Here is a 57,671-nt window from a genome sequence, read left to right on the forward strand (position 1 = left end):
CTTCCAAAGCAGCATTTTTAGCTCCGTCTTTATCAAAACCGATAACAGAAAAGCCATGATCAGCCATATTGAGCAACAGGTTCTGGCCCATTACGCCAAGACCGATCATTCCAAAATCGAATAAGTTATTAGACATAAATTATAGCTCTATAATATTAGAAGCTACAATATTAGGATTTTTCGAAAGGAATATACGATTTACAGAAACCTTTTGAAGGAATTTCTGAGGTAAAAGTTTTCAAAAAAATAAAGGAAGCACGAAGTGTAACTTTTTTAATGAAAAATGATGTGCTTTCCCGGCGCAAACGATTTGAGATAGCCTGTTCAATGAAATAGTTCAGTCGATCAATCCGGCTACCCCATCCGAATCCAACAGTCCGTAAACTGCTGAGACATTTACATTATTAATTGCCATGGGCGCAAACATATCCCCCTGTAAACCGAAATATAAGGTAGTGGACGGATAATTAAATATACTTGATGCCAGGCCGGATTTTGAATGTTCCTGAATAAAATCGTTTAAAACAGATTCACTTGGCAGTTTGTAAGTAGTTATTGACAACTGTTCATTGTTAGCAATAACCTCTACTACCTTTAATCCTGGTATTGCAAAGTGGTACAAACAATGCTGAAAACCATTTAGTTTAGGTGATGGCAACGGCACCGAACCAGGAAAATGAGTTTGTATGGCATTAAGAACAGGCTGAATCATATTCACATTTAATTAAAAGAATTATAATTATTAACTATAACCCCCAATATAATGCTACAAGATATATAGATTTTTGTATAACTATATTAAATAGAATGTAAAATATTAAATCAAACTAAATCTATACATAACAATATTTAGTTGGCGACGATATCTTAAATAAGAAACATTTTAATTTTTTTGCCTACATCTGCATTTTAATATAAATTAATAAATATTATATTTAACTATTTAAAGAACATACAAATAATTGTGCATTTATTTATTGTTTTAGCTAGTAGCATAAATATGACTCTTGCTATTACAACTTATTCTATATACTTTTAGGTCGAATTAAAATTCGTACGTAGGGTAGTTATAAGAACTTTGGAATTTCCGAAGTTCTTTTTTTATTTAAAAGTATTAGTTACCTGTTTTGCACTACACCACCAAAGGGTTGCTTTGAGGATTTTCCTTGTGCAGCAGCCCGATTTTCCAAAACTGTTTATTGGCCGGACACTCCTTCAACTATAAACAGGAAGACGGGGCAAAAGAGCCACATATTTCCTGAACCCCAGTGATGGAGGGTAAGGAGTTTTTGTGTCTTATGCATTTATATAAGACTTTTTTCTTCTCTTTACCGGAATCCCAAACCGGGCATAATCAGCATCATTGTATTTTGGTTCGGATTTTGTAAGAAATTGTAATAATAAAATCCACTTTTTACAAAATGGAAGTAGATAACATCGTCATTGGTTCGGGTGCGGGCGGACTTTCAGCAGCAATCTGTCTGGCGCGTGCAGGACAAAAGGTTCTGGTGCTCGAACAGCACGATGTGCCGGGAGGCTGGTGTCATAGTTTTTACCTGAACGGCCAACGTTTTTCCCCGGGCGTACACTACATTGGCCGGTTAGGGAAAGATCAGTCAACCAGTGCTTTATATCAGGGTTTGGGGGTTGCAAATGACCTCGTTTTTTTTTCAATGAATACTGCTGCCTATGAACATTGCTGGATTGGTGAAGAACGTATTGACATCCCTGCCAATTTTGATGAACTGTATAAGGTACTTTCAGAACGCTTTCCTGAAGAAAAAAAGGGTCTTGCTCAATATCTGGCCACAGTCCGTAACGTAAGCACCCAACTGGCACTCATTCCGAAAATGAAAGGGTTTTGGGATAATCTTACCATTCCCTGGCGCACAAGGCACTTGGGCAAGTACGGCTTGTTCAGTTTAAAAAGGGTCATTGACTGGCATATTAAAGATCCTTTGCTTAAAAAAGTACTTAATATCCAATGCGGCGATCATGGGCTGCCTCCCGGCAAGGCAAGTTTTCCTTATCACTGTGCAGTGATGGACCATTATTCCAACGGAGGATTTTATCCAATGGGCGGTGGCGGAGCTATTGTTAAAGCGATGACCAATGTAATAAAAAAACATGGTGGTGAAGTGCGCACACGGCAAAAGGTAAAACGAATTCTACTTGACGGTAATAAAAAGAAGCGGGCAATAGGAATAGAACTTGAAAATGGTGAATGTATCTATGCGAAAAGAATTATCTCCAATACTGATCCCGGCAAAACTTATCTTGATTTGGTAGGAATACCTCACCTTAGTACGAAATTGCTAAGCCAGATTAATAAAACAAAATACTCCTGTACTTCGTTGATGCTCTTTTTAACGGTAGATATGGATGTGCGAAAAGCGGGTCTTGATTCAGGTAATATCTGGCTTGTACCCGATAAAGATCCTGACGAATTATACGAAGAACAATTAAAGGCCGACATTATCTCGGGCGAAGAATTCCCTGGTCTTTTCATTAGCTGCACTACGCTTAAAGATCCCACAAGTTTTGATGGCCGGAATCATACTATCGAAGTCATCACTTTTATTAATCACGAATCTTTCAATCAGTTTAAAAACGAAGGCAACTTTCATTCGCAGGAATATCTGGAATTTAAGGAAAAATTGATGGCGAAAATGATAAGAGGAATGGAAAAAGTACTTCCCGGCGTGAGCAGCAAAATTATACATAAAGAACTCGGCACGCCCCTGACCAACATGTTTTACATTGATTCTACTAACGGCTGCGTTTATGGCACCGAAAAAAGTTTCTGGCAGATAGGGGCTTTTGGATTTCAGACAGAAAGTGAAATCCAAAATTTATATCTCTGCGGAGCAAGCATTCTGGCAAACGGAGTGGCAGGCGCTACCTACTCTGGTGTGCAAACTGCTGCAAAGATCCTCAAATGCAGCCAGGAAGATTTGATAGATATTAAAACATCCGAAAACATGCGTATTTATAATGCTGAAGACGAATCCGGTTATCCGGAATGGATGCAGCAGAAAATAAAAGCACGAAGAACACGTGGAAAATCGCCGATAGAGGGATTATAAATGGAATAATGGTTAAGGTATAATTACCAGAAAACTGTTAGTTTTTCAATCCCTTCAGATATGCCATGGTTTGAGGAACCTGAGTGGAATAACTTGGACTTTCATCTTCAATGTAATAATGCTCAATAGCTGATTTCTTTGCGGCTTTCAGGATGGCAGGTATGTCGAGCTGGCCGGTTCCCAAAGCAACATCATTTGTTACTGGCGTTCCTCCGGATAAGTTTCCTTCCACACCTTTGCGCAGGTCTTTCATGTGCATTAATTTGAAACGGTCAGGATATTTAGTAAGCAGACCTGCGGGATCGCCGCCAGGGAAAAATGCCCAGAGTACATCCAGCTCAAAACTTACATAGGCAGGATCAGTCTTTTGAATAATATAGTCCAGAAGTGTACCATTTTCGTGCTTTTCGAATTCATAGCCGTGGTTATGATAACAGAAGGACAGCCCAAATTCATCTTTCAGCCGTTTGCCAATTGTGTTAAAATCAGCGATCGTTTTATCAGCCATTTCAACTGTAAAAGCGCCTTTGTGAGGAACCCATGCTACACGCACAAACTTAGCGCCTAGGGCTTTAGCATTTTGCCCTACTTCCTGGGTTTTGTTCAGCGCATCATCATAACTTACTCCGAACGACGAACATTTCATGCCACGTTCATCCAATAGTTTTCTGAGCTCTGCTGCCGTTTTCCCAAACAAACTTGAAAATTCCATATCCTTTATACCAAGGCCTTTCAACGTGTCCAATGTTGCAGCTGCATCTTTTGAAAAGCTGGAACGGTATGTGTAGGACACCATTCCGGGCATTTGAGGAAATAGCTGTTTACCTTTTTGAGCAAAAAGTGTGTTACCGCTTATGTACAAAAGGAAGATTGTTAGTATCAGGTTTTTGATTTTCATTTCAGGTTTATTGTTTGACTGATGGTTACGCAGCTTTAATTTTATAGAATTCGTAATGTTATATTTCAAAATTCATATGATCAGGACGAGGTACAATGGACTCTTCCCTTAACGGTTATACAAGTTAAATCCAGAAATAAACAATCCGGAATGAATGGATTGTTTATTTCTGGAAGGACGACAATGTTTGGTTCTACTACTCCTTAATCCGTTTTGCGCTTGCATCAAACATCCCACTCATAATGGATCCTTTTGCGCTATTATCATCAACTTTTGTCAAGTCCAGACTGACATCCGTTCCCTGAGCTGTGAAATAAATGGTAATCTTATTCGGTTCTTCTGTAACGCTCGTGATCGGACGAGCTTCCGGATTTTGGCCAGTTGGGTCTTTCAGTTCACCAGTCAACTTGCCGTCCTTTCTGGTAAGCTCAGTTACCATTTTGGAGTCTCCATTGGGTGTACCAAGAACCAGGACTTCCCATTTTCCAACAAAAAAGTCATTGGTTGCAGCAGGAGCTGTTTGGGAATAGCTTTTGAAGGTAACAGCCAGAAATAAAACGACGATAATAATACTTACTTTTTTCATTGATTTGATTGGTTAAACTATATAATTTGATTTGATTATTATTTGGCCTCCAGCAAACGAACCGGCCCTATTAAACCCGAAGGCAGTAGCGGCGCATCAGCCTTGTAGAAAGGCATGGTTGTGAATGTGATCTTGTTTGTAACTCCCGGCTGCGCATCACCGATCAGGCGATTCACCCATAGGTTTGTCACACTTATTTGCAACACGTTATCTCCGGACTTCAAAGCTTCTGAAATGTCAATACGATATGGCTTTTTCCAGACCGTCCCGACTTTTTTCCCGTTTACCGTAACCTCTGCGATATTTTTTACGTCTCCAAGATCAAGAACATATGAAGTATTTTTCCCAACCGCGGGCAACACAATCTTGTTCTCATAGTTTGCAGTACCTGAAAAGTATTTTATACCGGCGTCCGCATTTTCAGAAAGTGAAGCGAGCGTTTTGAAACTGGCTTGCTGCGGTGCTCCTCTGCCCTCTTGAAAAGTTATTTTCCAATCACCTTTTATCGAAGCAACTTCCGATTCGGTCACTGCTGGTTTTGTATAAGAAGTCTCAGTCGTTTTGCCTTCAAAAACAATAAAATAAGCGCCCCATGAATCAAATTTCAACGGTATGATCGTCCGTCCGTCTTTAATTTGGTATGATACTTTTTCTGTTTTTCCGGTTTCAGTATTCCACAATTGCGGCACTTTACCTGTTACCCGAAAACTAATTTCTGCTTCGTTGGGATTATCACTTCTATTATCCAGCCAATACAGATCCGCATCGGCAGTTTGACGATGGACGTATAGAATTTTAGATTTTGCTCCTGAAATTTCTACATCTTTTTTAACACCAATTTCATTCAGTACAGCATCCACAGACTTCGTAGAAACGTTCGGGTTACTCCATATTTGATTGACCAATGTTGTGAATTCTGCTGCATTGTCGGTCAGGCTTGGGCTGTATTCCGGTTTCGTTCCCGCTACTTTCATTCCTGATTTAACCAACTCTCCCAATTTTTTCAGGACGGGTAAAGTCATACTTTTTGCGGTAGAATCCAGAACGAGAAGGCGATATTGCTGTCCGCTTGTTGCAACAATTTTTCCACCTTCGATTTTTAAAGCTTCCTTCAAAACAGTGGCATTGGCAAAATCATATTCGTAGCCTTGTACAGAAGGTAGCTTTTGTGCAAAAACCTGCGTGATATTATTGTTTTCGCCATAGTAGTAAAGGATATCCACTATAGGTTTCCCTTGTTGCAAAAGGTAGCAACTCCGGCCCAGATAATCCGTCCAGACTTTCGCCTGTTCCGCCCAGGTTTCCTGACGTGTGAAATACTGTCCGAATGGTCCAAGTGAAATACCGGGCTTTTTATCATCCAGCGGCTGATGTACAGAAGTATGCACCACAAAACGGTTCAAACCAGACGCCATTTCCAGATCTGCTGTTCTTTTCAGTTTTTCAGGATGCCAGCTGAATGCGTTACCGATTGACGTCATGGATTCGGCGGCAACAAGGTTTTGGCCGTAAATGTGGGCAACGGATGCCGCCTCCCGGATATCTGCCTCGCTTCGTACCTCTTCGTCCGAGCCACCCGCCAAACTACCTGGTGTCCACATGGCGGACATTGGAATATCTGCCTTTCTTTTCACGTCCATTCCGTCTGCCAAATAAATCCGTCCATTTTCGTGCGATTCCGTATAGCGCTTCATGCCCCGCTTATGCACTGCATCACCGATCACTTCGTAGTGACTTTCAACAATCAATTCACCGATCGTCTTGCGGAAATCCCATAGAAATTTCTCACTGGCTTCGGCACTTTCTATTACACGACCCGTCAACACCGGAATCCATGGCGTGATATCGTAACCGCGGCGCTTTTTAAATTCTTCCGGCATGGTCTTCGTCCAGGTCATGTGCCCGGCTTCATAACTATCTAAAACCATGTGACTTAAACCTTGCGCACCCATTTGTCCACCGGTCGCGTCCTTGTACATATCCAGATACGTTTCAATGTATTTGCTAACCGCAACTTTATCCAGTTTATCCACTTCAAGGCCTGTTGCTTCGGGAGAAGCCGGGTGATTTTGTCTGCCTGTGATCGAATAACCCATCCTTAATACGACCCAGTTTCCCGCAGGTGCTGTCCAGTTGAGTGTGCCATCAGCGCCCATTTTTGACGTCAGATCGATGACGTCCTTCGTAGGAATAGCGTCTGCATCTTTTTTTACCAAAGAATGCGTATTTTCTTTCCATGGGCTAAAACCGGCTTTTTCTTCAAACAAATCAACGCGATCAGTATTGTGAAGAACAATTTCTGCAACCTGTACACCTTCCGGCTTGGGCGTACCCTGACCGCCAGCACCAAACATTTCGGCAAACGGGTTACCCTGTGGTTCCAGCGTTTTGAAGGTGAACCGGAAATATTTTCCTGTAACCGGCAAAATGCTCATCGTATTTTCAGGAACGGTACTACCACGGATCACCACCACATCCCGGAATGTCACGCCATCATCACTCACTTTCAAAGTCCGGTTATCCGGCGCACCTCTGAACTCTGCCAATGCGCCTCCGCTGCTTGCTCCCGCAATGGTAAAGGCTTTGACTGTTTGCGGACTATCAAACTCGTATTGGATCCACATGTCCTGTCCTACTTCCATGGGCGGCAACAGCGCAGATTTGGCAATATCTCCGTCCGTTAATTCGGCGAGACCGAAGGTGCCGCCACTTGAAGTAATTTTTGGATTTAATGCGCTTAACGATTTTTCCGTAGCAGGTAAACGATACGCAATGACCGCCGCATCAGCATAAAAGGTTTTGGTCTCAGCAACCGGCCCACCGAGCATACTCGATCCCATGGGCACATTCTGGAAACTGCCGGTGGTATTTGGCGGTGACGGAAGTTTTCCTGAAAACGCCTGTCCGCCGGTTACTTTGGTTTCCGTCCAGACATACTTCTTCATCGCATCGCTCGGCGGTACCCATGGCCCGCCCGTTACGCTCCATCCGGGAGAAGCAGCGATTGTCATTTCGAGGTTGAGTTTTTTGGCAAGATCGGTCGTGTGCTTGAATGCATCTTTCCATTCCGGAGTCATGAATACAAGCTTCTTAGCCGTCACTTGCGGAGTAAAAAGGCTGGCGTCAAAATTTTGAAAACCGCCAATACCCACACGATCCATCCATTCAAGATCTTTTGTAATCCCTTCCTTGGTAATATTCCCATTCATCCAATGCCACCAAACACGCGGTTTTGCGGCATTAAGCGGGGTTTGAAAGCCTTTTTGTAGTGTCGAGGGCTGGGCAAACGCAATTGCCGGAAGCATCCAGGCCAGAATAATTACTCTTTTCATTTAAGATCGATTTTAGTTTTTCAAACGTTACTGCGAATCAGCAGCCAAAATAAATTCAGTACCCATCACCACCATCAGCGAATGTTCCTCTGCTTTCGGATTGACAAAAACCACGTATATATCATGCAGTTTTCCATCGGTTTTATCAGTCAGCTTCACGGGCACGCTTAGCACTGTGGGTTTGAAATCCATTTTATCTGATGCTTCAAGAAAAGCGGATTCCCCTACCAACTTACCCGTTGGACTATCCATTCGCAATTCGACTTTTCCACCTGCTGCATTGAGCTGTGGTTTTGGCGCAACGGCCTGAATTTGCAGTTCAGAAACGGCATTCAGATCGACCTGTTTAAGAACCATATAAGCGCCTGGTTTAGAAATGATTGCCAGATCCATGCCGCCGTTTGATATCTTCATAATATTCTCGTATTCATCAAAACCATGTACATTCACCTTAGCGTTTCTCAAAGCAAATGATTGTTCGGATCTCAACGCCGGTAATCCTCCTGCACCCGCATCTTCATAAGCAGCACGGACAATAAATACGCCTTTGCCCTTGTCACCGGACGGAATTTTTGCCGTGTAACTTCCCTTCACCGGCAGAGATTTTTCTTTGGGTTTTTCATTGGCAATGTTCAAAATGTACTTCACCATTTCGGAAGCATCAGCCGCCGATAATTGCGGATGTGCTGCCATTGCAGTTTCACCCCAAACACCGGCTCCACCCGAAATTACTTTTTTGGTCAGTTTCTCAACCGCCGAACTCTCCCCTTTGTACTTCGCAGCAACTTCACGATAAGCAGGCCCGATTGATTTTTTGTCGACACTGTGACAAGCTTTGCAATCGCTGGCTTCAATGAGTTTTTTACCCGAAGCATAAAGAGCGCTCGCATCAGCAGAACGGTGTCCTTGCGCAATGGCGATTTTGTCAAATCCTTCGGCCAGGTAATCAATATTGACTGCAACCTGTTCCGGATCAATGCCTTTTCCCAGTGTACCATCTTCTTTATCAGCTACTTTAATATCGTAGTTAAAAGGCTTATTCGCAGCATAAAACGACTTATTACTACCCGGCATTTCCAGACTCAACACCGGCGGTTCGTTTCCAACGGTGATATCCATAGATTGCGAACTAACGCCTCCTTTGCCATCATTCACAGTTAACGTTGCTTTATAAAGTCCGGTTTTCGCCAGTGTTAAATTCGCATCAGAAGTATTTATTACTTTTTGAAAACCACTTTTCGACGAAATTTTCCAGGAATAAGTCAGCGCGTCATCATCTGCATCCTTCTGTACCTTTTGCACTCAGGCTAAGTGCCATCGGAGCAGCACCGCCCATTTTGTTAGCGGTCATTTGCAGCTGCGGTTTGCGGTTACCGCCGTTGTACTCGATCCGAATCAATCGCGCATCATCATTGGCAGAAAACCATCCGGTTCCGTATTCGAGCATATACAGATCGCCATTTTCTGCAAACTCCATATCCATCGGATTCGAAAATTTATAGCTTGGCATGAAACGCTCCATAGAAACATAGTTGCCATCTTTATCCATGGTCACGGCCATAATCCAGCCGCGCATCCATTCGTATTCCAGAAATTTTCCATTGTAATAATTTGGGAAAACACCAGGTGCATTCTTGAATTGATCTGCATAAAAAACGGCGCCTGCCATGGCGTTTCTTCCACCCGATCCAACCAGTGGAAATTCTTTCGACACACCATATGGATACCAGACAAATGCTTTTTGTGCAGGAGGAAGCACTTTCAAACCAGTATTGTTTGGAGACGTATTCGTCGGAGCGTTTTCGTCCCATTTGTCCAACGACTTTTTATTCGCAAAATCGTACTTAAAATAGGCCTTATTATCTCCCACAAAATGCGGCCAGCCGAAGTTACCTGCTTTACGTGCTTGCCCCACTTCATCGTGACCTGCCGGTCCTCTTGTCGAATCGGGTTTAGCTGCATCCGGCCCAACCTCACCCCAATATACGTAGTTTGTTTTTTGGTCAACAGAAATACGGAACGGGTTGCGGTGTCCCATCGTAAAGATTTCGGGGCGAGTCAACGCAGTTCCTTTTGGAAAAAGATTTCCTTCCGGAATCGTATAACTGCCGTCAGCTTGTGGTTTAATCCGGATAATTTTCCCTCGAAGATCATTTGTATTGGCTGATGATTTCTGTGCATCCCAAGCATATCGTCCTTCCTGCTCATCGCTTGGACTATAACCATTGGAACCGTGCGGATTGGTATTATCACCCGTAGACAAATACAGATTACCCGCCTTATCCCATGCAATTGAACCGCCCGTGTGGCAGCACTCTTCGCGTTGGGTTGGAATATCCAAAAGGACCTTTTTTGAATCCATTACCAGTTCGTCACCTTTAAGCTCAAAACGAGCCAGTACATTTTTCGGTTCTTCGGGAACTGAATAATACAGGTAAATCCAATGATTCTGAGCGAAATTCGGATCTTTGTTAAGGCCTAAAAGCCCGTCTTCACCTGTCGATTCTTTGCCTTCTTTGTTCTTGTATTTCGTACTAACCGGGATTTTGGCAATGGTTTTAAGCTCTTTCGTTTTAATATTATAAAGCCGCACTTCTCCTTTGCGTTGAATGAACAAAACCCGCCCATCATTCAATACGCTAAGTTCCATAGGCTCATCCAGTTTTTCTTCCAAAATTACTTTTGAGAAACGGTTTTCTTCGGGTTTGGATTTGGAGAAATCGAGCGGTTTTGGTGTTTCTCCACCCACTGCATATTTTATTCCTGCCAAAAGGTGATTGAGAAAAAGGGGTTCCGAGAATGTTTCGTCCGTATGGCCCATCGCGGTGTAAAAAGAACGGCCACCATCAAATCCCTGATACCAGCTAATTGGATGAAAATCAGGATTTTTACCTCCTATATAACTCTTTTCGTCAATTTTCAATACGACATTTATTTTTGGAGAAATGTCTTTGAAACTATAAAACTCATCTTTGCGCTCGAATTCATCCGGCATTCCTTGTGTTGCCCAGTGATTCTTTTCAGTCACTATAAATTTCCCGTTTTGCACATTGCTTGGTGTGCTCGGATGATCCAAAAAATAAGCTCCTGCGAGCCTGCCGTACCAAGCCCAATCGTATTCCGTATCGGTAGCCGCGTGAATACCTACGTAACCTCCGCCTGCCTGAATATACCTTTCAAATGCAGTTTGCTGTTCGTTGGTAAGAACATCACCTGTCGTATTCAGGAATACAACGGCATTGTACATTTTAAGGTTTTTTTCGCTGAACTGCGTGGCATCTTCCGTGAAGCTCACTCCAAAGTTTTTCTCTTTTGAAAGCTTAGTCAGTGCTGTTTTCCCAGCCGCAATCGACTCATGCCTGAATGCGGCAGTTTTGCTGAAAACCAGAATTTTGATTGGGGGACTTTGGGCAAATGAAAAATGAACGGACAGAAAAAGGCCGAAATACATCAGCCTGATTAGGATCGGTTTTACTTGCATCTTGACAAACATTTTATAATGATGGTGAGACAAAGCTATAATTATTTTATTTATTGTCTTAAAATTAGACAATAAATATTTTTATGTTATAAATTTGTATTGTACAAGTAATCTTCATTTTAACGAAAATTATGTATTAAAAGCAATCAGATTAACTTGTTTCTCTCTGATCGCTTTATGTGCTCAAACCGAGCTGAGTGGGTATATTGCCGGTTTACAGACTGCCTTAGTAACTTTGTCCTGAAATGAAAAACACACAGAATTTAAAAGATATGCCCGAACAAACCTCTATTCATTATCCAAGCAGTAAAAATTATATAGAACAGCTTTCGATTGATTGCGTGATATTTGGATATCATGAGAAACAACTTAAAGTATTGGCCCCAAAGCTAAACTTCAAAGGCGATTTCTGGGCTGTCCCCGGCGGCTTTGTGTATCAGAATGAAGACATTGATATTGCCGCCAACAGGATCCTTCAGGAGCGGACCGGAATCAGCGAAATCTATCTCGATCAATTTTACGTTTTCGGTAAAGCAGGCCGCAACAACATCGAATTCATGGATAAACTGATTGCCCTTAATCCCGAAAGATTAAGCGAAAATGGCCTTTATAAAAAAGAGTACGACTGGTTCACGAGAAGGTTCGTTTCGATTGGATATTATGCGCTGGTGGATATTAATAAAGTAATTCCGCAAAAAACAGAATTGGATGAATCAATTCTCTGGTACAATATCAAAGATCTGCCAGAGATGATCATTGATCACAATGAGATTGTAAATAAGGCACTTGCTGCACTCCGTTTTAATCTTGACGAAAAGCTGATTGCATTTAATCTTCTTCCCGAAACTTTTACGATGAAGGAAGTGCAGGAACTTTACGAAGCTATTTTTGATAAACCATTTGCGCGGAATAATTTCCAGAAGAAAATACTGGACCTGAATGTGCTGGAAAGGTTGGAAAAGAAGTTTACAGGAGCAGCGAATAAGGCTCCGTTTTTGTATCGGATCAGGAAGGAATCGGTTATGTTATAAATGTTCTCATTGCTGAAAAAATCGACTTTTGGCTAGTTATTTCCGAAAGATTTAAAGGTTAAATGTAAGTTCTCCTATTGCTGAAACAAACAACTGAATCATATATTTCCAGGATTAGAAAAATAAAACATATGCTGATTTCATAGCTAAGATTGAGATTACTTTAATAATGAATGTGACAAGATTCGGGATTTGATTTAGATTCAAATCCAACTGCCTAAACCCGCCATTAAGTTAGTCTATCCTATTTGTATTCAAAGTACATAATATGTGATTTTTCATCCAAGTTAACCGTTCAGTAAGTATTAGAAAGGAGATTTTGAGCCCAAATAAATAATTTGCTCTTTTGATTATTACTGTGCAATATTTACGCAAATCAGCATCTCATCTCTTAAATGATATGCTAAATCAATGTGCGTCATGATCAATAAACAATTATTTTTCGCTCCTCATCCCGCACTTTGCCATATTGTGAATAATATCATGATAGGTCATACTGTCACAGATGATTCGCAAATCCACCTTTCCTTTCAGTTCCCACCATTACCGGAGCATTCTATTTTGTTCTATCCACATGATATTCCTATAGTACAAGATGTAATTACAAGTCAAGTTCAAACACTATATGCATGTACCGTGACCGGACCTCAATCAGAGCGAACTGTTCTTGCACTTGGACACAATCACCTGATGATTAAGATTGGGTTTCAGCCAGGAGTTTTATACAGATTACTGGGACAACCTATGCATTTGATGCTTCAGCAGGATTATGACGGTGAAGCTGTATTTGGAAGTGGAGTAAGGCTTACAATAGATGAATTAGCCAATGCCCAAGACTTTATGACGATGAAAAATATAGTTGAAAAATTTATGTTTTTCAATTTGACAAAAATTAAAAAACCTGTTTCCATTGACTATGTTATTCCCGAAATAATTAAACATGGAGGTATGCTGAAGATTGATACGCTCGTAAAGCAGGCAAATATGAGCAATCGTCAATTTGAAAGGGCATTTAAAGACAGGATGGGTGTTTCACCCAAATTTTACAGCAGGCTTGTGCGTTTTGGAAAAGCATGGTTATTGAAGGAAAATAACCCAGGGATTACATGGACGGAAGTAGCGTATGAATGCAATTATTTTGATCAGATGCATTTAATTCGTGATTTTAAAACGTTTACTAATACCAATCCGAAAGACATTTCAAATTCTTTTGAAAGGCAACCCTTTCTTCTTGTAAAAGGTATATTTCATTAACCTACAAACGTCGTATTTGTACTATTTTTAAAATGCTGATCAGAATAGTTTTGTGAAAATCAAAAAATAATTATCATGAAACATCTGCTCTTAATTTATGGTCTTGTTTTACTCCCAATCCCTTTATTTGCACAAGGCCACACCAATGATGAAATGGCGATTAAAAATGTAATTAGGCAACAAGAATCAGCATGGAACAAGCATGATTGGGACGAATTTAGTAATCATTTTACTGATGATGGCACTCTAATCAATTTTATCGGTCAATTTTGGAAGGACCGAAACGACATTACTGCACATTTCAAATTTCTCAGTGATTGCTGTCTGGCCCCTACTACGCTAAAATTCGAATTTGTAAGTGCGCGGTTCCTTACACCAGATGTCGTTATAGTTTATCTGCAAGAGACGCTCATTGCTGATAAGGATTATGAAGTACCTTTTCACAATTACAAAAAAGGGGAAACAGACTACAAAATGGTAACAAACGTTTTTGTCAAAACAAATAATGAATGGAAAATTACCGCAGCACAGCTTACCCTTATCAATCAGATAGTTTCACCTCATAATTCATCTGGTAAACAAAATTAAAGAAGGTATGAAACCTATAAATTTGTGTACTTCGCAATTTTTAACTTTTTATTGTTAATGTAAATTGTTCTGTTAGGTAATCATAATTTTTCTTAAAAATCATCGAAAGGTGATTTTTTGTGTTTACGGGTAAAAATTTAAATAACCAGATAGATCAGCAATAGCTATTCAACTCCAAATTTGTCCGTTTCAGTCATAAACTCCGCACAGAATCGTAACTTCCTGAGCTAAATTCAATTTATGAAATCTACTTTGCCATTTTCAAATCTTCACCGGATAACGCTTTTGATGGCCGTATGGATCAATTTGTTTGTTCTTGTACTCATTTTCAATAACCGGACTGCGGATCCATTCACTATTCAAAAGATTATTAAAAGCTTCATTATCATTTACATTCTGGGGCTTACAAATATCGCGGTTATCTATTTTGTCCAAAAAAAATATGCGCATAAAGTGAAGAAAGCAGACAGGTTAAGGTATTTCTTAAGTACCTGTTTAAGTCTGGCGGTATTTATGCTGTTAAGTTTTGTTCTCGAAAACATTGGCACGGATGGCAACGAACTGGTCGGCCAGGCGCGGGTCAATGCGCTCATTCTCGTTTTTGTTATTTTTCATATCCTGACTGTTGTCCTGCATGATCAGGTGATTTTGCAACATAGCAAAACACAGGCTGATTTGGAAAACATGCAGTTAAAGGCAACCGTCAGCGAAGCTTCAAACCTGCTGCTGCGGCAACAGATACATCCCCATTTCCTTTTTAATTCATTGACTATTTTAAAATCGCTCTACAAAAAAGATCCGGTAAAAGGCGAATTTTATTTAACCCGGCTGGCCAATTTCCTGAGAGCATCTATTTCTGATCACGCGTCCAAAATCACCAGTCTGCAAACAGAATTGCTGATGTGCCTGGATTACATGGAAATGCAGAAAATCAGGTTTGGAAACGCGCTGGAATATCATGTAAATGTTTCTGAGGAAGCCAAAACGAGGTTTGTTCCGTTTTTTTCTATTCAGGTGCTTCTGGAAAATGCCATTAAACATAATGCACTCACGGAAGCCAATCCATTGAAAATAAATGTCTATGATACCGGTGAAAACGTTACCGTGGAAAATAACCTTCAGGTCAAATTAAATAAGGAAATTTCGACTGGTCAAGGGCTTGCAAACCTCGCTGAAAGATACAGCCTGCTGTCGGATGACCGGATATCTATTATACAGGATTCGGAAATTTTTAAAGTAACGATCAAAATGTATGAAAATAGTAATTATTGAAGATGAAAAATGGACAGCGGAAGACCTGGCTGAAACCATCATTCAGGTAGAGCCTGAATCCCAGATAGTTGCCGTACTGCAATCGGTAAAAGAAGCAATTGCATATTTTAAAATTAACATTGCACCTGATGTAATTTTTAGTGATATACAACTTGGAGATGGCCTGAGCTTTGAAATCTTTTCAGGTATAAATATTACAACACCCGTAATTTTCTGTACTGCTTTTGACGAATATGCGCTGAATGCCTTCAAAGCGAACGGTATAGATTATTTATTAAAACCGTTCACCCAGGTTTCGGTACAGTCTGCTCTGAACAAATTTCATAATCTCACCAATTCACAGCCAGTAAAAAATGAAAATTATTTCCAGTCATTTATCCAGGAAATTACCTCTCAGTACCAGCCAAAACATTCTGCGATTCTGGTGTATTACAAAGATGTGATCATGCCCGTTAAAGTAGATGACATCGCTTTATTTTATGTTGAAAATGAAATTACGCATCTTCTTACCTTCGATAATAAAACCTATTATCCAAAAAGCAACCTGGACGAATTGGAAAAAACAGTTGGCAACCTCTTTTTCAGGGCAAACAGACAATGTCTTTTAAACAGGAAAAGCGTAGTGAATGCATCGAGCTACCTTTCCAGAAAATTGTCTGTAGCTGTTTCAGTTCCTTTCAATGATATTATTACGGTCAGCAAAGAAAAGACGCCGCAGTTTCTTGCGTGGTTGTCGGGGAGTTAAATGACGACAGTAAGATTGTTTTATAATTTCTACAGCCGTCCGTAATTCCAGCTCATTCCACCCTGCCAACCTAACCAGGCCTGTGTATTGTGGTTCACTTTGAAGCGAAAAAAACCTTTGTCATCAAAAGACTGATAATCAGATTTGAATTCATTTTGTTTGGAATAGAATAACGAAAATGATGGCCCTCCGTTCAGAGAAAACCGCTTGTTTAACCTAAGATCCAGGCCGGTTTGAAGTCGATAAAGGATAGGACGGATTTTCCAGGCTCCGAGATAAATACTTTGGTGGGTGATTTCGGTATTGAATTTCAGATTCCTGTTCAGGTCAAATTCCCGTCCAAAACCAAAGCCAAACACATAAGCTTTCCGCTCCTTATCCATCGAAGAACCCAGGATGAATATATTATACAATTTGCTGTTTCCTGATTTCCAGGCTACATTCAAGGGTACAAATTCATTGGCATAAACAGAAACAGAGCCATTTCCTTTTTTACAATATTGAGAAATCCAATACTATATCCCGAAGAAGTATCAGCAAGATTGATCATCCCAAACTGGACACCTTTCAGGTTTTTAGCATAGTTAAACAGCACTGCCAGTTGTAAACCTCTCATATTCCTGCCGCCGATATTACCTACGACACCCATTTGTACTCCTTCAACGCTGCCTTTCGTAATGTTTCCAACTCCGGAAATTTGAACTCCACGCATTTGTTTATTTACAAAGCCCCCAAATCCGGACATCTGTACACCATTCAGTGAATCCAGAATCTGGTTATAAATGCCTGATATCTGTAAACCGGTAAAATCGCCAGCAACGGCATTGAACGTAGTCGACATTTGTAAATACCTTGCATCTTTTTTAGAAATGTTAAAAAGGCCACCAATTTCAATTCCGTTTACACCCGCTGTATAACCACCATAAATGTTCAGTGAAAATTTGTTGATGATTTGCGGGCTTAACCTTCCATGTGTACTTAGCCCGGGGGTTAGTGAAGCCTGAAATGGCAGGGCTACAAAAAATTTGCTCAGGTTACGGCTTTGAGCGCGCAGGCGTGAGGAAACAAACAATCTTACCAGCCAGGAATTATTTTTCTCTGAATATTTTATGATCAGCGTATCCAGATCAATCGCTTTTGGATGTATAAAAACTTTTAAGCCGGATTCATTTTCAGTACGGATCACAAGTGAAGTATCAGCGTAACCAATTTTACTTAAAGTCAATGTCAGAGGGAAGCTCCGGTCGCGCAGACGAAGCCTGAAAAAACCAGAGTCATCGGTTAAATCGGATACCAGCTGTTGTCGGGAATAAACGCTCGCATAATCCACCTCCTTACCAGTTTCACTATCAAAAACCTGCCCTGTTATCTGGTAGTATTTCTCTTTCGGTGCTTTCTGGATAATAATATATTTACCTGTTTCTTTATACAAATACTTCCCCGTTAACAGCAAGTCCAAAACCTGCTTCACGGGGTTAGATTTAACAGAAAGTGTAACGAGACTGTCACCAGGGATGATATCACTATTATAGCTGAACGAAAATTCACCCTGGTCTCCAATTAGTTTTAAAACTTCCGAAACAGGTTTATTCCGGACCGAAACTGAAACAGCTTTACTCAGTAATTTTTGTGCATAACTAGCTGGCAACAGAAAAAATAATGCTATCAACGTAATTAGCCAAAATGAAAAACGGCCTGGAATCATATTAAAAGTGGACACATACCCTGAATCCGGTTTCCGTTTAAATAACATTCATATAAGTTAAAGAGGGATTCTCAATATATGATGAGAAATCCCTCTTTTGTGTAAATATAAATGTCAGTTCACAATAAACGAACTTCCTAAATTTCCGAAATAATATCCGGGGCACTTTCCCACTTAATTTCCGGATACCGGTTGTTGTCCAGTTTTTCGTGCCGGACACTGAACATACTGTGCATATACTGACTTTGCTGCCACCTGGGATATAGTTGGTTTTCACCATCCGGATTTGCAGCCCTTTCTTTTTTATTAAAAGCGGAAAGTTCGTCCAAAGCTCCCATTGGAATGATCTTAAATTCTTTTTCTTTAATTTTTTTGCCGAGGTCAAACATATCGTTCGCACTTACCTGAATACTTGCAATGTTCAGTTTGGCAGGAGTTTCATTGTCCAATGCGGCAGCGGCGGTATACTCGGCGGCATTGTCCTTTGTTGTGAAATCAGTTTTCCAATCCGGATCATCACCCCAGTAACCAATTGTTTGGTTTTTTTGGTTGAAAAATGGTGTATTGTAAGCAAGTATATCGGAAAAGGCGCCAATAAAAATAGAAGTTGAGGCTATATCAGCCTTATCCAGCTTTTTATGAAATTCTTTCCGAAGGTCAAAATTTCGATTTTCCCCTTCCGGAAGATTTGTAAAATCGGAGGAATAATCAGAAGGAATAAATCGGGGAACACCTGCTTTTACCGCCGCTTCAAGCAGGATAGATTGGGCGTCAACAATGACGTCTTGTAAACCTGCAAGTGCCGAAACAACACAGGAAACGCCGCTGCAAGCTTTGGCCAGATCATTAACGTCTGCCATATTCACTTCAATAACATTTGCACCCATAGAAATCAATTTCTCAATTTTTTGGGCTTCACTACTTGCACGGACAATCGCGACAACATCCGCACCTTTTGCTATTAAAGCTTTTACTATCCTTTCACCAAGATCACCGGTAGCTCCGGCCACTAAAATTTTTGCTCTCATTTTATATTTTGTTACTGAGTGTACTTAATTATGCTTCTATTTTTCACTATGCGTCCTCTACGCCACCAAAAAAATAGTAAAAGAGTTATTTTGAAATGTCCTTATCAGTGTCCTTAAAAAAAGCTTACCAGACGATAGACATTAATTTTAGTAGCCTAATTTCCAGTCCGAAAAGTTATAGGAAAACTACTGTATCCTACTGAAATATCTTAACAGTTTTAGAACACCAAGCCTAGGTCGTTTATAGAAACCAATTCCATCCATCAAATAGTATTAAACCTAGGGAACGCACAATACCCGTCTGGCTATCACCACTCCGGAAGGTGTTAACCTATTTAAAAGCCTTCAGGTGCGTGTACAGATGTAACTATCAACCGCTGATAATCCGTGGTAAGTAAATTGCCTTGATATCCTTGATTTATTGTGCATTAATAACTCTTAAATTAAGTATATCAAAGTATATTTAAATTTTATAACAAAATAGTTCAACTTTTATTCAATTTGATTAGTATTCCAGAAAAGTTTGTGCCTTTTGACTGGTAGCTGACGTACACTGTCATCTGCTTCTAAACCGGGTTGTACAGTAGCCGTTTATTACCTTTTAAATCCTTGCTGCCATGATCAGACAACTACTCATGCTTGCCGCAGCGATATTGGCAAGCACTCTCATGACCGCCTACGGTCAGCAATTCGAACTCGTTAAGGACATCAAACCCGGCACAATTATTAACGGACCTAGTCTTGAGTACGGTGTAACGTTCAAAGGACTGGTATTTTACAGGGCATACTCCAGACAACTGGCACGCACAGACGGTACGGAAGCAGGTACTTTAACGCTGACCGATCTGGCAGACTATGAGATCAATGAACTGGAGAATTTAGTGGCTGGAAAAAATTATGTGTACTTCCAGGCCATGTACGAGGATTATTACTGGCTATTTCGAAGTGATGGCACCATTGCCGGAACGATACCGCTCCATCCGGTATCATCGCTCTACCGGACCAATTCGATTGACATTAACGGGACGGTGTATTTTTCGGGCTCCACACAACCTGGCAAGCTTGAGCTCTGGAAGACCGATGGTACGGTGGCCGGCACGAGCCTTGTTAAATCTCTGGACAATAATCTAAATGACTACGAAGGCATTACCAGGACAGTAAACTTCAATGGTGTGTTGTATTTTATGGTGGAAAAAGGACTTGGTACCAATACTGTTACCGAATGGTGGAAAAGCGACGGGACTTTGGCCGGCACCACACCTGCACTTTCGTTCAGCCGCACGTTTGAGCCTGTCACCATGGGCAATTTTCTGTACTTTGCGGAAGATGGCGCATTAAAAAGAACAGATGGGACCAATGTAACGACTATCCGCCAGGGATTTACCAGTATCAACGGACTATCTGTACATGGAAGCACACTTTATTTTACTGCCAACGACGGCATTACAGGTGAGGAGCTCTGGAAGTCAGATGGTTCAACTGCCGGAACGACAATATTAAAGGATATCAATCCTGACAATACGATCAGTAACTACTATCTAAGTCTAAGAGCCAGTCTGAATGGGATTCTTTACTTCTGCTCGGTTACACCGGGAAAAGGCGTAGAGGTCTGGAAAACCGATGGTACAACTGCGGGTACGGTCAGGGTAACGGACATTAACGACGATCCGGCCAATTCGGGGCTTTATCAATTACAGGTGGCAGGCAACCAGATTATTTTTATTGTTGACGGGCCAAATATCCGTGGCCTCTGGAAAACCAACGGAACGGCCGCCGGGACTTCGCAGGTAACCACTTTTAGGGTCCGAAATGTCTATCCGGTTGGCAGCCATGTCATCTTCAATGGAGAAACCGCAAGCGGATTGGGTCTGTACAAAAGCGATCTGACAACAGCGGGAACAAATCTGATCACCCGGCCAGCCGGGCTGGCTTCCCGCCCATCGAAGATTACCAATGCCGGCGGGACCGCATTTTTTCTGGCAGATGATGGTGTACATGGAAATGATTTGTGGAAAAGTGACGGGACTGCTTCAGGCACTCAGCTGGTAAAAGAGGTTTTTCCTGGAACATCCTCTGTATCACTGGAATTTGAAGCGACCATTAACAATACCGTCTACTTTGTAACGAACCTGAACGTGCTCTGGCGATCAGACGGAACAGCCGGCGGTACGATCAAACTGAAAGATGTATCTGCCGGATCGTCAGGTACTAGCCGGATATTTGGGGTCACCGCAGTTAACAATATCATTTTCTTCGGTGTTCAGGATGGTGATGAAAATTCCCAGCTCTGGAAAACCGATGGAACCGTCGCAAATACAGTCATGGTGAAATCGCTGGTTGCAACATCCGAATTTGAGCCGGTAACATTCAATGGAAAATTGTATTTCGGAGCTTATAATGGCGTTGACGGCTATCAATTATGGAAAAGCGATGGTACTTCGTCCGGTACAGTACTTATAGGTAATCCTCCATCCAGCTCCGGCTATTACTTTTCCGGGGCTGGGATGATTGTAAACGGCAATTTCCTGTATTACATGGGCGTCGGCCAAAACGGACTCTGCCTCGTGCGGACCGACGGCACTGCTTCGGGCACAACGGAGATAAAAACCTTATCTGGTGATGTTTCCGACTTACACAGCGCCGGCGGGCTGGTTTATTTTACTATTGTTCAGACCGGTTCCGCCGAAAGCCTCTGGAGAAGCGATGGCACCACCGCCGGAACTTTTCATCTGGCTGACTTTGACGTTCACGAAGAAACAGGAGACCCCTTCTTTCGGCACTGGGACGATGCGAACGGAAAGCTGTTTTTCACCCCTTATGATAAAACACAGGGTGACCAGTTGTGGGTAAGTGACGGTACTGTTGCGGGTACGCGCCAGTTGACGCATATCCTCAAAAACCCGAAAAATTTTACCGCCCAGTTTTCTGCCATCGCTGGCAACATTTTCTATGGAACCCAGTATGATCCTGCAAACGGGCTCGAGCTTTGGAGGAGTGATGGCAGCGAGGCGGGAACTTATATCATAAGTGGATACAACAGAGCGCCAGGAGAATTAACTGACTTTACCGGAATGGCCACTGTCAATGGTATCCTCATGATGGGATTTCAGGGGGAGCTTTACCAATACAATCCGGCAGCGATTTCGACACAGGCGGTCAGGATCAACTCAGGTGGCGCGGCATTCAGTGCTTCTGACAATCGTATGTTCACCGCCGATCAGTATTTCAGCGGAACCACGCAGCTTTCCAATGCTGCCAGCGGCGATATCCTGGGGACCACAGACGACCAGCTGTACAAAGAACAACGCTTCGGTGATTCATTCAGTTACGCCCTTCCTGTTAAAAATGGTCAGGTGGAAGTCGTGCTGCATTTTGCAGAGATCTATTGGGGTGTACCTTCCCGAAGCGGCACGAACGGCACAAACCGAAGGAAGTTCAATGTCGATATAGAAAGCAGCCGCAAACTGACTAACTACGATATATTTACGGCAGCGGGCGGGGCTATGCGCGCCAGAACAGAAAGCTTTACGGTGACTGTGACGGATGGAATTTTAAATATAAATTTTCTGTCCGGTGCTGCTGACAAGCCCATTATTGCCGCGATTGAAGTAATACCTGATGGGCAGATTGTTCTTGAACCCGTGGCTGATGCTTACGTACGCAACACACCCAATCAGGAAACCAATTATGGCAAAGAAACTACCCTGGAAGTAAAAGCCGGCAGCCTCCCCAGCTACCAGCGGGAAACCTATCTGCGTTTTACGCTCAACGGCGTCAGCCAGGTCAGCTCGGCCAAACTGCGTATCTACGGCTCCAATGTACAAAGCAACGGGACTGCTTTATCCGTGTTTGGCGTGGACGATGACAACTGGCTGGAAACAGGCATTACCTGGAACAATGCACCCGAAAGTGAAGAAGTGGCAATGAGCAGCGTAACAGTAAGCAACACAAAAAAATATTATGAGCTGGATGTGTCGGCTTATGTCAAATCGCAGCTTTCAGGCAATGGAGCGGTCAGCCTGCTACTGGCCAACCCAGGTCAACAGAATGCACAGATCAGCTTCAACAGCCGGGAAAATGCAGCGAACCGGCCACAGCTGGTCATTCAGACCAGGCCTTCGCCTGATGCAAGAACTGGTTTAGAACAGGAAATAATACTTGCAGGGATCAAACCGGAATCATCAGCCATCTATCCGAACCCGGCAGCAAAACAATTCATAGTGGAGACCTCTAAAAATCATCAGGGAAAAATAAGGATGCAGCTGATCAACCTGTCAGGGAATATTTTTCAGATCCAGCCCCGGCCTGCCAATATACCTGGCAACCGGTATGAGGTAGATGTTTCCACTATGCAAATGCCAGAAGGAATCTATATCCTGAAAATCCAGTCCAAAGCGTTCACAGAAACATTAAAGGTGCTGCTGACTGAAAAGTAAAACTGCCATTAACAATTTAATTCTTTCAAAGGCGATTAATTGAATTAAGGTCTTTAAGTCAAATCGAAGTACCTGAATAATACGTGAGAATCGGATGAACCAGGCTTGTAGAAAAAAAGAAAATCGTATAAGTAGTCATAATAATTTGAGCGCTTGGCGGCATTGATCCGGGCGGGCAATCCGGTGAGCCGGAACTGTTTTCCTTCTAATTTAAACGTGCAATGGAGTTAGACCATATTTTCCTATTTACCCATCAGGCTGAAAAAGCTGCAAACGCATTACAGAAGTATGGACTGAGCGAAGGCACAGCAAATGTCCATGCCGGACAGGGAACCGCCTGCCGGCGCTTCTATTTTCAGAATGCATATCTGGAATTAGCCTGGGTGATTGATGAGGATGAAATCAAAAATCCAGTCATCGAAAGAACCAAACTTTGGGAAAGGTCCCAATACGAGCTCACTAAGTATTGTCCCTTTGGCATTTGTCTAAGAACCAAACAGCAATCAAGTGATTCGGTGGATTTAATTTTTGAGGATGGCTGGCGATACTACTCCATTTATCTACCCGACGGCCAATTTGCTAACATTGCGTCCAATGAGGATTTCACAAACGAACCGATGCTTTTTGAAATGCCTTTTTTTGGCATAGCACCAAAAGATTACCCGGTCGAAAAGCAGCAGCCATTGACGCATACAATGGGCTTTGGAGAAATCACAAAAGTAACCTTAACCCTGCCTGCACCCTCCAAAGGCTTATCATCGGCCATGAAAAAAGTTTGTCAGGATTCTAGTATACATATTTCGTGGGGAGAGCTTTATTCCGTCAATTTAGAATTTGATGATGGCCAGCATGGCCAAATGCACGATTTCACTTCCCTGATCCCATTAATTATTCATTGGTAGAGAAATTATAAGTTCCAAAACCACAAAACCCCGTGGTTGGTATTTACCGGTTAGATTTCCCATTCGAGTTTTTTCTACACAGGACTATTCTACGCGTATAATTGTGGCCTGCCGGGCAATTATGCCCCAGCTGTTATTTTCATATTTCCAAACATTGGTAAATCGCCTGGTCACCAGTTTTCCGGCATTGTCCTGCTGTCCCTGAGGTCTGATTTTCTCCTCTCCCATCACTATCGCCAAATTGTCATTGAAGGTCACTTTTTCAATAGCCCGTTCAAATGATAAATAATTTAATTTGCCCGTGCGCAGGAGCATTTTAGTGCCTTCAACCGTACCTACCCGATTAGCTGGCGCATGGATCACCATGTCCGCCGACCAAAGCTTGTTATATAATGCCGCAGAATCACTATTCAAGACCGCTACCCTTTCTTTATTTTCAAGGTTTCTTATTTCTGCTTCTTGATGCTGTTGGGCAAACGTTAGATGGGCTGTCAACACGAATGAAACCATGACAGCCAAAACAGCCAGGATTTTCTTTTTCATACTAATTTTTACCGTTGAAAAGATTAACAGAAGAAATATAATATTTTATCTGTCAAACATTTAACTATACTATTTGTAACGCAGAAAAACTTATTAACCGGTGAATGTGAACAACATAGGCGGTCAGTGAAATTGTATCTTCCTGGATTGCACGCAGGTTTAAACCAAAATACATTGAATTTACTTCTGTAAATTTTTAGTGCTGTAATGATTATTTTTGCTAAATAGGTCAAAAGAAAAGATATCCCTCACGGACATGTTTATCCTTCATCAATACACACTCTTAATAGTTGCACATGTCAATCTCCCTGATTTCCAGTATCTGTATTTTGATCTTTTCAGCAACATAATCATATTCATTTACATGGCACATAAGACCTGGATTTTTCTATCCTGTGAATTTAATGCAAGCCCCGAACTGCTGAGATTTGTGGCAAAAGTAAAAGCTTCCCTTCTGTGCCCCGGGGAAAGAAACCTATGCAGCTGTTCAATCTGTTAAGAAACAGGTTTCAGTTGAGACTCCTGCAAACTGCTGTATCAGGTTCAAAGGTGGAAGAAAATGTTTCATCCAGGCCACTACCACCTGTAATAAACCTAATGAGGGTTGAGTCCGCAGTTTTGACCGAAACGATCAAAGGATTATTAACTGATTAGTTAAAGGTTTAGAAAGCACCCTGCTTTGGACAGAAAACCTGACCTAACCAAGGTGTTTTATTGACATTATTTGTTTCTAAATAATGGAAGATACAGGTCAGATTATTTTAAACAGGTAAGATGGGTTCGATAAATATTTGAATATCTCACAGAATCAGCGCCACCATCTGAAACGCAGTTCCTTTAAGCACTAATTAATACCTCATGTATTTTTCCATTCATCTTTTACAAATTTGAAACCAATCAAGGCCTGTTAGCTGTCAAACCATTTTTTAAATGCAGGTGCTTTTTCTCTGCTGATGTCCAGTTCTATTTTTAAAGGGCTTCTGAGTGCTACGGTCAGTTTTTGATTTTCATGCAGCCGAATCCCATGAACCGCTTCAATATTGATGATAAACTGGCGGTTGGCCCTGAAAAACTTTTTGGGATCGAGCAGTTCTTCGATCTCCTCCATCGTCGTAAAGTCAATTACGTGACGGTCACCTTTCGAAGTGTACAGATAATGGATGGTATCTTTGGTAAAGCACGCAATATCATCCGTACTGACCGGGATCCATTGGTTTCGCAGGCAAATAAGGAATTTTTTCTTGTATTCTGTTTTGGCAGGATGCGTGATAGTATACAGCATCTGGTGCAGGTTGGCCTGCATGGAATAGTTGTTACCCAGCAGCGCACGGCACTTATCCGTTGCTTTCTTTAGCTCTGTTTCATCCACCGGTTTCAGCAGATAATCAACTCCGTTGACCTTAAAAGCGCGGATCGCGTATTCGTCATATGCGGTTGTGAAAATAATCGGACAATTAATCTTTACATGGTCCATCAGCTCAAAACTAACCCCGTCACCAAGCTGGATATCCATAAACATCAGATCAGGCTGTGGATTGTGGCTGAACCACGCAATCGCATCTTCAAGGCTGTAAAGCAGGCTTATAACCTCTATATCACTGGCAACGCTGGCGATTTTGCTCTGCAATTCACTGGCTACCAGGATTTCATCTTCAATGATTACCGCTTTCATCAGATTAAAGGAATTTTTACAATAAAGAATTTTTCATTTTCGATGATCTCGATCGTCTGATCGGTCAGGTAATGGTAAAGCGAGCTTAAATTGGTCAGTCCCTTGCCGTTGCTGGTTTCTACAAAGTTTTTACGCTGGAGCTTACTGCGTACTACAAGTTTGTCATTTTCTGTGAATATATGGATCACCAGCGGGCTGGCAATTGAAATCTTGTTGTGCTTGATCGCATTTTCAATCAGGTTTTGTAAAGTTACCGGTGCGATCTTCCTGTGCGTATGCTTTTGGTCTACATCGATATTTACTTCCAGGCCATCCTGAAAACGCGTTTTCTGAAGTCTGATGTAGGTCTGTGTAAACTGCATTTCGCTGGCCAGTGACACCAGTTCACTGTCCCGGTTTTTGAGTATGTAACGATAGGTACTGCTCAGACTTTGCAGAAACTCCCCGGCTTTAAGCTGGTCAATCCGGATCAGGCTGCTCAGTGAGGTCAGGGAATTGAATAAGAAATGCGGGTTAAGCTGCTGTTTCAAACTGTCGTACATGATCATCGCCTTTTCTTTTTCAAGCGAATTGGCCCTGCTTTCGAGCGCATAGATTTTTTGTTCCTGCCTGACTCGGTACCTGATAAACAGGTAAATAAGGCAGCCGGCCAATATAATCATGCTAAAACGGAACCACCACTTTTTGTAGAAAACGGTTTCAATATGTAACGGCAGGACCACAGCTGCTTCCTTCCAGTCCTCGTCCACACTACTGGCTTTGATCTTGAAAATATAATCCCCGCCGGGCAGGTTCGTATAGCTCGCATACCTGCGGCTGCCGCAGTTAACCCAGGTTTCGTCCAGTCCTTCCAGCATATAGGCATAATGCTGCTTCTCGGGCTGATCTAGGTCCAGGGCTGCAAATTCGAAGGACAATCTGTTTTCATCCGGCTGAAGGTTTATTGTTCCGTCCCGGCGGAATTGCTTTTCGAAATATTTTTCCTGATCATTGACTTTCAAAGAGGTCAGTAAAACAGGAACAGCCGGCCGTTTGAGTTGCAGGAAGGCAGGATCAAACTCATAATATCCCCTCGCCAGGCTAAACCGCATCGTATGGGTACCGGACCGCATGATCCGCTGCTCGGTGTCCGAGTACCGGATCCCGTCCGATGCCCCGAAACTGGTAATTGTGTGGTTTTCAGGCTTGACAACACAAAGAAACGAACTGGTCACGCACCAGATCTTTCCATAGTCATCGTCACATAAATCGTAGACAATATCTCCTCGAAGACCATGTTCGGCCGTGAGCATGCACGTGCGGACTGCTGCATTATGTTCAATCTCGAAGCTGAGCAAGCCAGCGTTAGTCCCGGCCCAGATCGTTCCATCACGGTCGGCGATCAATGCATGAATGTGATTTCCGGCTGCCTCTCCTAACGTTTTAGCAGAAATCCGTGTGAACTGATGCGTCTTTGCGCTAAAATAGGCCAGGTATCCGTTGATGCCTCCGATCCAGACATTGCCCTTGTGATCCATGGTAATGGCCTTGATATTCGATTCCGGGATATAGTTGCTGCCTTTTTCAAATGTAGCATAATGCCTGTAGTTCCCGGATTTTCTTTCGTAAACAAACACACCGTTGCGCCTGCTTGTGATCCAGATATCCCCCTGCTCGTCTTCACAGATCCTTTGAAAAAAGTTGGAAGTATTTTCGGTAGCTGAAAAACGGGGCGGCTGGACCGGCTTGCGAAGTGCTATCCGGTCCTGGTCGAGCTGGTAAATATAATCGCGGGTCACAATCCAGATCACGCCTTTACAATCCTCGATAATATCGTTGACGATCATCACTTTTTCATCAAGATCAAAATTGAAAACAAGCGTCTTATTTATGCCTTTTTGCTTGTCGTATATATGTATACCGTCAGCGAACATGGTCCCCTTGATCAGGAAACGTTTGTTTTCGAATATCTTGGAGATGATATAAAGCTCCCCGTTATCCGATCTGGTCACAGGGGTTTCAAAAAAAGAAAATTTCTTTTTGTCGATCTGCACTTTGTACAAACCGTTTTCATGGTTAAGCCAGAAATTTCCCGACCTGTCTTTCCAAAGCCCATAACAGCTACCTGGGGGCAATCCGGGAATATTTTTATAAAAATGAAATGTACCTCTGGATTTCAGGAAGTAGCCAAACCCACCCGCGGAGGCGGCCGCGATCCACAGGGTATCCCGGCCCTTGGCTACCATACCGTTGATAATGTTGGTAGTGCCGCTGATAATCCCAGGCTCATGTTTGAAATTCCCCCATTTTCCTGAACGTGGATGGTAAAATGAAATCCCCCCCGACCACGAACCCAGCCAGATCGTGTCCCTGTCATACTGCATAGATGTGAAAAGATCGCTTCTTATAAAGTTCTGGGGCTGAATCGGAAAAGGTATGGGCCTGCAGTTTCGCTGTTTTTTTATCAAAACGGTATAGCCCGTCTGCTGTTGCGATCCAGAACTTTCCTTTTTTTACCTCACTCATACCAGTGGCATAGTCATATAGTCTCCTTCTGCTGTCCAGCGGCGTGCCGGCAGGCAAGAGACTGTACCTGGTGCATTGCCCGCTTTCTTTATCAAGGCGCATAAAACCTTCCCTGTGAATGCTGACCCACACGTCATTTTCCATATCCACATGCAGCATGCGTATCTCGTGCGTTGGAAAACGTTTGTTGTTTTTATCGACCAGCGGATAATTCCTGAAACGCCCTGTCGCCGGATCATAGGAAGTTACGCCGCCCTGCTGGTATCCAATCCATATCAGCCCGTCCGGCCCTTCGGCCAGCGTAGTGACATAGTTGGAAGAAAGAGAATTGGCATCGCCGGATTTCTTACTGAACATTTTGAAGCGGTATCCGTCAAAACTGCTTAACCCTTCAATCGTGCCAAACCAGAGCATACCTTTTTTATCCTGGATCATACACCGGACATACTTGCTGGCCAGTCCTTCGGATTCGTCATAACCTGTAACAGTGAAAGCCATATCCTGAGCCTCCACAAAATATGAGGAAAAGACAAGAAGACATTGAAAAAGCAAGTAAGTAAAATGTTTTCCGGATAATGGCCACATAGAGGTGCAAGGAACACAGGAGATGTTGAGTAATCATTGTTAGCCTAAATTTCGCAAAAATCCGTACCAATTTTCATTTTTTTTTCGTGAGGTGTAGTCAATTGAAAATGAAGCGGGTGTTAAATGAAATGATCCGTCACTATAGTATTTTTCTTAAAAAACCACCCTAGATATACAGTCGTTCGACTGCATACCCTTCCTTTGGATTTCCCTACACTTCAGTCTGAAATGGCTACACCTGACTTCGTTATATCTTAAAACCAACAAGCATCCTGATACATTTGAAGAAAAAAAATGGAACTGTACATCATCGACGACTTTAAGAACTATTTTGAAAGCCTTGCACACACAGACGGGACAAGGATTGAAACATTTTACGCTGAGGATATACAGTTTCAGGATCCCGTCCGCAAGATCAGCGGATTGGAAAATCTGAGGTTATATCACGATCAATTCAGTAAAAACCTGGTTCAGGGCGGATTCAGGTACACCCAGCAAACGCTGCTGCACGACAAGGCCTACTTGTCCTGGAAGCTTGAGCTGGAATACAAAGTGCCCAAAAAGCGGGTGACCGTTTCAGGGATTACTGTTTTGCTGGTATCGGACAAAATTATCTCGCACCGCGATTATTACGATGCAGGGGCACTTTTTTACGAAAACCTGCCGATTGTCGGACCTGTAATCCGGGCGTTGAAAAGGCAGCTGTCAAGGAATTGCTAAAAAAAACAGGTAGTTCAGATAAATAATAATTAGTCAGGAACACAATTTAAATATCCTATCTATTAGTCATGGAAATTACGCTATTGTTGCATTCAAAATTCATTTTAACTCTTTTGGTTCTGTCAGGTACAATCCTCGCGCCGGTTACAGGTTCGGCGCAGTCCTACAACGTGACCGCTAATGAAAAAGGCGGCGTGATCTACAAGGATTTGGTCAGTAATAGGAATACCGTTTGCCGCATTACCTGTGATTGCGCTGGTCTGGCAGAAGGCAATTATTTAATACAACTATACGATAGCAAAGATTCTGAAGCCAAAATATTTATGGCCGGCCAGGATTCCTGGGAAATACCGATTGCCAAAACAGGATGAACTAAAGGCTGAACCGAATTTTGTGACTATTGAATATATCCGGTACAAATTGATTTTACATAACTATAACTATGATCAATGTTTTCAATACCAGCTAATTCGCCAATTTGTGTTCATTGGCTAAAATGGCCCCGATCTACGGTCAACACAAGGAAAAGTCTTCTGCAACGGATGACAACGGCATTCACTCGCAACGCATTATTTTACATCGAAGTTTGGTTTGCCAAAGGGCGTTGGGTACCGAAAACCAACCTTATCCGAAAAAAAGCATTCCAACGAGCCAGAAACCAACAGGCCTTCACCTGTTTCGCACCAGCACCACTAACCTGAGCCACACATGAAAACCTTGCAACACTAACCTGGTTTCATCCGGCTTTTTAAGCGGTTTGTTAAAATTTTGTTCCCTGTTGTGCCAGTCAAAATAGCCGGGATAGCAAGTATTTAATCTTACAAATTCAATAATTATATTCCAAAACAGAGCCTAAAAGTCTCTATAACTCAAACTCAACGTGATGAAAAAAAATTATTTATGGTTCATTGTACTATTCTTATTCTCACATGTGCTCAAAGCGCAGTCTATTGAACTTGTTAAGGATATTAATACAGCAGGCAGCTATCGTGGCCTGCGGACAAGGGAAGCTGCCACAGCCAACGGACTCTATTTCACATTGGCATATGATGAGATCAATAAGCTGGGCCTGTGGAGAAGCGATGGAACAGCCGCCGGAACCTTTTTGCTGTCATCGCTGCCAGATATCACCGATTACCCTGCCCAAAATCTGACTGCTGCCGGAAAATTTGTTTTTTTTGTATCGCTTTACGACGGGCACTACTGGCTCTTCCGCAGTGACGGCACCAAGGCAGGCACCTACCCTCTTCATCCCGTTTACAGCTCGGTATACAACAAGCTCGATATTTTCGAATACAACGGTGCTGTGTATTTTTCGGCTTATGATGGTACAACTGAAAACCTTTGGAAAACCGATGGCACGGTAGCAGGAACAGTGAAGTTGAAAAGTTTCCCCTCGCAGCCTTTCGGTTCAACCGGGCCTTATGACTTTTATCAGTTTAACGGGCTTATGTATTTTCTGGTCCAGACCGGATCTGGCTCGAATGTAACCTACCAGCTCTGGAAAAGTAACGGTACCAGTGCAGGAACTGTGCCTGGCCCGCTATTTTCCAGCAGTTTTAAGCCGGTTGCTGTCAATGGTTACATGTATTTTTCTGATGGAAAAAACTTTAAACGGACCGATGGAAATACTATAACAATCGTTAAAGGGGGCTTTGCCACCATAGGTAACCCGGTTTTGGTTGGCTCAACAATCTATTTTTCAGCTGGTCCACAGTATCCTGATATCGAATTGTGGAAGTCTGACGGTACCAATGTCGGCACTGTCCGTGTAAAGGATATCTATCCGGGTGCAAATCAGGGTTCTGAACCCCAGCTCCTGACCAACATCAACGGCACCCTGTTTTTTACGGCCAGAACCTCTGCCGGCGGGCATGACCTATGGAAAAGCAACGGTACAGACGCCGGAACAGTGCTTATCCGGGATATTGACCCTGCGGGCGAAGTTGAATTTGGGCGTATGTTTGCTGTGGGCACTCAGGCGGTTTTTTTAACAGGCTATGAGTCTGACCAGACACTTTGGAAAAGCAACGGAACCAGTGCAGGCACACAAAAAGTGGTGGACTATCCAGTAAGCAATGCAATTGGTATAGGCAAATCCGTATTTTTTAACGGTGTAAGTAACCTTGGCTCCCAGCTATACAAGTCGGATCTTACCGCCGGGGCACAAAGGATTACCGACCTGTTCCCTCCAGGCTCAAATCCGGACGGATTTACAGATTTTAATGGTACACGTTATATGGCGGCAGACAACGGCATAAACGGGCGCGAACTGTGGAAAACTGATGGAACTACTGCGGGCACAGTCCTGATAAAAGATGTAGCGCCCGGCCTGGCCAGCTCAAACCCTGAACAACTGACAAAGGTCAACGGAAATCTGTTTTTCGTAGCCAATGGTGGAGAAATCTGGAAAACTAATGGGAGCAATTCCGGCACTGTTCTTGTGAAGAGCGTAGTATCGGATGCAAGCGACCACATTGAAGGCCTTATTGATGTAAATGGAACACTATATTTCGGTGTAGTATCATCAGACGGGGCACTCAGGCTCTGGAAAAGTGATGGCACAACTGCGGGCACTATACAGGTAACCAGCTTTTCTTCTACGCCATCCTTCAAGCCGGCAGTGCTCAATGGCCAGCTATTTTTCCCGGCCTGGGACGGAACTGACAGTTACGAACTCTGGAAAACGAACGGGACGGCGGCCGGAACTTCAATCATTAAAAATATAGGCGGTGAGGATGGTGTAAATACACTGATACGCTTTGGTGCAACGGCACTCAACGGCTTTCTTTACTATGCGATCGAAAGTGCGGCCGGTTTGCATCTGGTCAGGACAGACGGAACTACGCCCGGAACGGTTATTGTAAAAACGCTGTACAGTATGTCAGATGCCTATGTGGGTGGTTTCAGAAAAGGCGGAGATTTACTGTATTTCAGTGCCTATGAAATTTATGATTCCCAGGAATATCTGTGGAGGACGGATGGAACGTCTGCCGGAACGGTTAAACTTGCCGCATTCGACAGTAACAACGACTCGGGTGATTATATATCCTTCGGGCCTTATGTGGACGGCTTATTTTATTTTGTGCCTTATGACCATGGAAACGGAGGGCAGCTTTGGGTGAGTAACGGGACTACGGCAGGGACACGACTGGTTAAAGATATCAGTACGCAAGCAGGGAACCAAGGAATCAGAAATCTTACGGCAGCCGGCGATATTGTTTACTTCACCGCCTCAGACCAGGCACATGGCAACGAGCTCTGGCAGACAGACGGTTCGGATGCAGGCACCCGTATAGTCCAGGATTTCAGTTTAAACGGAAGCTCCGTTTTTAACAGTGTAAACAACTATAACGGCACGCTGCTTTTGTCCGCAAATAACGGTTCGGCAGGTACAGAATTATATAAATACCAGGCCTTGCCACCAGCAGCATTGCGGATCAACTCGGCAGGTGCATCCTTTGTTGCATCTTCAAACCGCAGCTTTTCAGCCGACCAGTATTTTAGCGGAACCACGCAAATATCCACTGCGGGCAACGGTGATATTCTGGGTACCAATGATGACCAGCTTTATAAAGAACAGCGGTTTGGATCAGCATTTCAATATAATATTCCATTAGCTAACGGGCAGGTGAGCGTTGTGCTTCATTTTGCTGAACTTTTCTGGGGCGTACCCGGAAAGGGAGGCTCAGCCGGAACCGGCAAACGCAGGTTCCATGTCGATGTAGAAGGCAGCAGAAAACTGACCAATTATGATATTTTCACTACTGCGGGCGGGGCCATGCGTGCCAAAACAGAAACTTTTACAGTGAATGTGACAGATGGCGTGTTAAATATTAACTTTCTGACCGGTGCAGCTGACAAACCTATTATTGCCGCAATTGAAGTTGTGCCTACGCAGGTAATTTTAGGGCCGCTTGCCGATGCCACGGTACGTAATACGCCCAATAATGATACCAACTACGGCACGGCTGCAACCCTGGAAATCAAATCAGGTAGCCTGCCCAGTTATGAGCGGAATATTTATCTGAAATTCTCGCTGGAAGGCATCAGCCAGGTAGGGACAGCCAAACTACGGATGTATGGTTCCAATGTGCAAAGCAGCAGCAATGTCAGTCTGGCCGCTTATGGTGTACCCAGGGATGGATGGGCTGAAACCGATATTAACTGGTCGAATGCTCCGATCGCCCCGGGAGAGCCGCTGGGCTCAGTAAATGTTAACAATTCGGCTAAGTACTACGAAATCGATGTGACAGCTTTTGTAAAATCCCAGCTGGCAGAGGACAAAATAGTCGGTTTATTTATAACCAACCCGGCTAATCAAAACAGCCAGCTGACTTTCAACAGCCGCGAAAATGCAGCTAACCCGCCGCAGCTGATCATTAATGCTGTGTCACCTCCGGCTGCCAGGACAGGAGCAGAAGAAAACCTTGTCGAAATATTACCAAAGAAAGAGACAGAAACCGAATTCGCAGCATCCGCCATTTACCCTAATCCTGCCGGGAAACACTTCACAGTTCATTTGTCGGGCAAACATAAAGGAGAGGTAGATTTGCAGATGATCAACCTGACAGGAAATATTTTCCAGCTACAAACGAAACCTGCCAATACCAATTCGAACGTTGATGTAGATGTCTCCTCCATGCAATTATCAAAAGGAATGTATATCATGAAAGTCCAGTCCAAAACATTTACGGAGACCATTAAAGTGCTGCTGACAGAGTAGTTAAACAGGAATTAAACAGCTTTCCTTTTAAAGTACCTTTATTTTGAAAGGAAAGCTGTTATTTTAATTCATTCATGAAAGGTTCTGTTATGGATAAGCCAATGCTTAAAAATGCATTTGCATTGATCATAACAAACCACTCTATAGCCTTTGACGTTGTAATCCAGTTTTACATCAGGCAGCAAACCAACGCAGCCATTATAGTGGCAGGAGCTATCAGCCATTTTATTATTTACCTCCTTTAACAACTGCTTAGGGCATACAAAAAAATTTTGTGCCCCTTTTCAAGCCTTTTTATTTTTTATACAATTGCTTCGATGGAATCCCCCTGTACAAGCTACTAATTATGCATTGCTTAATTACGCAATATCTGCAATGAGGGGTTGATAACAATCATATCATTTTTTCATTTTACCTATTTCCATGAAAACAAACATAATCAGGTACTGGCAAGCCAGGACCGATAAAGTCCGACATTGCAGTGAAACAGTTTTTCGCCGACCAGGCGTTTATTTCCGCAGATTTTCATTTCCCCTGGTACTTTCTTGCTTTTTTCTGATGATCGTAGTTCATGGTCGCGGTCAGGGAAGTACGGATTCTCCGCCTGTGAGGAATCAATTCACAATTGGGCTGGGAGCCAGCTATATTAAGACGCTTGATCTTCTTTATTCGCCTATAATGTATAAATCGTTAAGAACCGACTTGCATCTGGGCTATTTATCCAAGTCAAAAAACGGAGTTTTCTCTACTGATCTCAATGTTTTTTTAGGGGCGTTAAAACCTAATTCCGGTGGTGCCGTCATCGTATATGCCAGCGAAACAGCAATAGACGGCGTTGAAACTACCGAAGATATGAGACTTGAAATGAGTCAGATAGGTTTCAACCTGCAACTGGGCTATTTACATAAACTGCAGAAATTACAAAGTCCATCCAAAGCATTTTACCTGGGAGCAAGTCTGGAAGAAAGTTTAACCTACACACCGGGATTTGTTAATGTCGGCGTAATCAATTATGGATCAGTAAATGCCAGAGCGAGATTTGAATATTTGCTAAAAAATGGTAAACCGGTCATTTTTGACATAACATTTCCTCTTGTGTCGGTAGTCACCCGGCTTCCCTATAACCAGTCCCCAGGGGAACCGGGCCAGTCGGGCCTGGGAGCATTTTTTACGGGCAACAACCAGGTTGAAACGCTCAATCACTTTCAAAATGCCCGGTTTTCAATCCAATACCCGTTTTTGATAAAAAAGCGCAGCGCTTTCAATATCAGGTATGAAGCCAGTTGGATGCATTACTACAACCCAAGGCACCTGACCCAGGCAGGCAATCAATTATCTCTTGGTTTCACTTTTTAATACAACTCTAATGAAAAAGCACATAATGATACATGCAGCCATTTTAATGGCAGTACTTTTTTCTTTCTCCTGCTGTCAGGAACTGATGGTTGGACCAGATGTCCAAAATTCGAATGAAAGCAATTTCCAGCAAATGTGGGAAAAATTTGACAGCCATTACGGCTTGTTCCTGGTTAAGAACATTGACTGGAACGAGGTGTATGCCAAACACCTACCCATGGCCAAAGCTGCCAGAACCGAGGCGGAATTGTTTGCTATCCTATCCTCTGCCGTGCATACTTTAGATGACAAACATATTAACATTTATACGAACAGTCCGCAGCTGACAGATTACAACAGCGGGGAAAATGGACATATACCAGCGCAGGTAGATTTTGATTTTCAGGCGGTCCGGGAAAACTACCTGACTGAGTACCATCAGCAAACAGAGGATTTCGGTTATGGCATGTTAACGTCAGAGATTGGTTATATATATGCCGGAGCGTTTAAGGACAAGCTTTCTGTTTTTGAAAAAGGTATGGACAATGCCCTCAATGCCTTGTCTTCCACCAAAGGAATCATATTTGATATCAGGGATCATACAGGTGGTTCTGATCAGGTGAGTCAGTACATAGCTGGCAGATTCGCCAGTTCAAAGAAATTGTTTATGACCTCAAAAAAAGAAATGGTCCACGTCACGACCAGTTTGGAGCCGTTTCAAACTGGTATGTAGAGCCTTCTGGCAAGACACAATATACAAAACCGGTAATCCTTCTGACCACATCCACTACGATAAGTGCCGCAGAAACCTTCACATTTGCCATGAGGGAAAATGACAATGTGCTTCACATGGGAACTAAGACCGCAGTCGCATTTTCAGATGTGATCGCCCATCAATTACCTAACGGCTGGATTATTACAGTGGGTGTAGGTGACTACCGCGGCTCAGATGGTAAAAGCTACGAAGGAATTGGGATTACGCCGAAAATTATCATTGCAAACAAAAAGTCAGACGTATTGGCAGGGGTCGATAAGGCACTCGAAATGGCCAGTGAAATGCTCAAATAAAAATTTAGGCGGGGAATATTGAGTCTGAGATTAACTATTTGGCATTACATAACTTTCCTGATAGATATGCTTGTTTGAATTTGTCAAATTTATTACAATTTAAATTATCCCTATTTGTCCGTCAATTCAGTAATTGAGCATTCCAAAAAAATCTTTACTATGAAGCCCGGCATTCTGCGCAGCCTTTCGTTGAAGTAAAATCTGCGGCTGCTGATGATCGGAAAACCGAATAAACCTGCCCGTTCACCTTTTGTGCACCTAAAATTGATCTGGGTAAACCTTTTGTATACTTATTACAATTGCTACCGGTTTTCATCTCCCCTACGTTTGTATCGCCTTCTTCACCATGTTTATTTCATGGAAAGGCTTAAAAAAACTATCCATTTTTTATTATCTTTTTTATCTATTATCATGAGACATCTTTTTTTGATTTGTATTTTCCTTGCCCTGACAAGTATGTTATCTGGTTGTAATGACAAGACGGCACCGCTACCGATTAGTGGCTCACAACAGCTGGCTGCCACACAAAATATAGCCGCCAGAACTAGTACGGCACATCTGACCGGCATTGAAGTCAATGCTCCTTATAAGTGGAAACTGGTTAAAACAGGGACTATAAATAAGGGCCAGAGCCTGGTGCTTCAAAGTCCGTTTCAAATCGGCGATTATGAGGTCAGGCATATGCGCTTCAATTGTTATGGAGCAACGCTTTCCTCGCTGGAACCACTTCAAGGCACCTCCTTTCTCAATTTGGGTGTAGTCAGTAAAAACGGCATTACACTTGAATACCTGAAGAACTATCCTTACATAACCGATAAAATATTTACCTCGCCGAAACCTGATGCTTTTTGGCCATTACATCTCTACAAGAATTCAATAATTGCTTGTAAGTCATTTAATAATGAAAATTTCCTGTTTCATGTAAAAAATATAAGACCCAACTCTAATATAGAATTTGATCTATATCAGGCCGTTAAACTAACCCTTTTAAATTAAACATGCCTCCGGGAGAATTCGCAAGCTACGCAGCCAGATATTGAATGGCCCTTGCCTTTGAATCAGAACCGCAACAGCCCGAATTCTCCAAAATGATAGCTAGTTACCAATAGATCTTTCCCATTGAACAAATAATTTCCTGATAGCTGGATTATATTTTCTCACAAAACCCTTTATTCCAAAAAATGTCCTGTTGTTTTTATTAACCGCATATCAATGGAATTTAGAATAAAAAGTAAAGACTTCCCTAACATAGCTGGCAATGAGTTGAGCATAAAAGTTAAGTTTTAGGCTTACAAGCGCGGTATTCCGGACAATCAAAATTTAAAAATAGGCGTAAAGCTATTTTTAAAGCATACACTTCGCACACATTTAAAAAACCGGGGGATATATCCTGCCGATGGCCGAATAACCATTGCCCAAAAGAATTTCAGGTTTTTTTTCATAGTTGGACATAGATACCTGTGTAGAAAACACCTTTGAAAAGTCAGTTGATTCCGGTTTGATCAGGGATATGATTAAAAAAGGCGGCCAGATTTGATATGAAGTTGGCTCAACCCTACATACTAGAGATTATGCTAGCTGGCTATCTGTGTATTATATCCATGGTCAATTGAATTATAATAAAAACATTCCGGGGCGGACAGGATTTGAAGTATTTCTTGATTTCAATCAATTTTTTTGTGGCATTTCCTGCGTTCCTTTGCAATTAAGCTAATCATTATATATGATTAGAGAATCAGGATGCATATAATGGCATTGATCCATAAGCCCTCCGGCTTACTTCTCATGCAAACATTATTTGAATAATAAATACGTCCTGGAGAAAATGCCAACAGGCACCATTCAGGAATCCAAAACCTTTTAACATGATCATAAAAACAAGCAGGGCCCTGATCCATAAAGTTTGATTTCAAAACTGGCAGAATAGGGCATATAATTAAATATCGTTACCTAAAATTCAATCGAAAATTTGACGCATTAGAAAGAGCCCTCCTTTATCAACCAGTATAAGAATTGTACTCAATGTTAAACCTATATATTAATAGATCACCCTTTTTATGAAAAAAATCTCCTTTCTTATCGTTTTTGGTTTTAGTCTGTTTGTTACAAGTTCCCTTTCTGCACAGCAATTGTTCCTAAAAGCTGGTACACTTACCCAACAAGGCAGTATTTATAAAGGCTTTGAAAATTATGTGCAAATTTCAGGTGTGCAGTATGGCGTGGAAGCCCTGACTTCCTACAAATCAACTGGTGCGGCGGTTGGCAAGGCAAACTTTGGTGAAATTGTCATAACTAAAAACGTTGACATTTTGACAAATGAACTATTAAGAAGTATTTCAAAAGGTACATTGTATGCACTTATGGAAATCGTTTCCACCAAAAATACTGCTGACGGGCAGAAAGTGTCTCACAAAATTGAGCTGAAGAATGTTTATGTGACGAATGTATCAAATTCCGCGGTTGAAGGATGCCCGGACGATTGTGCAGGCCTTGAAGAAAGCGTCAAATTTGTATATAAATCAATAAGAATTACGACTTATTCGACAAACGTGAAGACGGGTGTCCTGACGGCAAACCTAAATCCTTTCGTTTTCGATGTGACGACGATGAGCTCCACGTTTTGATTGGTTTAACCTTTAAACAAATCAAATATGAAACTCGTTTTTTACTCTATAGTTTGTATACTGTTTGTCAACACGCTTAAGGCGCAATCTTTTGTACTCAAGACGAAGACGCAGTTGGCTGCTGAAATTATTGTAGCTAAAACTAAGGCAGACTTTTTCAAGGCACGGTCGTTAAAACTGACCCCACGGAGCATTGAACGTCGTTCATTCTTGCCATGTGCTCAGACTGCATCCCCAGTTAAATCATTAACTTTCTCAGGTGAACGTATAGACGATGCCCATGTGGCGCTTTTCTGGGAAACCAGTCAGCTGGTCAATAACGATTATTTTCAGGTCGAGCGCACACTTAATCTTAATTCGGGATTTGATCCGGTAGCAACAGGAAAACTTTCTGAAAACTTAACATCGACAGGAAAATACGGCCTATCTGACCCAAACCGCAATACAGGTTATACTTATTACCGTTTCAAACAGGTCGATACCGATGGCGGCTTCCGGTACAGCTCTGTCATTGCAATAAAAGGAATATCGGTACCCTTGGGTATAATCCCGTATCCAAATCCCGGTCAGGGCAAAAACATTGCTTTCATTATCAATGGTTTGTTCGCAGCTCAGGCAATTAATATAGCCATTTATGATAATCGCGGTAAAATTGTCTATCAGGATAAAAGTTTTCCGGTCTCGCCAGAGATGCAGAAGATAAAAATAGATCTGCCAAATTTGGCTCTCGGGAAATATAGCATTAAAATCAAATCCGGGGATGATGATGCTTCAAATTCATTTATTATTATCCCATGATGACGCCCCGGAAATATTCATATTGGAAGGTTAATTAATATTCGGTATAGGTAAAAAGGTCTGTTTGATTTAAAATATCATTCAGACCTTTAAATGGTCACCCGGCATTATCTACTTTCCCCAAAGTCGTGTTATAAGGATTTTATTTCTAATATAGATTGTAAAAAGTAATATGTAAAAAGATATTTTGATTCTGTTTTGTAATTTTTGAATCGCTGCATCGGGCATTAACGGAGCATTTTTTTGGCACTGAAATTACCATTACATTTACTAATGGATACTTCACTGCTGATCAGCAAATTTCTCGAAATACAAAATTTTTCTCCACCTGACCTACAAAAACTGATCCCCTATTTTGAAGAAAAAATCGTTAAAAAAAATGAGTTTGTATTTCAGGCAGGAGATGTAGTCCAAAACACTTTCTTCGTTCATAAAGGCATTCTTCGTCAGTATTATGTTACACCCGAAAACAAGGAGCGGACTGTCTACTTCGCCCAGGAAGGGAAGTTTGCCGGAGAAATCATGAGTTTTTTGTATCAAATCCCATCGGAATTTCACTTTCAGGCTCTGGAAGATTCGGTGATACTGTGTTTGAACCGTCAAAAATGGGAAGCTGCCTTTACATCCATTCCTGCACTGGCCTTACATCAATTGAAATTACATGCCCGGTTCATTTACGATTTAAAACAGGAAATATCAAGCACCGGCAAAGAAACGCCAGATGTGAAGTATACAAGGTTGCTACGGGAAAATCCTGCTTTGTTTCAAAGGATCCCGCTCTTTCATATTGCAGCGTATCTGGGAGTAACGCCGGAAACTGTCAGCCGGATCAGAAAAAGAAATATGCATCTTTAAGTATTTATTGATCTGAATCAAGTAATTTCTCAAGCACTGTTGGTTTCTTTACTCCTATAACGTGTATAGTAGTTTTCGCTGGCTTAATGGCAGATTAATATTTTGTTGTTTGACGATGAGTACACCTTTAAGCAAGTTAACTAAGGAGTATAATTAATTATAATAAACCAGTAAAATCCATTAAGGATCCGTCGATTTAAATTACTCTTTTATTGTCTGTTACCAGATATTAATGATTTTACCTAAACCCAAATAACCTGCAATGACCCTGGAAGAAAACAAAAAATTCATGGATGACTTTATCGAGGAAGTAATCAATAAGAAAAATTTAAATGCGGCCAATAATCTTGTATGGGAAGATTTTATTGAACATCTCCCATTTCCCGGACAGGGACCTGGTAGAGAAGGACTGAAATTTGCACTGAATTCAATGTTTACCGGATTTCCTGATATGCATTGGACAGTGAATGAACAAATAGCAGAAGGCGAAAAGGTTGTAACCAGATTTACCTGGACAGGAACGCAAAAAGGTGAATTTATGGGCATACCTCCAACAAACAGGCAAGTTGAAGTCTGGGGCGTAGTCATTGATGTTGTCAGAGGTAAGTTATTTTCCGAAAGCAGGATCATTATGGATACCGTCGGATTATTACAGCAGCTAGGAGTGATGCCCGGACCAAAAGGGGATTAACTGCGAAGGTCTTCAAATATGTGTCGTGGTATTATCTGAAGATAAGCTCTCTGAATTGCATCATCCGGTTCAAGCAACCTATCTTGCTTAAAAAAAGCACTGCACACCTTTCTAGTTGTCAGCCTAAATAATTGTGTATTAGAAATGCATATTTTTAGGTTTCTTCCTGGCCTCTGCCCTGCCGGTATCCATGCAACATAACAAATTGAAAAAGATTATAATCCCGGCTTACGTAGCAAACCAGGATTAACATGCAAACCTGGTACCATACTATTGTCTGAGCAGATGTGTCCAGATTTAAGCAGGTATCTCAACCAGGTAAATTCAGTCATTGTATGAGATTTATTATCCCTTTTATGTTATCTATAGCCGAAACGTTCGTGATGGCTTATGGTTATGAAGATGCAGATGCTGAAAAAACCTGCTTTCCCTCATTCTGAAAACAACTTAAACACGGATCGAATAAAAATTACTGCTGCTCTTCATAAAAGATGGGCTTAAACCCGGTTTGGAGCAAATCTGGTCCTTATTAAAGTCCATGACTCTGCCTTGGACAGGCATCCGGTGAACCCGTTGGACATAGCTGTAAAACAAAAATTCAACTCTAAAAATAAAAATCAAATTTACAATTTACTTATTAGTAACATTTGGATACATAATGTAACTTAGCAAGTAAATTACTCATAACTAAGATCTACAAGTTAACCACTTAACCCAACGTATGAAGACAAATTTATTTTTACTGAGAACAGCCTTTCTGGTTGTTTTTGGCCTCTTTCATGTACCCATCACTTTTGCCCAGGACTGGCAGCAAACTGCTAAGGGTGTTGCCGGTGACAGGCTAAAAGTCACTTCGGGTACAACTGGTAAAATGTTTGGCCGGCATGTTGTCATAGAGGGGAATTATGCCTATGTGGCCTCTTCGGGTAGCAAAGATATCCTGCAGGTTTTTACAAGGAAAGATGGAATTTGGCAGCCTTATTCACAGGTAACCGCTATCGGGGCAGGAGAACCAGGCTCATTAATGGCGGCAGGTGGAGGAGCCGTTATTGTTGCCAATGGTAATACCGTGTGGGCATCCGGTGGGTCAAACCCCATATTTAGGTTTGACCCATCAGTACAAATTACCTCCGTTGCAATCGACAGTACATATGCTGTTATTGGTGTAAAAGATGATAATCTGGATGGATCGGGGCAAAATCCTGTGGCAAATGCCGGAGCTGCTTATCTCTTGCGCCGAAATGCAAGTGGCTGGCTGATACACAAAAAACTGACGGCACCGGTTCGTACAGCTATCAATTTTGGGACTACGGTAGCCATATCGGACTTTCAGTTAATTGTCGGTACCAATGAATCTGCCATGATTTTCAGAAGGGACAGAGGAGGGGCCGGAAATTTTGGGTTTGTACAAAGCCTTCCTGTGGTAAGTTCTGCAGTTGTTAAGGAACACCCGGTAGCCATGTTCGGTGATTATGCGGTGATCGGTGCGCCTTATGATAATCTGGGAGATGTTAACAAGCCCAATGCAGGCTCGGCATCAGTTTATAAAAAGACCCAGGACGGAACGGACAAATGGAATTTTGTTCAGAAAATCCAGCAGCCAAATCCGGTGGCTGGTGCTTTTTTTCGGATCAGCTTACCATGTACGGCGATTTCATTGTTGGTGTTTCGCCTTTTGATGGCAACGATGCCCGGGTTCATATCTTTAAAAAATCAGCACCCGCGGCTGATCAATGGAGTTCAGTTGCCGAGCTGCGTTCCCGGTCTGGAAGTAATAACGGTTTTGCCTCTTCCGTGGATATTACCGGTGATGCGATCATTGTAGGTGCAAAAGATGAGGCTTTTGCTGGTTACGCAGCAGATGGTTCAGGGGCAGCACTCATATATAGAAAAAATTTGGGTGGAACAGATGTATGGGGCAAAGAGCAAACCTTATATTCCATTCAGACAAACATGGACGATGAGTTTGGCAAAGCAGTTGCCATCAGCGGCAACTATGCAATTGTCGGTGCTATAAAAAATGATTATGATGCCAATGGCCAGGATTATGATACAGACGCCGGGGCTGCCTATATTCTTCATAACGACGGAAGCGGCTGGAAGACCATCAAAAAACTGGTAGCATCAGCCAGGGAAAACCGGCAGGCCATTGAAGATAAATTCGGTACTACTGTTGCCATTTTTGATACGCTGGCGGTGGTGGGTGTTCCGTTCGAGGGAAGAACTGTAAATTTTGGCGCAGTATATATTTACTCGAAAAATCAGGGTGGAACTAACAATTGGGGCCTGCTGACCAGACTTGTCCTGCCAGGTGTTTCTGACAATACGAAAGTAGAAGCACAGTTTGGTTACTCGGTATTTATCAACGGCCAGTATCTTGCAATAGGAGCGTTAAGCGATAAAGCTGAAGTAGGGCAGCCGGATCAATATCCCATGTCAGGTTCTGTTTATCTTTATGAAAGGAATACGGCTAACACTGCCAGCTGGAACCTTGTTAAAAAAATTATTCCTCCTACTCCTGCCATCGCTGATCACTTTGGTGCCAGTGTAACCATGAGCGGTGATTACCTGCTGATCGGATCACCGGATGATGATTATGATATTTCGGAGAAAAATTATCTGGCTAACTCAGGCAGTACTTTTTTATACAGTAAAAATACAGGCGGGCTAAATAACTGGGGGAAAATTAAAAAGATCACCAGCGATATCCGGGCTGCCAACGCACGTTTTGGATTGATTGTATCCATGAGCGAGGATTATGCACTTATTACCTCCCTCGAATACAATAATATTACCCGGACAGGAAATGGTTCGGCTACCATCTATAAGAAGGATATAGGCGGAACCGGTAACTGGGGTTTGGTGAAAAAACTCCTTACACCATCATCCAATACGCAGGATTCGTTCGGACTTTCAGGATCTATCAACGGTGACTATGCCGTGGTAGGTACATTGTCTCCTGCTGGAGCCGCCTATGTTTATGGCAAAAATGAAGGTGGTTCTGATATCTGGGGCCAGCAGCAGCTTCTTGCCCCGGCCGTAGCTGGATATGACGAACAGTTCGGATCTGTTGTTGCGATCGATGGCCGCAACATTATTGTTGGCGCCCCGTTTGATGATGAAGATGAAAATGAGGCAAACAGTGTGGTAGACGCTGGTTCAGTATTCATATTTCACAATGACACAGTAGAACCGGCAGCATCTATGCGTATCAATTCCGGTGGAAGTGCTTTTGCTGCTTCCGGTAACCGTCCGTTTAGCGCTGACCAGTATTTCAGCGGCACTTCTAAAATATCTTCTATTACATCAGGCGACATCCTGAACACCACGGATGACGAGCTCTATCGCAACGGCCGTGTCGGTGCTTCTTTTAGTTACGGCATTCCTGTAACAAACGGAACTGTAAGCGTGGTCCTGCATTTTGCTGAGCTTTTCTGGGGTGTACCCGGTAAGGGCGGCTCTACAGGAACCAGCAAACGCCGCTTCAACGTCAATATCGAAGGCAGCAGAAAGCTGACCAACTATGATATTTTTGCAGCAGCGGGCGGTGCCATGCGTGCCACACAGCAGGCATTTACGGTGACGGTAACAGACGGAGTTCTGAACATTGATTTTCTGGCTGGTGCGGCAGACAATCCCCTTATTTCCGCCATTGAGATCTTGCCTGTACAACAGGCAAGATTAAGTCCGGTTGCGGATGCAACTGTCCGTAATATACCTTATAACGCCACCAATTTTGGTTCAACTGCCACGTTGGAAATCAAATCAGGAAGCCTGCCAAGTTATCAGCGCAATGTATATCTTAAATTTCCCCTGGACAATGCAGGTCAGATCAGTTCAGCCAGACTGCGTTTTTATGGTTCAAATTCCCAGGATAATACAAGTATCAATGTATCAGCTTTTGGTATTGCCAATAACAGCTGGACCGAGAGCGGCATTACCTGGGACAATGCTCCGGCTGTTTCCGGCAGTGTATTAGGTTCGGTCCTGGTGGGTAATACTGCACAATATTATGAGATTGATGTAACAACATTTATCAATGCACAGGCCGCTGGGGATAAAACAGCCAGTATTTTCCTGACAAATCCGGCAAACCAGAACACCCAGCTGACTTTCAACGGCAGGGAAAATGCAGCCAGCCAGCCGCAGCTGGTTATTGAATATGGACCGGTTCCTGCACCTGTTTCCAGGATCAGCCAGGAGAATTTGGCAGTAGCAAAAGAAAACATCGTAGTTTCCAAAATCTATCCCAACCCTGCCAGCAAACTGTTTACGGTAGAAGTATCGGATCGTCATTCAGGAAAAGTCAGTCTGCAGTTAACCAGTTTGTCAGGCACGGCATATCCGATCAGACAGCGTGAAGCGCCGGAATTAGGTATGAAAGCGGAGATCGATATTTCTTCCCTGCGTTTGGCCGAAGGGATTTATGTACTAAAAATCCAGTCAGACGTTTTTACAGAAACGGTGAAGCTGCTGGTAACCAGGTAAGCTGCCGAAAAATGAAGATCTGATAAAATGGAGCATACTAAAAGGGTGTCTGCAACGGCACCCTTTTTACATACCCTCACCTTCCTTTCGGTAAGAACAAACATCTTAAAAAAGTAAGTAAAGCTAAACCGGGAACAATCAACAGACCTGTACTACGAAAAAATGTGCAGCAACTGAAAGTAATTTTTTTGTGCTGCAGTGGTATTCCGGTAGATCTGAATCATCTACCAAGCCCAGAATTATTGATTTGATCTCCTAAACAATTCCTATTTCGATATTATCCCTGAAAGTTTTTTGAAACAATTTTACATGTCGTATTTCGGACAACCAATCATAGTTTTTTTACTTGTTGCAAATATCCGCCATTAAAATCCGAGATTTTGTGAGATTTTTTTGATAAGTAATAATAAACGTGAGATACCTGAAGTCTTTTTTGGTATCGACGATATATATTACGAATTAAAAGTCATCTTTACCTTATCAACTGCCTTAGTTTTATTAAATCAGTTATTTATAACCCAATACTCTAACTGACAATGGATAATGGTATGATTTACCTCTTATGACCCTAACAGTATTTATCAAGATAACTGTTACTGTGAATAAAGCAATCAATTGGGGAAGTCCTGCGAAAAACAGGCAGGGAAGTAAAATGGCGAGCATACTTAACTGAAAATTAATAACATCTGCGCCATGGCGCTTAATATCTAAATCATGCTCTTTTTCGAAAAACCAGATAAGAAAAGCCGGCAGAAATAATATTGCGCTTAAATGTAGCCATACTAAAATGGATTTGTTCCTTTTGGGATCTTCCTGCTTATTTTCCGGAAGGTTCAGATCAAACAACTCTGATTCTTCTGTATTCATAGCTTTTGCAATGGTTTTAAGTGTATAACTTCGGGGTATTACTTCACCATTTTCAATTCGTTGAATTGTTCTCAGATCGACCCTTGCTTTCGAAGCTAATTCTTGTTGGGTCATACCAAGGCTGGTTCTGATTTCTTTAATTTTCTGTCCTGTTTGCATAGCTGTTGTTCTTTCCTGCAAGTTAAACCAAATCAAGTTTTTATGGTTTGAACATGATGCGGCATTTATACGGCATTTAGATGACATTGCTACAGAACGCACTGAATAAAGTGCAAAATTAGGTTATTCCATGATTCACAACAATCATACAAAACCCTGATTTATTGATATCGTAACACCGCATAGAAAGTCTCTCACATAAACCACCGTTTAGATTGACGTTTTATGGGACGGCAAAATAGGTGTCATAAGTATATTTCTCCATATGCTTCCTCTAAAACAATACAATCAATGCAATTTGTATGTTGTATTGAAAGTGCGTCAATCGAGAAGTTGATGGCAAGTTTAAAAAGACAGACGCCAAACAGAAAATATGGGAGCTTGGGGAGCAGCAATATCATCTAACGACACTTACGCAGACATTTACGGTGAGTTTTTCGACCTGTATAATGACGGACTTGACGTAGACGAAATTTCAAAGAAATTAGTTTTAGACAATAAAGAAATAATTGACGATACAGACGACAGCAACAACTTTTGGTTTGCGTTGGCAAAAGCACAGTGGGAATGCAAACAACTAGACAAAAGTGTTTTCGACAGAATAAAAAAAATTGTTGAAACAGGTGCCGACCTCGAAGTATGCCGACAACTTGAGGCAGACGAAAAAGACATTAAAAAGCGTAAAGTAGTTCTTGACAAGTTTCTTGCGGAGTTACAAACAGAAAGACTAAAAGGAAAGTCAAGAAAAAAGAAAATAATTCGCCAACCAGTTTTTGAAAAAGGAGATTGCCTAACTTTTAAACTTGAAAATGGAAATTATGGCGGAGCGGTTATTTTGGAAGCAATTAAGGATAATGAATATGGACATAATCTAATTGCAACAACACGAATAAACCAATCGAACAAACCGACAAAAAAAGACTTTGAAGATGCCGAAGTTCTTGTGATGAATTTTGCAAGTTGGGACAATAAACCAAATGTAAAATGGTATCTTCCAATTCGACACAAACATATACCTCATTTAATTGAAACAATTGATAGTTTAGAAGTTCAGAAAAATTATGACATAAATAGCTCAATGTTTGGTTTCGTAGCAGATTTTGACATCAACATAATTGAGGCGACTGACAAACAAATTAAATCAGAAGAAACAAAACCTCGTTCAAAAACTAAACAAACTATCAAGGAATTGATAAAGAACAAAAGTAGGTGGAAACTATGGTAACGTTGATTGACAGAAGTGCTACCTATAACAAGGTATTGCCAAAAACGGGGCAGAACAGCTTCGATTGGACATTTTTGCAAGGTTCAACTTCCGTTCTTCGATTGAACTTTTGTGCTAAAATCCCCGCCTTCGGCAATACCCAAAACGTCAGGCTGTGAAAAAACTAGCTTCGCTTAAAAAAATCACCCGAAGAACCGTTATTCCTGCTCATTTCCTGGCCTGTGCACGGTGCGGTTTTTAAGCAGCAAATGCCAGGCTATAAAATTTGAAGTGCTCTAAAAGGTTTATTATGTGGCGATTTTGATAAAACATGGCCCCCTTGGGATAGACCGGTTTCCAATGATTGAGCTTTTGCATGATTTCTTCAAATTTCAGGATATTCAATAACCTTTTCAGGTTGTAAACCGTCATCACCAGGGCCATTTCTCCATTGACTTTCTCTAAACCCCGAAGGTTGGTATGGTTATAGCCCCATTGTCGTTTAATGGTCCCGAATATATGCTCGTTTATCTCTTGCCGTTTTCGGTAAAGTGCTTTTCCTGCCCGGTAATTCTGGGCGTTGGCTTCTACCGCTTCGGCATATTCGGAGCGTTCGATCTCGCGACTGCCATCCTGACGACCCGTGCACTGGTCGCGCACCGGGCAACTTCGGCACGCCGGGCTCCGGTATTTCTTGAATTGATAGCCCACATTCAACTCCCGTTTCTTTTGATGCCAGGTGCCCTTGGTCTTCAATAACTCACCCTGTGGGCAGGTGTAGGTGTCCTGTACCGGATCGTAATGGAACTTGTCTACCAGGTAGTCCGGCTGGGTACCCGTACGATTGGTATTCACTAGTTCTGGTACGGAAACGATGGTCTCTATGCCCACTTTCTGGCAATTTTGCAGCTGCTTGCCGTTGTGATAACCCTTGTCGACCAGGATCGTCATAGCATCCGAACCGGTGGCATCCAGGGCCTGCTGCGCTATGTCGGTCAATGCGTTGCGGTCGTTGCGGTTGATCGTGTGCGTAGCCACTACCAGTTTGTGCTTAGCGTCAACTGCCGCTTGTTGGTTATAGCTTACTTCTACTACCTGCCCATGGATCAGAAGCGCCCGCGCATCTGCGTCGGTGGTACTGATCTGAGGCTCGATCGTTTCAGTAAGCTGCTTCTCCAAGGTCTCATACTTAATTCTGGCTGTCTTTAAACGCTCCATCTTTTCCCCGATATCGCTAACCTTTTCCGGTGATTGTTCTGCTGCATCATTCTGATCCAGCTCTTTCAAATATTGTCTGGTTTTCTCTTCGATATAGGCCAGGTGGCGTTCTATTTTCTTTTGATTGTAGGTATGCTTTTTGCTGTTACTGGCTCTGAACTTCGTCCCATCAATGGCTACAACACTCCCTCCTATCAAATCCAGGTCTTTCAAAAAAGCCACAAACAGCCGAAAGGTGTTCTTCAAAGCAACAGGATTATCTTTCCGAAAGTCCGCTATGGTATGGTAGTTGGGTTGCAGCCTGCCAAGCAGCCAGTGCAGCTCTACGTTACGGATAGCTTCTTTTTCAAGCCTGCGGCTACTACGGATACCATTCAGATAACCGTAAAAGTATAACTTCAACAATATCTTTGGATTGAATGAAGGCCGTCCTTCGGCTTTGCTTTCAGCAATTTGGAATTTGAGCTCAACCAGTTCCAGCTTGTCTACGAAGGCGTCTATAAAACGCACCGGATTGTCTTTTTCAATAAGCTCCTCCATACAGCCCAATACTAGCTGGTGCCGGTTAGCGGAAATTAATTCTGGCATATATCATTGATTATCAACAATCTAAAATACTCAAAATCAGCCTTCTTTCAAAGAAAGTTTATGTATATATTTGGTATTAATCAAACCGAAGTTTTTTCACAGACTGACGTTAGCAGCAATTGGAACATAGACCAAAATAATTCGTAATGGACAAACCTTCCGTATTTATCGGTTCTTCGACCGAAGGACTAAAAATTGCAAAAACTATACAGCTTCTTTTGGACAGAGTCTGTGAAGTGACTATATGGAGTCAAGGAGTTTTTGGGCTTAGCAAAGGTTATTTAGAAGAGTTAGTATCCTCATTAGAGAAATTTGATTTTGCAATTTTAGTTTTGACACCCGACGATATGACCATTTCTAGAGAAACAGAGTCAGATTCACCGAGAGACAATGTGATATTCGAATTAGGTTTGTTTGTTGGCGGTATTGGACGCAATAGAACTTACGTTGTGTATGACAGAACAAAAAAAATAAAAATTCCCTCAGACTTAGCAGGAATCTCAATGGCGACTTTTGAGTTACACTCTAATGGGAATTTAGAATCATCGCTGGGTGCATGTTGTACCCGGATTGAAAATGAAATAGAAAAAAATGGTCTTCGGGAAAATAAGAGATTTAATCAACTAGCTGACGCTACAAAAAATGTTGACAAAACTAACCAAAAATTTCAGACACTAATTAATCTTATGGCTCGTTCCAGAAAAGTTGAATTGGATGTTATTGCCAGTCAATTTGGAGCATTTATTAATACAGACCGTCTTAAGGAAATAAAAAAAGACTTAGACGATTTGAGTAAAGCTGTAAATGAATAACTGCTGCTAACAGTGCATTGGCAATATGGCGGGGCGACGAATATATTCTCAGCATTTCGTTACCTAATCAACTTCAGTTTTAGCGGACGAATAACCCCGAGCTATAGAATAAACTATGAGCTTTTGTATCTTTAATCATCATTGGTTTCGGGCTGGACGTTCAATGAATGCCGACACATCGCCAGTGCTTCAATGTTGATGGCAAGTTTAACAGACCGAAATAAAAACGGCAATAAAAAAAATACTTCTGAATTTTCAATATCAATATAGTAAACTATTTAATCTTGGACTTAATCGGAAAAAATTTGAAATAGTGAAAATTAATGAAAAGCTTTTGCAATGAATACTTCAAAAAAATACATTTATTGCTTTGTTATTTACATTATTTGCAAGCGTACACCTTTTTTCTGACTTAATCATTGCGACTACTTCGACTGACCAACTTGGCGTAGACTTTTAACATGGGGTTTGTGCAAGTCCGCCTTAGCAAACAAACATAGCCAGTTACAAATCCAGGCCAGGCTGGGCTGCCGGGGTCTTGTTCTGTGTTTAATCTGTTAACATAATAACGGTTATTATACATAGATGATTTCACAAAAATCTCTTGTGTGAGACATTCATATTATACTCAAATTCTATTGCGATTCTCAAAAAAAACCACCTTTTTACAGAAATTTCTTAAGTGCCAAATTAGAGTCGCTGGTAAAACTGATATCTGTCTCGAAAATTTCCAACTCAATAGCATCGTCTGATTTTTTTGTTCCCAAATTTATTTGGGCTGTTATCTGAATGTCTGCCGGATCCTTAAACTTTCGGTTGCCTGGAAGGATGATATTCTATAATTAATATTGATATTTGGCAAATTAAGACACTCTTTCTCATCAGTTTATCATTTCTTATGAAAAAAGGTTTAATACTTCTTTTGTGGCTTCACCCTTTAGTCAGCACGTTTTCACAATCCAAAATCCAGCCCACATTCAGCAATATTGAAATAGGTACCGATTTCAGAACAAATACGCGGCTAACCGGCCGGGAAATAAGTTTCGGAATGCCCGTATACCGCATTCACCGGCTGCCGGACGAATCGTTTGCAGTCATGCTCCGCAAGAAAAACCCGAATAAAGAAATGTGGACCTTTAAAGGTGAAGTGATGGCTTTCGATCCTGCCAGCGGACAGACTAAATGGCAAAAGAAATTTAAATATGCGCAAAGCCAGTTATTACTCGACGGCAACATAATGCTCCAGCAACGAGGCAACAAGATGGAAAGGCTTAATCCCCAGACTGGTATGCCGCTCTGGATATCAAAGGGTACTGCTTTCAAAATTTTCCCCGAACTTAACCGGGCTCTGTGCTATAATTTGCAGGGAGGCGGTTACAAAGTCATGCAGGGTATGGATCTTGAAAGCGGCAAACCGGTCTGGAGCCGGAATGTACCGGGTATTTATGGTTGGGAGAACCTGCAGATGCTGAATGATGAAACGGCGCTGATCAAGTCATCGGGCTTACATCTGGTAAATATCACTGATGGTGATGGCTGGGATATCGACCGGGTATCGCATGCTGAAAAAGTAGACATGAAGCAGGTCGGCTTGGCATTGTTGACTGGGGTTGCCATGGGTGCTGCCGGCGGCGGCGCATATTATGGTTATGGCGCAAATGGATATACAAATATGTTCCTTGAAATTTCCTCTAATCCGGTCTTTGATAAAGATTCGGTGTTCTTTGCTGCCAAAAACAAGATCAGCTGCCATTCGGTTGATGGAAAAACGCTTTGGTCCACCGAATTAAACGACAAGCTAACCAGCAAATCACATTTATTTAAGGAAGGCAACGTACTTTATATAGTCAATCACGGTTATGCGATGAAGTTTGGCCTTCCGGCCCGGTTCGGAACGCCATTTATTGCGGCATTCGATGCGGCTACTGGTCAGCAACTTTTTATGAAGGTTTGGGGTGAACGCAAAAATTATTTTACTGATTACATGGTTCAGGGCAACGAACTGTACCTGTTGTTTCGCGACAAACTTGAAATTCATGAATTTTCACCAGTGGGGCTTACAAAAATAAATACGGTTGATATGCAGGACGGCGACCGGATGCATTCATTTATTTCCGACGACCTGTTTTCTAAAAAAGATTCGGTCTGTTCCCAATTAAGCCTTGACCGTACGCATTACTATATACTTTCGGAAGCCGGTGACATTTTACAGTTCAACAATGATTTCACACACCAGGAGAAGTTGGAAAAAAATTCGATTTACAGGAAATACCTTGAAAATATCGGTTTCCTTTTTCTTGGCAATGGTAAGGAAACATTTATTGTAAGTAAAGCCGACAATCTGCCGGTAGCCCATTGTAAAATTCCAGCTACGGCTATACGTTTCGGGACGAAATTTTATTTTCGAAAGCCCAACCTGAATATGGTAGAGTTTGATTTACGCCCGTTCATGACTACAGCAGGCGATTCCGTTGGTAATATTCCCCAGAATCATTGATTTTACTAAATGTCTGGAAGATGTTTGTTGGGACTTAAGGCAGATATTGTCTAATATTTATCTTAATCCGACTTTTCGTAAGAGGTCTAAATAGGACTCATAAGTATATGCCCCAAGAGGATTCTTCTTCAATACAAAATGCGCTACGCATATTTTGTATTGAACATCCCTTAATCGCTGATTTATTAGTCATTCTTTCATACCATTTTGCGGGCATAAACCATATATAGACAACTAATGAAAGTGACTTATATAGTTATCAGAATTTTATTGGTTGGCGCATTTGTTTTCTACCTGACAAGTTGCAAAAACAAATCATCGTCTGACACAAAACAATCTTTAGAACCACAAACCCAGGATACAACTCGGTCTAACGTTAACCAAAAAAATAATTCATACACAGACTTACGTAATTTGGCTTTGAGTGCAACACCAGAACAAATCGGAATACAAATTCCTGCTGATCAAACAATAATTTATGGTGTAATTATGGATTGGGACGTTGGTGAAGGAACCGCTACACTTGTCTCCTTCATATCGGGTGATGCAAGTTTATATTTAAGTTCGGGCGGAGGTGTAATTGGCGGCAGTGGACACGATAATGTAAAACAAGCAGCAGCAGCATTTATTAACAAAGCAGAAAAATATCTAAGCAAGACAGTCAAAACATACAGCACACCACTTCCAGAAAAGAAAGGAGTGAAATTTTATTTCCTGACAAATAAAGGCAAGTTTGTTGGACAAGAACAAATTAAGAATTTTGACAACAACTCTTCCCTATGGTTGGACTTGTTTACAGAAGGGAATAAATTAATAACGGAAATTAGAATGACAACAGACAAAAAATAACGGCTTGCATGACGAAAGGCCTAATTTTCAGTATTATATACCTGTAAATATTAAGATATTTTTTGAGCCTGATCAGCTCACCAGAATTTTATGGTTTTTTGAATAATCTGATCATTCGAAAGGCAAAAAAATCCCGTAAATCAATAATTTACAGGATTTTAATGCTTTTTGTCACTGTTATCAGGGTGGAGAATATGGGATTCGAACCCATGACCTCTTGCATGCCATGCAAGCACTCTAGCCAACTGAGCTAATCCCCCGATCTAATGATCTGATATAAATCTATATTTAAACCAAATCTTCCCGATCGTTCAGGAATGAATGCAAAGATGAAACGGAGAATCCTGATAAACAAGTTTAACTGGTAAATTTTGCAAAACTATTGAAACTGGTCTCTCCCTGATTAAGTGGCATAAAAAAGGAGCTATCCGCCTGGATGCTCCATATTTCCATAAACAATTGTTCTATGTTAACTCTTACTGCCTCCGCCAAACATGCGCGATAGTGCCCAAATTACAAGAGCGATTACACCGATAACCAAAATAACTCCCGTCCAAACGCCTCCCTTAAAAATTCCGCCAGCTAATTCGCAACTTGAAAGACTGATAGTAACTAAAAAAACAAACAGGTAATTGAGAAACGCTTTCATAATAAGGACGATTTTTAGTTTAAAAAAGAATATCTCATTTTATTAAAAAATCATTCCAATGGGAAAACAACCACTATTATACTGAAAGGACAGTATCAACGGGTATTAATTTCTGCATATCATTTTGAAGAAGAAGTTCAAACAACTTAACCGTAGCAGCTGCATCGCCATGTGCACGGTGTCTGTTTTCAACCGAAATCTGCAAATTATCACATAAATTTCCGAGGCTATATGATTTAAATCCGGGAAATATTTTCCGGCTAAGCTGCACGGTGCAAAGTGTATCACGCTGAAAATGTTCTTCCATCTCGCCAAATGCCCTCTTGATAAAGCCGTAATCGAACTTCGCATTATGTGCAACAAACCACGCATCTTTGGTCAGCGCACGCACTGAATCCTGAATATCATAAAATGTAGGCGAATCCTGAACCATTGCATTGTCAATACCTGTCAGACGGGTAATAAATGAAGGAATATACATTTCTGGATTTACAAGTGAGTGAAAGAAATCCACAACCTGGCGGCCATCGTGCCGAAAAACCGCTATTTCTGTAATACGCGCATCCTTTCCTCCTCCGGTCGTTTCAATGTCAACTATGGCGTACATGAATGAACAAAATAGGTGTAAATAAATATCATTCTTATTGGTTTCTAAGTCTCATTTTTGTTAACACAAAAAAACAAAAAAATCCCCGCGTAAACGAGGATTTCTATAAATAATCAGTGCGGTTTTAAAAAATCAATTACACTAATTCATTTGAAACACGATAGGCATTGTAAACCGAACCCTAACCGGTATACCGCCTTGCTTCCCCGGTTTCCAGTCTTTCATAAGACCGATAACGCGTACTGCCTCTTCATCACAACCAAAACCTATTCCTTTTATGGCCTGTACATTTTCAACTTTACCATCAGAACCAACAGTAAACTGAACAAATACCCTACCCTGAATACCCGCTTGTGATGCAGCAGCGGGATATTTTAAATTTTTCCGTAAAAATTCTGCCATTGCTGCATTACCGCCAGCAAATTCCGGGTTCTGCTCAACATGAATGAATTCCTTAGCTTTTTCAGGAGCCAGCTCAATTGGGTCTGCTTTTCCTGATCCATTTTCTGCCGCAGGAGGTACAATGATATCCAACCCATCAACACCATCCACTGTTTGCTGGCCAGGTTTGGCATTTTCCAATTCATCTGTAGTGGGTGGTGTATATTCAACATCGACCTTTTCATCGGGCAAAACCTGAAATGCTGTACTCTTCACCATTTTTTCCAAAGGTTTTGGTATTTCCTTTACAGGTGGCGGCAATGGCTTTTCGTCGGCTACAATATTAACATCCTTAAATTCAAGCACATAGGCTATGTCCTCTTTCTTCGGTTCTGGCACCAGCTTGGCGTAGAGTTCCGGTAACATGACCATTAATAAAAATAAAGTTACTCCAAGCAAAACTGACCTTTGCATAGTTTGCCCATAACTTTTCCTTAACTGGTAAGCGCCGTAAAGCTTGTTTCTCCCTTCGAAAACAATGTCATTCAGTGATTTTTCCATGGCTAACAGATTTTGGTGATCAATACTTAAATTAAGGAGAGTTTGCGAATCAGCGGTTTCAATGATCCCATTGAAAGCCTGCTCAAACGAATTCCCATCCCAAAGCCGCTCTTCTGCTTCACAAGCGAGATGATCCAGGATTTCCGGTAATAATTCGGAATCGAGTTTTGTTGCTTGCAAATACTTACTTAATTCTTCTAATCTATTTTTTTGAAGGCGTTTCATCTGATTATCTGTTTAGCCAGTAGCCATGGAATAACTCTTATTCTGTGGTTAAAATTTTAGGTGCCAGCAATATTTTTATAGCATCTATAAATCGTTCCAA

Annotated in this window: 44 protein-coding genes, 1 tRNA gene and 1 pseudogene (2 of these 46 only partly in view); 26 read left to right on the forward strand and 20 right to left on the reverse strand. The window is 41.9% G+C overall.

Going from position 1 to position 57,671, the window contains the following annotated elements; translation table 11 throughout:
* Nucleotides 1–136 carry the start of an NADP-dependent phosphogluconate dehydrogenase gene (gene gndA / locus KZC02_RS06750; protein WP_221393398.1) on the reverse strand. 1,280 nt of this gene lie to the left of the window's left edge, so 136 of the gene's 1,416 nt are visible here — the first part of the coding sequence; it begins with the start codon at nt 134–136; the stop codon falls past the left edge of the window.
* Nucleotides 137–337: 201 nt separating this feature from the next.
* The gene (locus KZC02_RS06755) at nt 338–712 is read right to left on the reverse strand and encodes a hypothetical protein (RefSeq protein ID WP_221393399.1); all 375 of its coding nucleotides are present in this window, start codon (nt 710–712) and stop codon (nt 338–340) included.
* Nucleotides 713–1,421: 709 nt separating this feature from the next.
* On the opposite strand from KZC02_RS06755, the gene KZC02_RS06760 reads away from it, so the two are divergent.
* A complete protein-coding gene (locus KZC02_RS06760; protein ID WP_221393400.1) occupies nt 1,422–3,086 on the forward strand; it encodes an NAD(P)/FAD-dependent oxidoreductase in 1,665 nt (554 codons plus the stop codon).
* Between the two features lie 37 nt (nt 3,087–3,123).
* On the opposite strand, the gene KZC02_RS06765 is transcribed toward KZC02_RS06760, so the two are convergent.
* From KZC02_RS06765 to KZC02_RS06780, 4 genes and pseudogenes are all read right to left on the reverse strand, one after another.
* On the reverse strand, nt 3,124–3,984 hold the full coding sequence (locus tag KZC02_RS06765; protein ID WP_221393401.1) for a sugar phosphate isomerase/epimerase: 861 nt from the start codon (nt 3,982–3,984) through the stop codon (nt 3,124–3,126).
* 196 nt (nt 3,985–4,180) lie between these two features.
* Nucleotides 4,181–4,570, reverse strand: coding sequence for a hypothetical protein (locus KZC02_RS06770; RefSeq protein WP_221393402.1), 390 nt, complete (start codon nt 4,568–4,570; stop codon nt 4,181–4,183).
* A gap of 38 nt (nt 4,571–4,608) precedes the next feature.
* Nucleotides 4,609–7,902, reverse strand: coding sequence for a glycosyl hydrolase (locus tag KZC02_RS06775; RefSeq protein ID WP_221393403.1), 3,294 nt, complete (start codon nt 7,900–7,902; stop codon nt 4,609–4,611).
* A gap of 27 nt (nt 7,903–7,929) precedes the next feature.
* Nucleotides 7,930–11,353, reverse strand: a pseudogene (locus KZC02_RS06780) (ThuA domain-containing protein).
* A 275-nt stretch (nt 11,354–11,628) separates the two neighbouring features.
* On the opposite strand from KZC02_RS06780, the gene KZC02_RS06785 reads away from it, so the two are divergent.
* The 5 genes from KZC02_RS06785 to KZC02_RS06805 all read left to right on the forward strand — a co-directional run bounded on the left by KZC02_RS06785 (nt 11,629) and on the right by KZC02_RS06805 (nt 16,273).
* Complete coding sequence (locus tag KZC02_RS06785) at nt 11,629–12,414, forward strand: NrtR DNA-binding winged helix domain-containing protein (protein ID WP_229254044.1); 786 nt, start codon at nt 11,629–11,631, stop codon at nt 12,412–12,414.
* Between the two features lie 420 nt (nt 12,415–12,834).
* A complete protein-coding gene (locus KZC02_RS06790) occupies nt 12,835–13,668 on the forward strand; it encodes an AraC family transcriptional regulator (protein ID WP_221393404.1) in 834 nt (277 codons plus the stop codon).
* A gap of 75 nt (nt 13,669–13,743) precedes the next feature.
* Nucleotides 13,744–14,256: an SgcJ/EcaC family oxidoreductase gene (locus KZC02_RS06795; protein ID WP_221393405.1), complete on the forward strand. Its 513-nt coding sequence runs from the start codon at nt 13,744–13,746 to the stop codon at nt 14,254–14,256.
* A 240-nt stretch (nt 14,257–14,496) separates the two neighbouring features.
* Nucleotides 14,497–15,528, forward strand: coding sequence for a sensor histidine kinase (locus tag KZC02_RS06800; protein ID WP_221393406.1), 1,032 nt, complete (start codon nt 14,497–14,499; stop codon nt 15,526–15,528).
* Nucleotides 15,509–16,273, forward strand: coding sequence for a LytTR family DNA-binding domain-containing protein (locus tag KZC02_RS06805; RefSeq protein ID WP_221393407.1), 765 nt, complete (start codon nt 15,509–15,511; stop codon nt 16,271–16,273). Before KZC02_RS06800 ends, KZC02_RS06805 begins: the two co-directional genes overlap by 20 nt.
* Nucleotides 16,274–16,302: 29 nt before the next feature.
* Here KZC02_RS06805 and KZC02_RS31570 read toward each other — a convergent pair whose 3' ends face one another.
* From KZC02_RS31570 to KZC02_RS06815, 3 genes are all read right to left on the reverse strand, one after another.
* Nucleotides 16,303–16,686, reverse strand: a complete 384-nt coding sequence (locus tag KZC02_RS31570; RefSeq protein ID WP_229254045.1) for a hypothetical protein — start codon at nt 16,684–16,686, stop codon at nt 16,303–16,305.
* Between the two features lie 29 nt (nt 16,687–16,715).
* The gene (locus KZC02_RS06810) at nt 16,716–17,921 is read right to left on the reverse strand and encodes an STN and carboxypeptidase regulatory-like domain-containing protein (protein ID WP_229254046.1); all 1,206 of its coding nucleotides are present in this window, start codon (nt 17,919–17,921) and stop codon (nt 16,716–16,718) included.
* Between the two features lie 194 nt (nt 17,922–18,115).
* Nucleotides 18,116–19,006 carry an NmrA family NAD(P)-binding protein gene (locus tag KZC02_RS06815; protein WP_221393408.1) on the reverse strand — a complete coding sequence of 297 codons (891 nt, stop codon included), beginning with the start codon at nt 19,004–19,006 and terminating at the stop codon, nt 18,116–18,118.
* Nucleotides 19,007–19,623: 617 nt separating this feature from the next.
* Between KZC02_RS06815 and KZC02_RS06820 the strand changes: the two genes are divergently transcribed.
* Together KZC02_RS06820 and KZC02_RS06825 are read left to right on the forward strand one after the other, a co-directional pair.
* Nucleotides 19,624–23,442, forward strand: coding sequence for a DNRLRE domain-containing protein (locus tag KZC02_RS06820; protein WP_221393409.1), 3,819 nt, complete (start codon nt 19,624–19,626; stop codon nt 23,440–23,442).
* A 221-nt stretch (nt 23,443–23,663) separates the two neighbouring features.
* Complete coding sequence (locus KZC02_RS06825; RefSeq protein WP_221393410.1) at nt 23,664–24,344, forward strand: VOC family protein; 681 nt, start codon at nt 23,664–23,666, stop codon at nt 24,342–24,344.
* Between the two features lie 84 nt (nt 24,345–24,428).
* On the opposite strand, the gene KZC02_RS06830 is transcribed toward KZC02_RS06825, so the two are convergent.
* The 4 genes from KZC02_RS06830 to KZC02_RS06845 form a co-directional block, all read right to left on the reverse strand.
* Nucleotides 24,429–24,887 carry a nuclear transport factor 2 family protein gene (locus KZC02_RS06830; RefSeq protein ID WP_221393411.1) on the reverse strand — a complete coding sequence of 153 codons (459 nt, stop codon included), beginning with the start codon at nt 24,885–24,887 and terminating at the stop codon, nt 24,429–24,431.
* A gap of 907 nt (nt 24,888–25,794) precedes the next feature.
* Nucleotides 25,795–26,559 carry a LytTR family DNA-binding domain-containing protein gene (locus tag KZC02_RS06835; RefSeq protein ID WP_221393412.1) on the reverse strand — a complete coding sequence of 255 codons (765 nt, stop codon included), beginning with the start codon at nt 26,557–26,559 and terminating at the stop codon, nt 25,795–25,797.
* Nucleotides 26,559–28,922 (reverse strand): histidine kinase, encoded by a 2,364-nt coding sequence (locus tag KZC02_RS06840; protein ID WP_221393413.1) that lies wholly within the window; start codon nt 28,920–28,922, stop codon nt 26,559–26,561. Before KZC02_RS06840 ends, KZC02_RS06835 begins: the two co-directional genes overlap by 1 nt.
* Nucleotides 28,912–29,649, reverse strand: coding sequence for a two-component regulator propeller domain-containing protein (locus KZC02_RS06845; RefSeq protein WP_221393414.1), 738 nt, complete (start codon nt 29,647–29,649; stop codon nt 28,912–28,914). Before KZC02_RS06845 ends, KZC02_RS06840 begins: the two co-directional genes overlap by 11 nt.
* Nucleotides 29,650–29,943: 294 nt before the next feature.
* Between KZC02_RS06845 and KZC02_RS06850 the strand changes: the two genes are divergently transcribed.
* The 14 genes from KZC02_RS06850 (at nt 29,944) to KZC02_RS06910 (ending at nt 46,954) form a co-directional block, all read left to right on the forward strand.
* The gene (locus tag KZC02_RS06850) at nt 29,944–30,369 is read left to right on the forward strand and encodes a nuclear transport factor 2 family protein (RefSeq protein ID WP_221393415.1); all 426 of its coding nucleotides are present in this window, start codon (nt 29,944–29,946) and stop codon (nt 30,367–30,369) included.
* Between the two features lie 68 nt (nt 30,370–30,437).
* Nucleotides 30,438–30,740 carry a hypothetical protein gene (locus KZC02_RS06855; protein ID WP_221393416.1) on the forward strand — a complete coding sequence of 101 codons (303 nt, stop codon included), beginning with the start codon at nt 30,438–30,440 and terminating at the stop codon, nt 30,738–30,740.
* A 512-nt stretch (nt 30,741–31,252) separates the two neighbouring features.
* On the forward strand, nt 31,253–35,095 hold the full coding sequence (locus KZC02_RS06860; protein ID WP_221393417.1) for an ELWxxDGT repeat protein: 3,843 nt from the start codon (nt 31,253–31,255) through the stop codon (nt 35,093–35,095).
* Between the two features lie 74 nt (nt 35,096–35,169).
* Entirely contained in the window at nt 35,170–35,340 is a 171-nt protein-coding gene (locus tag KZC02_RS06865) for a hypothetical protein (protein ID WP_221393418.1), read from the forward strand.
* Between the two features lie 178 nt (nt 35,341–35,518).
* Entirely contained in the window at nt 35,519–36,451 is a 933-nt protein-coding gene (locus KZC02_RS06870) for a hypothetical protein (protein ID WP_221393419.1), read from the forward strand.
* A gap of 10 nt (nt 36,452–36,461) precedes the next feature.
* Nucleotides 36,462–37,163 carry a S41 family peptidase gene (locus tag KZC02_RS32450; RefSeq protein ID WP_221393420.1) on the forward strand — a complete coding sequence of 234 codons (702 nt, stop codon included), beginning with the start codon at nt 36,462–36,464 and terminating at the stop codon, nt 37,161–37,163.
* Nucleotides 37,091–37,498, forward strand: a complete 408-nt coding sequence (locus KZC02_RS32455) for a S41 family peptidase (RefSeq protein WP_255637527.1) — start codon at nt 37,091–37,093, stop codon at nt 37,496–37,498. The genes KZC02_RS32450 and KZC02_RS32455 overlap by 73 nt, the downstream gene beginning before the upstream one ends.
* A 357-nt stretch (nt 37,499–37,855) precedes the next feature.
* Complete coding sequence (locus tag KZC02_RS06885) at nt 37,856–38,494, forward strand: hypothetical protein (protein WP_221393421.1); 639 nt, start codon at nt 37,856–37,858, stop codon at nt 38,492–38,494.
* Between the two features lie 1,061 nt (nt 38,495–39,555).
* Nucleotides 39,556–40,122 (forward strand): type VI secretion system tube protein Hcp, encoded by a 567-nt coding sequence (locus KZC02_RS06890; protein WP_221393422.1) that lies wholly within the window; start codon nt 39,556–39,558, stop codon nt 40,120–40,122.
* A gap of 27 nt (nt 40,123–40,149) precedes the next feature.
* Nucleotides 40,150–40,920, forward strand: a complete 771-nt coding sequence (locus KZC02_RS06895) for a T9SS type A sorting domain-containing protein (RefSeq protein WP_221393423.1) — start codon at nt 40,150–40,152, stop codon at nt 40,918–40,920.
* A gap of 273 nt (nt 40,921–41,193) precedes the next feature.
* A complete protein-coding gene (locus tag KZC02_RS06900; RefSeq protein ID WP_221393424.1) occupies nt 41,194–41,775 on the forward strand; it encodes a Crp/Fnr family transcriptional regulator in 582 nt (193 codons plus the stop codon).
* 262 nt (nt 41,776–42,037) lie between these two features.
* Nucleotides 42,038–42,466 (forward strand): ester cyclase, encoded by a 429-nt coding sequence (locus KZC02_RS06905; protein ID WP_221393425.1) that lies wholly within the window; start codon nt 42,038–42,040, stop codon nt 42,464–42,466.
* Nucleotides 42,467–43,187: 721 nt separating this feature from the next.
* The gene (locus KZC02_RS31580; protein WP_229254047.1) at nt 43,188–44,291 is read left to right on the forward strand and encodes an FG-GAP repeat protein; all 1,104 of its coding nucleotides are present in this window, start codon (nt 43,188–43,190) and stop codon (nt 44,289–44,291) included.
* Nucleotides 44,261–46,954 carry a malectin domain-containing carbohydrate-binding protein gene (locus KZC02_RS06910; RefSeq protein ID WP_229254456.1) on the forward strand — a complete coding sequence of 898 codons (2,694 nt, stop codon included), beginning with the start codon at nt 44,261–44,263 and terminating at the stop codon, nt 46,952–46,954. Before KZC02_RS31580 ends, KZC02_RS06910 begins: the two co-directional genes overlap by 31 nt.
* A 507-nt stretch (nt 46,955–47,461) precedes the next feature.
* Here the strand turns inward: KZC02_RS06910 and KZC02_RS06915 are convergent.
* A complete protein-coding gene (locus KZC02_RS06915; protein WP_221393427.1) occupies nt 47,462–48,082 on the reverse strand; it encodes a helix-turn-helix domain-containing protein in 621 nt (206 codons plus the stop codon).
* Between the two features lie 271 nt (nt 48,083–48,353).
* Here KZC02_RS06915 and KZC02_RS06920 point away from each other — a divergent pair, with 271 nt between their 5' ends.
* Complete coding sequence (locus tag KZC02_RS06920; protein WP_221393428.1) at nt 48,354–49,205, forward strand: hypothetical protein; 852 nt, start codon at nt 48,354–48,356, stop codon at nt 49,203–49,205.
* Nucleotides 49,206–49,442: 237 nt separating this feature from the next.
* Here KZC02_RS06920 and KZC02_RS06925 read toward each other — a convergent pair whose 3' ends face one another.
* Nucleotides 49,443–50,990, reverse strand: coding sequence for an IS1182 family transposase (locus tag KZC02_RS06925; RefSeq protein WP_221393429.1), 1,548 nt, complete (start codon nt 50,988–50,990; stop codon nt 49,443–49,445).
* Nucleotides 50,991–51,136: 146 nt separating this feature from the next.
* Here KZC02_RS06925 and KZC02_RS06930 point away from each other — a divergent pair, with 146 nt between their 5' ends.
* The 3 genes from KZC02_RS06930 to KZC02_RS06940 all read left to right on the forward strand — a co-directional run bounded on the left by KZC02_RS06930 (nt 51,137) and on the right by KZC02_RS06940 (nt 55,148).
* Nucleotides 51,137–51,802, forward strand: a complete 666-nt coding sequence (locus tag KZC02_RS06930) for a TIR domain-containing protein (protein ID WP_221393430.1) — start codon at nt 51,137–51,139, stop codon at nt 51,800–51,802.
* An 898-nt stretch (nt 51,803–52,700) separates the two neighbouring features.
* Nucleotides 52,701–54,299 (forward strand): PQQ-binding-like beta-propeller repeat protein, encoded by a 1,599-nt coding sequence (locus KZC02_RS06935; protein ID WP_221393431.1) that lies wholly within the window; start codon nt 52,701–52,703, stop codon nt 54,297–54,299.
* Nucleotides 54,300–54,536: 237 nt separating this feature from the next.
* Nucleotides 54,537–55,148: a hypothetical protein gene (locus KZC02_RS06940; RefSeq protein WP_221393432.1), complete on the forward strand. Its 612-nt coding sequence runs from the start codon at nt 54,537–54,539 to the stop codon at nt 55,146–55,148.
* 186 nt (nt 55,149–55,334) lie between these two features.
* Here KZC02_RS06940 and KZC02_RS06945 read toward each other — a convergent pair.
* From KZC02_RS06945 to KZC02_RS06965, 5 genes are all read right to left on the reverse strand, one after another.
* Nucleotides 55,335–55,408 (reverse strand) — tRNA-Ala (locus tag KZC02_RS06945).
* A 209-nt stretch (nt 55,409–55,617) separates the two neighbouring features.
* Entirely contained in the window at nt 55,618–55,797 is a 180-nt protein-coding gene (locus KZC02_RS06950; protein WP_221393433.1) for a hypothetical protein, read from the reverse strand.
* A 76-nt stretch (nt 55,798–55,873) separates the two neighbouring features.
* The gene (locus KZC02_RS06955) at nt 55,874–56,404 is read right to left on the reverse strand and encodes a PolC-type DNA polymerase III (RefSeq protein WP_221393434.1); all 531 of its coding nucleotides are present in this window, start codon (nt 56,402–56,404) and stop codon (nt 55,874–55,876) included.
* A 141-nt stretch (nt 56,405–56,545) separates the two neighbouring features.
* Nucleotides 56,546–57,571 (reverse strand): energy transducer TonB, encoded by a 1,026-nt coding sequence (locus tag KZC02_RS06960; protein WP_221393435.1) that lies wholly within the window; start codon nt 57,569–57,571, stop codon nt 56,546–56,548.
* 37 nt (nt 57,572–57,608) lie between these two features.
* Nucleotides 57,609–57,671, reverse strand: partial view of a PadR family transcriptional regulator gene (locus KZC02_RS06965; protein ID WP_221394970.1) — the 3' portion only. 291 nt of this gene lie beyond the right edge of the window; only the last 63 of its 354 coding nucleotides appear in the window; its start codon lies off the right edge, out of view; its stop codon occupies nt 57,609–57,611.

This window comes from Dyadobacter sp. NIV53 (genome assembly GCF_019711195.1).
GTDB lineage: Bacteria > Bacteroidota > Bacteroidia > Cytophagales > Spirosomataceae > Dyadobacter.

What these genes read in the sequence shown, in the direction of transcription:
- KZC02_RS06755 (WP_221393399.1), bottom strand. Translation starts at nt 712, where the DNA reads ATGATTCAGCCTGTTCTTAATGCCATACAAACTCATTTTCCTGGTTCG.
- KZC02_RS06760 (WP_221393400.1), top strand. Translation starts at nt 1,422, where the DNA reads ATGGAAGTAGATAACATCGTCATTGGTTCGGGTGCGGGCGGACTTTCA.
- KZC02_RS06765 (WP_221393401.1), bottom strand. Translation starts at nt 3,984, where the DNA reads ATGAAAATCAAAAACCTGATACTAACAATCTTCCTTTTGTACATAAGC.
- KZC02_RS06770 (WP_221393402.1), bottom strand. Translation starts at nt 4,570, where the DNA reads ATGAAAAAAGTAAGTATTATTATCGTCGTTTTATTTCTGGCTGTTACC.
- KZC02_RS06775 (WP_221393403.1), bottom strand. Translation starts at nt 7,902, where the DNA reads ATGAAAAGAGTAATTATTCTGGCCTGGATGCTTCCGGCAATTGCGTTT.
- KZC02_RS06785 (WP_229254044.1), top strand. Translation starts at nt 11,629, where the DNA reads ATGAAAAACACACAGAATTTAAAAGATATGCCCGAACAAACCTCTATT.
- KZC02_RS06790 (WP_221393404.1), top strand. Translation starts at nt 12,835, where the DNA reads ATGATCAATAAACAATTATTTTTCGCTCCTCATCCCGCACTTTGCCAT.
- KZC02_RS06795 (WP_221393405.1), top strand. Translation starts at nt 13,744, where the DNA reads ATGAAACATCTGCTCTTAATTTATGGTCTTGTTTTACTCCCAATCCCT.
- KZC02_RS06800 (WP_221393406.1), top strand. Translation starts at nt 14,497, where the DNA reads ATGAAATCTACTTTGCCATTTTCAAATCTTCACCGGATAACGCTTTTG.
- KZC02_RS06805 (WP_221393407.1), top strand. Translation starts at nt 15,509, where the DNA reads ATGAAAATAGTAATTATTGAAGATGAAAAATGGACAGCGGAAGACCTG.
- KZC02_RS06815 (WP_221393408.1), bottom strand. Translation starts at nt 19,006, where the DNA reads ATGAGAGCAAAAATTTTAGTGGCCGGAGCTACCGGTGATCTTGGTGAA.
- KZC02_RS06820 (WP_221393409.1), top strand. Translation starts at nt 19,624, where the DNA reads ATGATCAGACAACTACTCATGCTTGCCGCAGCGATATTGGCAAGCACT.
- KZC02_RS06825 (WP_221393410.1), top strand. Translation starts at nt 23,664, where the DNA reads ATGGAGTTAGACCATATTTTCCTATTTACCCATCAGGCTGAAAAAGCT.
- KZC02_RS06830 (WP_221393411.1), bottom strand. Translation starts at nt 24,887, where the DNA reads ATGAAAAAGAAAATCCTGGCTGTTTTGGCTGTCATGGTTTCATTCGTG.
- KZC02_RS06835 (WP_221393412.1), bottom strand. Translation starts at nt 26,559, where the DNA reads ATGAAAGCGGTAATCATTGAAGATGAAATCCTGGTAGCCAGTGAATTG.
- KZC02_RS06840 (WP_221393413.1), bottom strand. Translation starts at nt 28,922, where the DNA reads ATGCAGTATGACAGGGACACGATCTGGCTGGGTTCGTGGTCGGGGGGG.
- KZC02_RS06845 (WP_221393414.1), bottom strand. Translation starts at nt 29,649, where the DNA reads ATGTGGCCATTATCCGGAAAACATTTTACTTACTTGCTTTTTCAATGT.
- KZC02_RS06850 (WP_221393415.1), top strand. Translation starts at nt 29,944, where the DNA reads ATGGAACTGTACATCATCGACGACTTTAAGAACTATTTTGAAAGCCTT.
- KZC02_RS06855 (WP_221393416.1), top strand. Translation starts at nt 30,438, where the DNA reads ATGGAAATTACGCTATTGTTGCATTCAAAATTCATTTTAACTCTTTTG.
- KZC02_RS06860 (WP_221393417.1), top strand. Translation starts at nt 31,253, where the DNA reads ATGAAAAAAAATTATTTATGGTTCATTGTACTATTCTTATTCTCACAT.
- KZC02_RS06865 (WP_221393418.1), top strand. Translation starts at nt 35,170, where the DNA reads ATGAAAGGTTCTGTTATGGATAAGCCAATGCTTAAAAATGCATTTGCA.
- KZC02_RS06870 (WP_221393419.1), top strand. Translation starts at nt 35,519, where the DNA reads ATGAAAACAAACATAATCAGGTACTGGCAAGCCAGGACCGATAAAGTC.
- KZC02_RS32450 (WP_221393420.1), top strand. Translation starts at nt 36,462, where the DNA reads ATGAAAAAGCACATAATGATACATGCAGCCATTTTAATGGCAGTACTT.
- KZC02_RS06885 (WP_221393421.1), top strand. Translation starts at nt 37,856, where the DNA reads ATGGAAAGGCTTAAAAAAACTATCCATTTTTTATTATCTTTTTTATCT.
- KZC02_RS06890 (WP_221393422.1), top strand. Translation starts at nt 39,556, where the DNA reads ATGAAAAAAATCTCCTTTCTTATCGTTTTTGGTTTTAGTCTGTTTGTT.
- KZC02_RS06895 (WP_221393423.1), top strand. Translation starts at nt 40,150, where the DNA reads ATGAAACTCGTTTTTTACTCTATAGTTTGTATACTGTTTGTCAACACG.
- KZC02_RS06900 (WP_221393424.1), top strand. Translation starts at nt 41,194, where the DNA reads ATGGATACTTCACTGCTGATCAGCAAATTTCTCGAAATACAAAATTTT.
- KZC02_RS06905 (WP_221393425.1), top strand. Translation starts at nt 42,038, where the DNA reads ATGACCCTGGAAGAAAACAAAAAATTCATGGATGACTTTATCGAGGAA.
- KZC02_RS31580 (WP_229254047.1), top strand. Translation starts at nt 43,188, where the DNA reads ATGAAGACAAATTTATTTTTACTGAGAACAGCCTTTCTGGTTGTTTTT.
- KZC02_RS06920 (WP_221393428.1), top strand. Translation starts at nt 48,354, where the DNA reads ATGGGAGCTTGGGGAGCAGCAATATCATCTAACGACACTTACGCAGAC.
- KZC02_RS06925 (WP_221393429.1), bottom strand. Translation starts at nt 50,990, where the DNA reads ATGCCAGAATTAATTTCCGCTAACCGGCACCAGCTAGTATTGGGCTGT.
- KZC02_RS06930 (WP_221393430.1), top strand. Translation starts at nt 51,137, where the DNA reads ATGGACAAACCTTCCGTATTTATCGGTTCTTCGACCGAAGGACTAAAA.
- KZC02_RS06935 (WP_221393431.1), top strand. Translation starts at nt 52,701, where the DNA reads ATGAAAAAAGGTTTAATACTTCTTTTGTGGCTTCACCCTTTAGTCAGC.
- KZC02_RS06940 (WP_221393432.1), top strand. Translation starts at nt 54,537, where the DNA reads ATGAAAGTGACTTATATAGTTATCAGAATTTTATTGGTTGGCGCATTT.
- KZC02_RS06950 (WP_221393433.1), bottom strand. Translation starts at nt 55,797, where the DNA reads ATGAAAGCGTTTCTCAATTACCTGTTTGTTTTTTTAGTTACTATCAGT.
- KZC02_RS06955 (WP_221393434.1), bottom strand. Translation starts at nt 56,404, where the DNA reads ATGTACGCCATAGTTGACATTGAAACGACCGGAGGAGGAAAGGATGCG.
- KZC02_RS06960 (WP_221393435.1), bottom strand. Translation starts at nt 57,571, where the DNA reads ATGAAACGCCTTCAAAAAAATAGATTAGAAGAATTAAGTAAGTATTTG.